Genomic DNA, 56,057 nt, shown 5'->3' with positions numbered 1-56,057 from the left:
GACACGGACGGCCCGGCGGGCGGGCCTCAGGCCTCGCGGGCGCCCTCGTACAGGGCCTCGACGAGCTCGGCGTACTCGCGCTCCACGACGGGCCGCTTGACCTTGAGGCTCGGGGTGAGCTCGCCGTGTTCGACGTCGAGGTCGCGCGGCAGGACCGCGAACTTCTTGATCGTCTGCCAGCGCTGGAGGTCGCCGTTGACGCGCCGCACGAAGCCGTCGATCAGGGCGTGCACCTCCGGCGAGGAGACGACCTCGGCGTAGCCGCGGCCCCCGAGGCCGTGCGACGCCGCCCAGGGCATGATCGCGCTCTCGTCGAGGGCGATCAGGGCGGTGCAGTAGTTGCGGCCGTTGCCGATGACCAGGATGTTGCTGACGAACGGGCAGACCGCCTTGAACCGGCCCTCGATCTCCGTGGGCGCCACGTACTTGCCGCCCGAGGTCTTGAACAGATCCTTCTTGCGGTCGGTGATCCGGACGAAGCCCTCCGCGTCGATCTCGCCGATGTCCCCCGTGCGGAACCAGCCGTCGCTCTCCAGGACTTCGGCGGTCTTCTCCGGAAGGTTGTGGTAGCCGCGCATGACTCCGGGGCCCCGCAGCAGGATCTCCCCGTCCTCGGCGATGCGGACCTCGGTGCCCGGCAGGGGCCTGCCGACCGTGCCCACCCGGTAGTCGTCGGCCGGGTTGACCGTGCAGGCCGCGCTGGTCTCGGTCAGGCCGTAGCCCTCCAGGACGGGCACGCCCGCGCCGGCGAAGAAGTACGCGATGTCGGGGGCGAGCGCGGCGCTGCCCGAGGCGCTGCCGCGCAGCGCGCCCCCGAACGCCGCCCGGATCTTTCCGTAGACCAGCCTGTCGGCGAGCGCGTGCCGGACGCCGAGCCACAGGGGCACCTTGCGGCTCCCCGTCGCCACCAGGCTCTCCTGCCCGGTCCTGGCGTGGTCGCGGGCGACCTTCGCCGCCCACAGGAAGATCTTGTACTTGGCGCCGCCCTCGGCCCTCGCCTTCGCCGCGATGCCGTTGTAGACCTTCTCGAAGACCCTCGGCGCCGAGGCCATCACGGTGGGCCGGACGACGGGCAGGTTGGTGATGATGCGGTCGACGCGCCCGTCCACCGCGATCACGTGTCCGGTCCGCACCTGACCGGAGATGAGGGCGTTGCCGAAGACGTGGGACAGCGGCAGCCACAGGAACTGCACGTCGTCGGGTTCGAGCAGCCCGCTGACCTCCTGTGCGACGCCCTGGTAGGACCAGCAGTCGTGCACCAGGCGCACGCCCTTCGGGCGGCCGGTCGTGCCGGAGGTGTAGATCAGGGTGGCGAGCTGCTCGGGTTCGATGGCCTCGACCGTCGCGCGGATCGCCTCCGGGTGCTCCTGGAGGTACGCCGTGCCGCGCTTCTCCAGCTCGGCGAGGCTCAGCACCTCGAGCCCCTCGACCGGGGGAAGGTCCGCCTCCGGGTCGAAGAGGATCGCGTGGCCGAGCCCGGGCAGCCGGTCGGCGTGTTCGACGACCTTGGCCAGTTGCTCGGCGTTCTCGACGAAGACCGCCCGGCTGTCGGAGTCGGCGAGGATGTACGCCGTCTCGTCGGCGTTGGTGCTCGGGTAGACGGCGGTCGCGGCGGCGCCCGCGCACATCACGCCCAGATCGGCGAGGATCCACTCCACCCGGGTCGCGGAGGAGATGGCCACCCGCTCCTCGGTCCGCAGCCCGAGGGCGAGCAGCCCGGCCGCGATCGCCGTCACGCGCTCGGCGGTCTGGGCCCAGGTCAGCGAGCGCCACTCCTCCGTTCCGGAGGCGCCGTGGCCCACCGCCACCGGGTGGCGGTAGGCCTCCCGGTCAGGTGTGGCCGCGACCCGCGAGAGGAAGAGGTGCGCCACCGAGGGCGGCCGGTCGTCGAGCAGGGACTGCGCGGAACTCATGGCGGCCTCCGGACCCGGTGCGCCCGCCAACTCTCTTGACCGGCGGGTAACTTGAACGCTGGGGTGAGGCTAAGGGGAAACCCTCCGCCGCGTAAGGGGTCGGCGCCCGTCCGTCTTCCGCTCCTACGGTCGAAGCCCCCAGGAGCCCGGGCCCCGGTCGTCGAGCAGCGCGCAGACGAACTGCTCCTCGACCGCGCGCAGCCGGGTCAGCAGGGCCGGGTCCGTCGTGACCTGGCTGGAGACCGAGACCGTCACCGTGCGCCGGCCGTCCCTCGTCGACGCGGCGAACTGCGTGTAGCCGGGGGTGTTGCCGGTGTGACCGAGGACCGTGCCGCAGCGGGTGGTGTAGCGGAAGAGCCCCAGACCGGCCGCGTTGGCGCCGGGGCCGGCCGGTTCGGAGGCTCCGCCGGGGAGGAAGTCCTGCTGGGCGCGGCGGGTGGCGGGGGTCAGCAGCTCCGGTCCCGCGTAGCCGCCGATGAACCTGCTCAGGTCGGCGGGGGTGGAGACGATGCCGCCCGACGCCCAGGCGCCGGAGGCGCTGACCGCCTCGCTCACGTCCTCCGGCTGCTCGCCGGGGGCGGTGAAGTAGCCGTGCAGGAAGGGGCGCGGAAGCAGGTAGCCCTGGGGGAGGCTGGTCTCCGTCAGGCCGAGCGGGCGGTACACGAGCTGTCGCAGCAGCGATTCGTACGGGCGGCCGGTGACCCGTTCCGCCATCAGGGCGACCGCGATGTTGTCCGAGTTGGAGTAGGCGTAGCGGCTGCCCGGCGGGAAGGCGAGCGGCTGGTCGGCCACGAAGTCGAGGAGGCGGCGGGAGTCGAAGTGGTGGCGGGGGTCTGCGCGGACGATGTCCTGGAAGGCCTGGCTCTTGCTGAAGTCCGGAAGTCCACTGGTGTGCTGGAGCAGTTGACGTAGCGTCACCGCATGCCAGGCGGACGGAAGTTGGGGCAGGACACGGCCGATCGTGTCGTCCAGGTCCAGGGCGCGCCGGTCGACCAGACTCAGCGCGACCGCACCGCTGAAGGCCTTGGCGACGCTGGCGATGCGCATGTGGTCCTCGACCCCGGGCGGGCGTCCCGTGCCGACCTCGGCCGTACCGGCCCGGTAGACCCGCCGTACGCCGTCCCGCGTGAGGACCACGATCGCGCCGGGCGGCCCGCCGGGTGCCGCCACCAGGTCGGCGAGGGCCCGCTGGAGCGCCGGGTCGCCGTGCCCGGAGCCGTACGGGGCGGGGCCCGCCGGAACCGCCGCGGGAGCCGAAGCTCGGCCCGACAGGGCCGGTGGCGCGGCGCCGGCCGGTGTCGTCGCGGTGCCGCCCAGGACGGCGGCCGCCACGAGCGTCCCGGCGGCGGCCGTACGGAATCGGCGCCTCGGGCGGGGTCCGGTGCGGCCACGGGCGGAGCTCGTGGAGTTCCGTCCGGCGGACGCGGTGGGGACACGGCGGGGCATGCGCTACCTCCTCGGTTGCGGGACCGGGGACGGCGGACCGTGTCCGTGGCGCGGATCCGGCCGGGCGAACGGCCGTCCGGGCCCTCGTCGGCCACCGGACCGCCGTCTGTCCCAGGGTCCGGCCACCGTCTCGCGGTACGGGCTCTGCCGCGCGCCGCCTGCGCCATCCGGCCCACACCGGCCTGAGGGGGCGGGTCCCTCAGCGGGTGGAACCGGCTTCGCCGGCCCCGGTGCGGTAGCCGACGGCGACCAGGACCGTGGCGACCAGGACGACCGCGCCCGCCGTGCGCAGCGCCGGGCTCATCGCGTCGGCGAAGGACCCCGCGCGGGCGTCGGCGGCGTGGACGGCGAGCACGGTGCCGGTGACGGCCACGCCGAGGGCCGCGCCCATCTCCCTCGCCGAGGTGCCGAGGCCCGAACCGAGGCCGGCCCGGTGCGCGGGGAGGGAGGAGACGACGCCGACCGTCAGGGCCGGCATGCACAGGCCGGTTCCCGCCGAGATCACGAGGAGCCAGCAGGCGTACAGCGCGTACGGCGTGGCCGCGCCGGCGGTGGAGGCGCCCAGGAGTCCGGCGCCGATCAGGAAAAGGCCGGTGGCGACGGTGGGGCGCGGTCCCGAGGCGGCCTGCCAGCGGGTGGCGACCTTGGGGAAGACGGCCATGCCGAGGGTGAGCGGGACGATGGCGAGGCCGGTGACGGCGGGGCCGTACCCCTTGACGTACTGCAGGTACTGCGAGTTGGCGTAGAAGAGCGAGAAGAGGCCGAAGAAGCCGGTGGCCGTGCCGAGGACGGCGGCGCGCAGCCTCCGGGAGCGGAAGACCCGCGGGTCGAACAGGGCGGCCGGCGAGCGGAGCGCGTACCAGGTGAACAGGCCGGTCAGGGCCGCGCCCACCGTGAAGAGGACGAGGATGCGGGGTGAGGTCCAGCCGTACGCCGGGCCTTCGATGATGCCCGCGAGGAGGGCGACCAGGGCCGCGACGAGGAGCAGGGTGCCGCGGGGGTCGGGGTGTCCGTGCGGGGAGCGTTCGGTGCGCGGCACGGCGACCGCGACGGTCAGGGCGAGCAGCGCGCCCAGGGGGACCATCACCCAGAACAGGGCCCGCCAGGAGAGGAATTGGCCGACCGCTCCCCCGCCGGCGTTGCCCACGAGGCCGCCCAGGCCGATGGCGAGGGTCCAGGAGGCGAGCGCCCGGGCCCGGTGTTCCGGTCCGGCGAGCTGCACGAGGATCGACATGGTCGCGGGCGTGATGCAGGCGGCCCCGGCGCCGGACACCCCGCGGCCGGCGATCAGCAGCGCGGGCGACGCGGCCAGGGCGCTGAGCGTGGCCCCGGCGGTGAACAGGACGAGTCCGGCGAGCAGTACGCCCTTGCGGCCCCGGCGGTCGCCCAACGCCCCGGCGGGGATGAGCAGTCCGGCGAAGACGATGACGTACGCGTCCACCGTCCACAGCAGCTCGGTGGCGGACGGGTGGAGGGAGGAGGCGGCGAGTTGGGGGATGAGGAGGTTGATGGCGGCGACCATGCTCTGCGCGACGAGGACGCAGGCGCACAGGGCGAGCAGGGTCGACCTCTTGAGCGGGCTCGGCGGGGTGCCGGCCGGGGCGGTGGAGGGCGGTGCGAGGGCAGGCGAGGACATGGCTCCTCCGGGGAGCGTCGTGGTGAGGGGGTGTGCGCCCACCGTAGGCTCGGCCCGTGGATTACTTCCAGTGCATCTTTCGCAAGGGGTGAGTGCGCATGACGCAATCGACGGACCCGACCGGCCTCGACCTCAATCTCCTCCTCGCCCTCGACGTCCTCCTGGAGGAACAGAGCGTGCGCGGCGCGGCCCGGCGGCTGCATCTGTCCGAGCCGGCCACCAGCCGCACCCTGGGCCGGATCCGCAAGGCGCTCGGCGATCCGATCCTGGTGCGCGCCGGGCGCGCGATGGTGCCGACGCCGTACGCGCTGTCCGTACGGGCCGAGGTCGGCGCGGTCGTGGAGCGGGCCAGGGCGCTGTTCGCGGCGTCGGGCCCCACCGATCTCCGTACCGTCGCGCGCACGTTCACGGTGCTCGGCCAGGACTCCCATCCCGCGCTGCTCGGCCCCGCGCTGCTCGACCGTGCCGGACGCGAGGCCCCGCAGGTGCGGCTGCGGTTCCTGAACGAGAGCCACATCGACGCGCCGACGCTGCGGGAGGGCGTCGCCGACCTGGAGATCGGCGTCATCGACACCGTCCATCCCGAGGTGCACACCGAGCACGTCCTGGACGACCGCATGCTCGCGGTCGTCCGGGCGGGACACCCGCTGCTCCGGGGGCGCCTGACACGGCGGAGGTTCGCGGTGGACGCGGACCATCTGGTCGTCTCGCGCCGGGGACGGCTGCACGGCCCCATCGACACCGCGCTGGCCGAGCACGGGCTGCGGCGGCGGGTCGTCGCGAGCGTCGGCACGTACCCGGCGTCGCTGTTCCTCCTCCGCGACACCGACCTCGTCGGCCTGATCGGCGCGCGGAGCCGCTCGCTGGCCGATGCCCTCGGCCTGGTCGCCTTCGACGTCCCCCTCGACCTGCCGCCCCTGCCGGTCGGCCTCGCCTGGCATCCGCGTCACGACGCCGACCCTGCGCACACCTGGCTGCGCGGCTGCGTGCGGGACCTGCTGCTGGACCGTTCCGGCTGATGTCCGCTCTGGCCGCCGGGCCGGCCGCCCCGCGAGAATGCCCCTCATGACCGATGATGCAGCAGCGGCACCGGCGGAGCAGGACGCCGTCCGCGTCGAGCGCGACGGACCCGTGACCACGGTGGTCCTCTCGCGGCCCGCCGCCCGCAACGCCGTGGACGGGCCGACGGCCTCCCGACTGGCCGACGCCTTCCGCGCGTTCGAGGCCGACGAGGAGGCCGCGGTCGCGGTGCTGTGGGGCGAGGGCGGCACGTTCTGCGCGGGCGCCGACCTCAAGGCCGTCGGCACCGAGCGCGGGAACCGGGTGGCCCCCGACGGCGACGGCCCGATGGGGCCGACCCGGCTGCGGCTGACCAAGCCGGTCATCGCGGCCGTCGCCGGTCACGCCGTGGCCGGCGGCCTCGAACTGGCCCTCTGGTGCGACCTGCGCGTGGTCGAGGAGGACGCGGTCTTCGGGGTGTTCTGCCGCCGATGGGGAGTGCCCCTGATCGACGGCGGTACGGTCCGGCTGCCCCGGCTGATCGGCGAGAGCCGCGCCATGGACCTGATCCTGACCGGCCGACCGGTCCCGGCGACCGAGGCCTATGAGATCGGGCTCGCCAACCGTCTCGTGCCGAAGGGCCGTGCCCGGGCCGCCGCGGAGGAACTCGCCCGGGAGATCGCCGCCTTCCCCCGACTGTGCCTGCGCCACGACCGCCTGTCCGTCCGGGAACAGCACGGCCTTCCCGAACCCGAGGCCCTCGCGGCCGAACTGCGGCACGGCATGGTGCCCCTGTCGGCCGGCGAGACCCTGTCGGGCGCCGCGCGCTTCGCGGCCGGGGCGGGACGGCACGGGTCGTTCACCGGCTGAGCCCTCCCGTCCCCGCGGTTCCGCGTCCCGCCGGCTGACAGGCGGGAGCGGCCGCGCCCGGGGCGGCCGGGCCCCTGGTCGATCATCCAGTCCTCCGGCCTGCGGGTTTGCGGTTTTCCGGCGTCCGCACCAGTCGTTTCCCCTCCCTCTCCCGGGCTTCACTGGCTGAAAAGCGGTGACCGGGAGGCGTGGGGAGACATGGACCTGAACACGGTGACGGACGTACGGGACGCGCGGCTGCGTGAGCCGTGGCGTCCCGGTGACGCGTGGCTCGGCGGGGGCACGTACCTGTTCTCGGAGCCGCAGCCGCATCTGCGGCGGCTGATCGATCTGAGCCGGATGGGGTGGGAGCCGCTCACGCGGCACGCGGACGGCTCTCTGGAGATCGCCGCGACCTGCACGGTCGCCCGACTGTCCCGGTACGGGCGGACGACGGACGCTCCGGCGGCGCCGCTGTTCGAGCAGTGCTGCCGGGCCTTCCTCGCCTCGTTCAAGATCTGGAACATGGCGACCGTCGGCGGGAACCTGTGCAACGGGCTTCCGGCCGGGCCGATGATCTCGCTGACCGCCGCGCTCGACGGCGTGTGCCTGCTCCGGGCTCAGGACGGCTCGTCGCGCCGGGTGAAGGTGGTGGACTTCGTCACGGGAGCCGGGCGCAAGGACCTCGCGGAGGGCGAGCTGCTGCGTTCGGTCACGCTGCCGGGGCGGGCCCTCGGCTGTCGCACGGCCTTCCGGCAGGCCTCCTTGTACGGGCTCGGCCGTTCGGGTGCCCTGGTCGTCGGGGCGCTCGATCCGGTCGACGGTTCGCTGGCGGTGACGATCAGCGCGGCGACGGTGCGGCCCTTCCGGCTCTGGTTCCCGCTGCCTCCGACGCGCGAGGCGCTGCGGGCGGCGATCGCGGCCGCCGTCCGGGAGGAGGACTGGTTCGACGACATCCACGGACTGCCCGAGTGGCGGCGGCACATGGGGTTCCGCCTCGCGGAGGAAGTGCGCCGCGAACTGGTCCGTGGCGTCGGGGAGGACGCCCGATGAGCTTCCACGTCCGTGTCAACGACCGGCCCTTCGACGACGAGCCGCGGCCCGGGCAGTGTCTGCGCACGTATCTGCGCGAGCGCGGCTGGTTCGGGGTGAAGAAGGGCTGTGACGCCGGGGACTGCGGCGCCTGCACCGTGCATGTCGACGGGGAACCGGTGCACAGCTGCCTGTATCCGGCGGTGCGGGCCGAGGGGCGGGCCGTGACGACCGTCGAGGGGCTCGCCTCGCCGGACGGCGAACTGCACCCGGTGCAGCGGAGGTTCCTCGACGCGCAGGGCTACCAGTGCGGTTTCTGCACGGCCGGTTTCCTCATGACGACCGCCGCCCTGGAGGCCGAGCGGGGTTCCGCCCACGACGACGGCAAGCTGGACGACCTGCCGCGGGCGTTCAAGGGCAACATCTGCCGCTGCACCGGCTATCGGGCGATCGAGGACGCCGTGCGCGGGGTGAAGCACGTCGAACGGCCCTGCGCGGGAAAGGCGGTCGGGAAGAACGTGGGCGCGCCCGCCGGACCCGAGGTCGTCACGGGGCGGGCCCGCTACACCTTCGACGTCGAGGTCCCGGGCCTGCTGCACATGAAGCTGCTGCGCTCCCCGCACCCGCACGCCCGGATCGTCGCGATCGACACCGCGGCCGCGCTCCGCGTGCCGGGGGTGCGCGCCGTGCTCACCCACGAGGACGCGCCCGCGACCCGGTACTCCAGCGCCCGCCACGAGCACCCCACGGAGGACCCGGACGACACCCGCGTCCTGGACGACGTCGTCCGGTACGTCGGGCAGCGGGTCGCCGCCGTCGTCGCCGACAGCGAGCGGGCCGCCGAGGAGGGATGCCGCCGGATCGAGGTGACGTACGAGGAACTCCCCCACGTCACCGACCCGGAGGAGGCGATGCGGCCGGGCGCGCCCCGGCTCCACGGGGACAAGGGCCCGGAGGCGCGGATCGCCCGCGCGGAGAACAACGTGGCGGGCGAGGCGCACGGGGAGATCGGCGACGTCGAGCGGGGGTTCGCCGAGTCGGACGTCGTGTACGAGGAGACCTTCCGCACCCAGCGCGTGCAGCACGCCAGCCTGGAGACCCACGGCTGCGTCGCGTACTTCGAGCCGAAGGAGAACGGCACGGGCGAGCGGCTGACCGTCCGCTCCTCCACCCAGACCCCGTTCCTGACGCGGCGCGCCCTGTGCGCGCTGTACGGCCTGCCGGAGGACGGGGTGCGGGTGGTCGCGGGCCGCGTGGGCGGCGGCTTCGGCGGCAAGCAGGAGATGCTCACCGAGGACGTCGTGGCCCTGGCCGCGCTGAAGCTGCGGCGACCGGTGAAGCTGGAGTACACCCGCGCCGAGCAGTTCCACGGAGCCACCACCCGGCACCCCTTCACCATCGGCGTCAAGGCGGGTGCCCGCGCGGACGGCACCCTGACGGCCCTGCGGATGCGGGTCGTGTCGAACACGGGTGCGTACGGCAACCACGGGCCGGCCGTCATGTTCCACAGCGTCGGCGAGTCCTTCGCCGTCTACCGCGCCCCGCACAAGAAGGTCGAGGCGTACTCCGTCTACACCAACGTCGTCCCGGCGGGCGCCTTCCGCGGCTACGGGCTCGGCCAGGTCACCTTCGCCGTCGAGTCCGTGATGGACGAGCTGGCCCGCCGCCTCGGCATGGACCCCCTCGTCTTCCGCGAGAAGAACGTCATCGGTCCCGGCGAGGCCATGCGCAGTCCGATCGGCGAGGAGGAGGACCTCCACATCGCCTCCTACGGGCTCGACCAGTGCCTGTCGGTCGTGCGGAAGGCCATCGCCGAGGACCGCAGCGCCGAGGAGGCCCCCGAGGGGTGGCTCGTCGGCCAGGGCACCGGGATGGCGATGATCGCGACCGGGCCGCCCGGCGGCCACTACGCCGACGCCCGTGTGTCCCTCCTGGAGGACGGGACGTACGACATCGCCGTCGGCACCGCCGAGTTCGGCAACGGCACCACCACCGTCCACGAACAGATCACCGCCGGCGCCCTGAACACCACCGAGGACCGCCTCGTCGTCCGGCAGTCCGACACCGACGTCGTGCGCCACGACACCGGCGCCTTCGGCTCGGCCGGCACGGTCGTCGCGGGCAAGGCCGTCCTCCTCGCCGCCCAGGCGCTCGCGGAGCGGCTGCGCACCCTCGCCGCCCGCCACACCGGCGTCGCCCGGCACCTGTGCGTGCTGGGCCCCGAGGCCGTCGACTGCGCGGGCCGGGCCGTGCCCCTCAAGGAGCTGTACGAGGCGGGGCACGCGCTCGGCGCGACGGAGGAGCTGGCGGCGGACGGGCACTGGGGCGGCTCGCCGCGGTCGGTGGCCTTCAACGCCCAGTGGTTCCGGGTCGCCGTCGATCCGGGCAGTGGGGAGATCCGGATCCTGCGGAGCGTGCACGCCGCCGACGCCGGCAAGGTCATGAACCCGATGCAGTGCCGCGGACAGGTCGAGGGCGGTGTCGCCCAGGCGCTCGGCGCCACCCTCTTCGAGAACGTGCGGACCGACGAGCGGGGCGAGGTCACCACGGCCGCGTTCCGCCGCTACCGGCTCCCCCAGTACGCCGACGTGCCCCGTACCGAGGTCCACTTCACCGAGACGTCCGACGCCATCGGCCCGCTCGGCGCCAAGTCCATGAGCGAGAGCCCGTTCAACCCCGTCGCCCCCGCGTTCGCCAACGCCCTGCGCGACGCGACCGGCATCCGCTTCACCGAACTGCCCGTCACCCGTGACCGGTTGTGGCTCGCGCTCGACCGCCGGGCGCGTGGCGTTGGTGGTTGAACCTGGAGGATGCGCCCACCCGTCTCGTATCAAGCTCACACATGCACGGCCAGCAGGCCGATTTGACGGGCAGTCATGGTTCTCGTTCCGCGCGGTCGGGTATCACTGGGCGCAGTTCCCGCACCGACCGCCCGAAGGAGATCGACGATGAGCCGCCGCACCGGAGCCTTCGCCATCTGGGGAGACGTGGCCCTCCCGGCCACGCTCACCGTCGCGGACCTGCGCAGGGACTGGGCCCAGCACCGGGCCGAGGTCGTCTTCGACTGCGCGACGGCCGGCCCGCAGCACCACAGCTTCGAGGGTCCGCTGCTGCGGGACGTGGTGGCGGCGGCGCGTCCGGGATTCGATCCGGCCCGGCGCAAGGAGCGGTCCCGCTTCCTGCTCACCGTGAGCGGCGGCGACGGGCACCACGCGCTGCTGTCCTGGGCGGAGATCGACGCCGACTTCGGCGGCGCCCCCGTCCTGCTCGCGACCCGTCTGGACGGGGAGCGGCTCGACGCGCCGGGCACGCAGCTGGTCGTCCCCTCCGACCGCTGCGGTGCCCGGTACGTGAGTGCCGTCACCGGCATCTGGGTCGGCGGCTTCCGGGCGCCGCGCGCGCCGGAGGCCGAGGTCACTCCCGTATCCGGTAGAGCCTGATGTCCCGGTTCACGAACAGGTGGACGTAGCCGCACGACCAGCAGATGAGGCCGGTCGCCGACTCGTTCGCCCACGCCATGTTGAAGAACTCCGCCCCCGTGCTGTTCAGCTTCACCTCCCGCTCGCGGAAGGTGTCGCCGTCGCACACCTGGCAGCGGATCGGCTTCTCACCGATCGCCGCGTGCACCGGCTTGGCCATGGGTCACTCGCTCTCTCCGCCGGTTCCGGCGGTGTTCAAGTTCGGGTGCGGGTTCGGTCGGAGCGATTCCGTCGCCCGGGTGATCGCCGTCTCGACGGCCGTGATGCGGTCGGCGAGCAGGGCGAGGGCGGCGACCGCCCGGGCCAGGGGCTCGTCCCCGGAGCCGCCGGGCGTACGGGTGCGGGAGCGGGCGGCGCTCAGCTCCGCCCGGCGCCCGGCCTGCGCGGGGGTGAGGGTGCCGCGCAGGGAGGCGAGCTTGAGGAGGTTGGCCTCGGCCTCGGTGGTGAGCGTCTGGGCCTCGGCGGTGTAGTGGTCGTCGAGCAGGGCTCCGATCTCGGCGTCGTCCATGACGGGCTGGATGCGGGACACGATCTTGTTCATCGTCCGGTAGGACCCCTGGAGGCGGAACGGCGGTTCCGTGCGGTCCTCGTCGGCTGTCGCGGCGGAGGCGATGTACTCCTCGTTGACGGCGAGGACCGTCTTCCGGGCGGTGAGGAGATGGCGCAGGACGGCGAGGATCCGGTCGAGTTCGGCCGGGGCGTAGGGGTGGGTGAGCCGATCGCGGCGCGCGGCCGGGTCCCCGGCCGCCAGGCGGGTCAGCAGCTCCAGGTCCGCGCGGTCGCGGCCGGCGAGCGGGGCGAGGACCGGATGGGAGGTGAGGGCGTTCTCGACGAAGCTGAACGCGAAGGCCTCCTCCTTGCCGGTCAGGACGTCGCCGAGGTTCCACACGTCGGCCCGGTCGGCGAGCATGTCGGGCACGCGGAAGGCCCGCCCGGACTCGGTGTACGGGTTCCCGGCCATGCAGACCGCGAAGCGTTTGCCCCGCAGGTCGTGCCCGTTCAGGGTCCGGGTGGCGTCGCAGAGGGGGATGAACTTCTGCAGGAACTCCGGCGAGGTGTGCTGGATGTCGTCCACGTACAGCAGGACGTTGCCGGCGGCGGCCAGGGCGAAGGCGATCTTCTCCAGTTCCCGGCGGGCGGTGGCGTCGGGCGCCGCGGCGGGGTCGAGGGAGGTCGTCCGCCCGCCGAGGGCGGGGCCGTCGACCTTGACGAGGAGCAGGCCGAGGCGTTCGGCGACGTACTCGATCAGGGTGGTCTTGCCGTAGCCGGGCGGGGAGAGGAGCAGCAGCAGCCCGTGGGTGTCGCTGCGCTTGGCGTCCCCGGCCGCGCCGAGCTGCTTGGCGAGGTTGTCGCCGACGAGGGGGAGGTAGACCTCGTCGACGAGGCGGTTGCGGACGAAGGAGGACATCACCCGGGGCCGGTACTCGTCCAGGCGGAGCCGGGCGCGTTCGCCGGCGAGGAGGTCCGCCCGCTGCCGCTGGTAGGCGCGGAAGGCGGGCACGTCCTGGGCTGCGAACTCCCTTGTCCTGGAAAGGAATTCGTCGAGTCGCAGCTCCATCGACCGGGCCCGCACGCGGGGGTGGGCGCCCAGGAGTCCGGTGACCGTCGTCGTGGTCGGGGCGGCGACCTCGTAGCGGTCGAGCCCGGGGCACAGTTCGACGGCGACGGCCTCGGCGAGCACGCCCGCGTCGTGCCGCTCGCCGGACGCCGTCGCGTACGCGGTGAGCCAGGCCTCGACGAGCTGTCGCCGCGCGCCCGGTTCGGTCAGGGCGGCGAGGGCGTCGTCGTAGGCGGAGGAGCCGACGGCGTGACGGAACCCTTCGAGCAGGGTGCGCGCCGCGCCGGAGACGGCGAACCCCGGTGGCCCGGAGGCGAGTTCGGCGATCAGGTACGAGGCCGCCGCCAGGTCGCCGGTCGCCTCGGCCAGCTCCTTCCGCAGCCCGTCGAGGGCCGATTCGGCACCGAAGAGGTCCCGGGCCCGCGTCAGCGCGACCGCGCGGTGGGTCCACTGCTCGCGCGCCTCGGCGGTGGTGGAGCGGTCCCAGAAGATCTGGGCGGCCGCGCGCGCCGCCCCGGGGTGGCTCAGCGGTCCGGCGCCCTCGCTCAGGGACAGGACCGCTTCCAGGATCAGCGCCGCGTCGTGGTCGTGGACACCGCGCTCGTGGCCCTCGTCGTGGGCGGCCTCGGCGGCCCGGCGCGCGAGGGCGCCGAGGTCCGCGCCGGCCAGGCCGCCCGTGCCGTGCTCGGCCAGGAGGCGTGCGGCCAGGTGCTCGGCGCGGTAGACCTCCGGCGACTCGGAGGGCAGGGTCCGGCCCCAGTACGGGCGGGTCGCGGCGAAGGCCGGGTCGGTGACGGGCGCGCGGTAGTCGGTTCCGGTCAGCGCGAGGGCGAGGGCGTCCCCGTGCGGTACGAGGGTCAGCTCGGGGGCCTGCCGGGTGACGGCGAAGCGGTGCCGGCCGAGCCGGATCGTGTCGCCGCCGTCGGAGAACAGCTCGGTGCGGTCCCGCAGGGCCCGCCCGGCCTCCTGCCGGGCGGCGGCGAGCCGGCTCTCCAGCTCCTCCGCCCGTACCTGGTCGCCGAGTTCCCGCAGCTCGGCACCGGTGCGCCGGATCCTGGCGACCATGGGGTCGGAGGCGAAGTAGGTGTGCACCTCGTCCAGACCGGTCAGGCTCGCGGCCCGCCGGGCGATGGCCTCCAGGACCCGGCCGGCCGAGTCGGCGAGCCGCTCGGCGCGGCGGGCGCGGGCGTCCTGGAGGGCTTGCCTGCGCGCGGTGAAGGCGTCGTGGATCTCGGTGCGCCGCTCGGCGATGTCCGCGAGGAAGCCGTCGTGCTCGGCGAAGCGGGACTCCAGGTTCTCCAGCTGGAGCAGGATCCGGCCGGACTGCTCGTCGCAGCGGTCAGGGGTGTCGGCGGCGGCCAGCGCGCCCGTGACGGCCTGGCCGAGCAGGGCGAGCTCGGCGGCGAACTCCGCCCGGCCCTCCTGGTCGAGGAGTTCCGCGCGGCGGGCGGCGAGGAGGGCCCGGGCGCGGTTGAGCGCGCCCAGGACGTCGGCGATCCGCGCCAGGATCGAGGCGCGGACGGTCGCGTCGCCGATGTCGAGGCCGCTGATGACCTCGCTGAGGGTGTGCAGCTCGTGGGTGCGCGCGTCGAGCCGTTCGCCGGCCGGGCCCGTCTCGGCGACGGTGGCCAGTGCCCCGGCCCCGGCGGCGAGCCGTTCCGCCTCGGCGTGGTGCGGGGCGAAGGCGTCCTCGCCCCGCAGGAAGGCGACGGCCCGTCGGGCGGCCGAGGCGATGTCGGCCTCGACGTCGGCGGCGAGGGTGTCGATGCCGTCCGTGTCGGCGTACCGCATGTCCCTCAGGGTCACCAGGTGCCCCTGGGCCCGGCGGAGTTCGGTGATCCGGGAGATCCACTCCGCGGCCGTGGCGGGCGCCTCGCCCCGGATGCGGCGGACGAGCCTGCTGATCTCCTGGGCGGACTCGGCGAGGGCCTCGGCGGCCTGCCGGGTGAGAGCCGTCACGGTCCCGAACTCGTCGAGGACCTGGGCGGCGGTGGCCCGCAGCGCGGTCAGCGGGGTGGCCAGGTCGCCGGCTTCCGGGTCTCCCAGCCAGTGGTGGACGTCGGCCGCGCGCGTACACGCGGCGACGAGCGCCTCGTACACCTCGCCGGCGGGGGTGAGTTCGGTGGCCTGCCGGGCGATCGACAGGCAGTCGGCGACGCCCCGGACGAGGTCCGCGTTGCCGATGCGGGCCAGCGGGCCGTCCGCCACGGGGCGCGGGTGGGTGTCGGAGACGTACGGGGTGCGCCAGATCTGCACCGGGTGGACCCGGCCCGGCTCGCCGGACCCGTCGCGCAGGACGGCCATCGTCCCGTCGTCGAGCAGCGCGTATCCGCGGCAGACGACCGGGGCGGCGATCTCCTTGCCGATCACGTCGTACGGGAGGAGCAGGGTCCGGCTCTCCTCCGGCGCGGGGCCCTCCGTCGGGGTGCGGCCCTCGGTCCGGGTGCGGAAGACGTGGAGGAGGTGCTCCCCGTCGGGCGAGCGGACCGCCCGGTCGAAGGCGAGGCCCGCCGTGTCGGTGTCGAAGGTCTTCACGGTGCCGGACGCGAGGCAGTAGCCGCCAGGGAAGACGACCCCCTCGTCCTCGGGCAGCCGCAGGCACGCCTGTCCGATGCCGTCGAGCCTGACGACGTCGCCGGTCAGGGTGTTGAAGACGAGGTGGCGGCGGATCTCCTCCCGGTACGGGCGGACCCGCACCAGGATCAGGGCGCCCACGACCGCGTACGCCACCTCGGCGTCGGCGAGGGACTGCAGCGGCTCGTCGACGGGCTCCGTGTGGACGGCTCCGGCGGTCTCGGTGTCGTCGTCCGTCCTGACCGTCAGCGTCCCTCCGACGGTGGAGACGAAGAGGCGGCCGCCGAGCGAGATGCGCGGGTGCCGTCCCGGCACGTGGTCGTCGCGGGTGGTCTCCACCCAGTCGACGTCGTCGGAGGGAGGCAGGACGTGGTCGCGCTCGCCCTGGGCGTCGAGGAACCGCGTCTCGCCGGAAGGCCCGACGGACCAGCGCAGGACCCGGAGGTCGTCGCCCTTCTCCCCCGTGCGGAACACGGCGAGGATCCGGTCCTCCACCCGCCGCAGCCGGAGCAGGCGCGCGCCCCGGTAGTAGCGGTGCAGCGCGGAGAACTCCCGTACGAAGGCGGGGTCGTCGAGCAGTCCGGGCACCGTCCGCGCGGGCAGCGGGTTCAGGTCGCGGTCGTGGAGGGTGAGGACATCGGCGACCGTGACCTCGGAGGGCCCCGAGCCGGACGGCCGGGTGCCGAGGAGCAGCAGGCCGTCGCCGACGGGGACGAGGTCCTGGGGCACGCAGGCGCGCTCGGTGCCGATGCGGCCGGTGCCGGTGAGGGCGAGCTCGCCGGAGCCGAAGGCCGCGATCCGGGCCTTGTCGAGGTCCCCGGCGCGCCCGGCCAGTTCGGCGGCCTGCGCGCTGAGCCGGTCGCGCAGCACCGTGTACGTGTCCTGGTCGATTCCGGCACCCATCTCGTCCCGCTCCTTGTACCGTGGTGAATACGGGTCCGGTGCCGCCAACTCCCCCGTTTGCCGGCACCGGACCCTCCATGACCGCTCCCCCGGGGCGGTCAGCTCTCGGCAGCGCCGTTCCTGGCCTTCGCGAGGAGCGCGGAGGCGGCGCTGAGGTTCTGCACGTCGGTCGTGGACAGCGAGCTGAGCACCTTGGTCAGGTCCTCCGTGAAGGAACCGGAGCCGTCCAGCCAGGGGCCGGCGAGCGTCTGTGCGGTCCGGGAGTGGTCGACGAACCCGTCGACCGACCTGCCGAGCGCGATCGACTCCACCAGACGGTCGAGGAAGACCGACTCCCCGCCGACGATGTTGATGTCGGCCTGTTCGAGCCCCGTCGCGAGGACGGTGGCCTGCGCCTCGGCGACCTGCCGCTGGACGTCGAGCCCGGCGAGCCTGATCTCCTTCTCGGCCGCCAGCCGCAGCCGGTACTCCTCGTGGGCGCGCGAGGCCCCGTCCAGCGCGGCCATCGCGGCCGCCTTCTCGGTCAGACCGGCCGCTTCGGCCTTGAGCTTCTCGCCGATCGCCGTGGCCTCGGAGAGCGCCTTCTCCCGCGTGCCGACCGCTTCGGCGCGCAGCCGTGCCTCGGTGGCCTCCGCCTCGGCGCGGCCGGTCTTCTCGATGACCTCGGCCTCCATGTCCCGCACCCGCATCGCGGCGAGGCCCTCGGCGGCGGCCTCGGCCTGGACGCCCTCGGCGAGGCGCATCTTGGCGCGGGCGTCCAGGTCCGCCGCCTTGTTGCGGGCCTCCGCCAGGGTGAGCTCCTCCGCGGCCCGGTGGACGGCGGCCTGCTCGGCCGCCTCCGCCGCCTTGATGTCCTTGACCAGCTTCTCCTGCGCCTCCGCCTCGGCGGCGATGACGACGGCCTGCCGGGTGCGCTCGGCCTCCTCGACCATGCGCAGCCGCTTGATGGACTCCTCCTGCTCGGCGACCGTGCGGTCCACCGCGACCCGCTCCCGGATCACCTCGGCGATCTCGCGGCGCTCGGCCTCGACCTCCTTGTCGGCCGCGATACGGGTGAGCTGGGTCTCCCGCTCGCGGGCGATGACCTCCAGGAGGCGGTCCTTCTCGATCCGCTCGTTCTCGACGGCGATGACCCGCTCGCGGTTCTTCTGCGCCACCGCCACCTCGCGGGCCTGGTTCTCGCGCTGGACGCCGAGCTGCTCCTCGGTCCGGAGGAAGGCGGTCTGCGCCCGCAGCCGCTCCTCCTCCACCACGCGCGCGGTCTCCGCCTCCTCGCGCGCCCGCGAGGTGTCGATCTCCCGCTTCTGCTTGATCTCCGCGTCGGCCTGACGCCGCTCCAGCTCCAGGATGGCCTCACGGGCGTCGACGTTCTGCCGGGTGATCTCCTTCTGCTCGTTCTGCCGGTACTCGTTGGTCCGGATGTTCTCCACGGCCGTCAGCTCGGTGATCTTGCGGATGCCCTGGGCGTCGAGGATGTTGCCGGGGTCGAGCTGGCTCAGCGGCGTCTGCTCCACGTAGTCGATGGCGGCGTCCTCCAGGTGGTAGCCGTTGAGGTCGATGCCGATCAGCTCGATGATCCGGAACCGCAGTTCCTCGCGCTTGGTGTAGAGGTCGGTGAAGTCGAGCTGCTTGCCGACGGTCTTGACGGCCTCGGAGAACTTGGCGTGGAACAGCTCCTCCAGGGTCTCCTGGTGACTGGCCCGGGAGGTGCCGATGGCCTGCGCGACCTTGATGACGTCGTCGACGGTCTTGTTGACCCGTACGAAGAACGAGATCCGGATGTCGGCGCGGATGTTGTCCCGGCAGATCAGCCCGTCCCGGCCCATCCGGGAGATCTCGAAGGTCTTCACCGAGATGTCCATGACCTCGGCCTTGTGCAGGACGGGCAGGACGATCTGCCCCGTGAAGGTGACGTCGACCTTCCGCGTCCTGGAGACGATCAGCGCCTTGCCCTGCTCCACCTTGCGGAACAGCCGGCCGGCCGCGAGGAGCAGAGCGACGACGACGAGCAGGACGGCGGCGGCCAGCACGCCGATGCCCCCGGTGATGGCGTCCATGAGAAACCCCCGTGTCCCTGTGTGGTGTCGACGGAAGGAGGCGGGAGCCGCTCACTGTTTCCGTCTCCCGGCATCGGGCCGTGCCCGGCGCCCTCCCGCGGGGCCATCCTGAGGCATGATCACCGGCTTGGCACTGCCGTGATCCGGCAGTGTTCGAGGCCTTCTCGATGCCGGTGACACACCCCTGCGGACGGCGTGTCACCCTTGATCACCGCGTCAAGAACTCGTCAGAGACGCGTCAGGACCGGGGGAGGAACCATGGCGGAGAGAGAGTCGGCCGAGGAGTATCTGGACGGGTACGCCGAGATCCTGGCGGGGGTGTGCGCGACCCGCCGAAGACTCACCCGGGAGGAACGCGAAGCCCTGGGCGCGCTCGGCGAACGGGCCGCGGAGGCCGGCATCGGGCTGCGGGCGCTCGTCCGGGCCCATCTCTCCGCCGCCCAGCAGGTGCGCCCCGGCCTGCCGGGGGCCGCCGCCGAACATCTGCTGGGCGCCGTCGAGCAGGCCGTGGACGCCTTCGCCGAGGGACACGAGCGGGCCCAGCACCTGGCGATGCGTCAGGAGGAGGCGGCGCGGCGCGAGTTCATCGAGGACCTGCTCTACGGCCGGAGCGATCTCGGCCGCCTCGCGGAACGGGCCGAGCGCTTCGGGCTGCTGCTCTCCCACGCCCACGCCGTGGCCGTCGCCCAGGGCCCGGAACCGTACGGCGACGGATACGCGGTCACCCGTACCGTCGAGTCCTCGCTCGTCGCCCGCTTCGGCAACCGCCGCATCCTGCTCACCACCAAGGACGGGCGGCTGGTCTGCGTCGCACCGGGCGACGAGCCCGAGGTCCTCACCCACTTCGCCAAGCAGGCGTACGCGGCCGCCGACGGCTGCCAGGTGGCCATCGGCCGCCCGCACCCGGGCGCGGGCGGCGTCGTCCACTCGTACGAGGAGGCCCTCAACGCCCTCGCGCTCGCGGCCCGCATGAACCTGGACGAGCCGGTCCTGCGCGCCGCCGACCTCCTCGTGTACCCCGTCCTCACCCGTGACCGGCAGGCCATGGCCGACCTCGTGCGGACCATGCTCGGCCCGCTGCAGCAGGCCCGCGGCGGCGCGAAGCCCCTGCTCGACACGCTCACGGCGTACTTCGAGACCGGCTGCGTCACCGCCCAGGCGGCCCGGAGCCTCAGCCTCAGCGTGCGGGCCATGACCTACCGGCTCGACCGCATCCACCGTCTGACCGGCGCGGACCCCGGCGATCCCGTCCAGCGCTACACCCTCCAGACGGCCGTCATCGGCGCCCGCCTCCTGGACTGGCCCGATCAGCCACTGTGACACGCGCCTCCGTGACACCAGAAGGACCGTTACGCTTCAGATGTGCACCCCAACTGGTCACATGCCGTGGTCAGTTGTCGGTTTCCGGTCGTCCGTGGCGGGCAGGTTTGGAGAGCCGCAGGCCGGGCAGCGCCCGTCCTCGCGGCGGACCGGTGCGGGCGAGGACAGAAGGAGGTCGGTCCCCATGACCGTGCGTGCCGTCGAGGTTCCCCTGCTGTGGATGCCGTACGCGCTACGGGTGAATCCGCACCTTCCGGCGCTGCACGAGGAGAGCGAGTCCTGGGCGCGCGCCATGGGCATGCTGGAGGGCTGCCCCCGGCCCCCGGCCCGCCCGGCGATCTGGAGCCGGTCGAAGTTCCACGCCATGACCGTCGACCAGCTGACCGCCTGGACCCTTCCCGACGCCTCGCTCGCCGCCCTCCGGCTCAACCACCGGTTCAACATCTGGGCCCTGGCCTGGGACGACTACTTCGCCTCCGCGTTCAAGCAGACCGGCGACCTTCCCGGGGCGCGGGCCTTCACCACCCGCCTGCACGCCTTCCTGCGCTCCGAGCCCGGCGCGCGCACGCCCGAGCCGACGAACGCCGTCGAGCGGGGAATAGCCGACCTCCAGCAGCAGCTCTTCCCGCCGCGGCTGACGCACTGGCGCACCGAGTTCAACCGGGCCCTGGCGCGCTACGTCGACGCGGGGGTCGAGGAGCTGGCCAACAGCCTCAGCGGCCGCATCCCCCACCTGATCGACTACGCCCCGTTCCGCCGGGAGAGCTTCGCCGCCTACACCGCCCCCTACTCCGTGGAACTGGCCACCGGCGCGCGCATACCCGAGCCGATACGGCACAGCCGCACCGTCCGCGCCCTGCTCGACGCCTTCATGGACTACATGGGGCTGGCGAACGACATCGCCTCCTACGAGAGGGAGGTGCACGAGGAGAAGGACGTCAACAACCTGGTCCTGGTCGTGGGAACCTCCCTGGGCATCTCCCTCCGCGACGCCGTGCCCGCCGCCCTGCACCTGGTGAACGCCCGGCTGCGGGACTTCGAGCACCTCCGGCAGAGCGAACTGCCGCTGCTCGTCCGCCGGGCCGGCCTCGACCGCGACGAGCGGGCCGAGCTGGAGACCTGGCTCCGGGGAGCCTGCGGATTCCTCTCCGGCCTGCACGCCTGGTACACCGGAGCGCCCCGCTACGCCTCCGCGGACCTGTCGTTCCGGGAGTGAGGGCAGCGGGGACGCCCCTGCGCGGGCCTATCCCAGGCCCAGGAAGCGCCTGACGCGCGTCAGCCACGTGACCCGGGGCTCGGGCCGCCGCGCCGTCCCGGGACCCGACACCGGCGGCACGGCCGCCGCGGGCCGCCCGTCGCTCCGGGCCGGCGGGGCCGGGAGCGGATCCGGGAGGTCGTCGCCCTGCGGAGGCCGGGCGACGAAGCTCACGGGCAGGGCCGTGAGATGCCGGGCCCAGGTGGAGGAGCGCCAGCTGAGGCTCTCCTCGGGGACGGACAGGGCGATGTCGGGGAGCCGGGTGAGCAGGATGTCGATGCCCGCGTCGGCGATGATGCGGCCGATGTCCTGACCGGGGCATTCGTGCGTACCGGCGCTGAAGGACAGGTGCGCGCGGTTGTGGTGCACGGGGGTCGCGGAGTTCGGGCGGATCGTCTGGTCCATGTTGCCCGCCGCGAGACCGAGGAGGAGCATGTCCCCCGCCTTGATCTGCTGTCCCCCGAGGGTGGTGTCGTCGTTGGCCCAGCGGCCCGGACACACCATCAGCGGCGGCTCGTCCCAGAGGACCTGCTCCACCGCCTCGGGCAGGGTCATCTGGCCGCCCGCCAGCGAACCGCGGAACCGGGGGTCGGTGACGACCATGCGCAGGACGTTGGACATGAGGTTGGCGGTCGTCTCGTAGCCGGCGAGCAGGATGAGACGCAGGTGGTGCTGGACCTCCTCGTCCGTGAGGCCCGCGGGATGGGACATCAGCGCGGAGGCGATGTCGTGCCCCGGGCGGGCGCGCTTCTCGACGACGAGCTGTTCGAGGCACTTCAGCACGAAGTCGTTGCTGGCGAGCGAGGTCTCGGTGGCCTTGAACAGGTCGCGGGCCGCACGCACCAGCGCGGGCGCGGACTCGTCCGACATCCCGAGCAGATGGGTGAGGGTGAGCATGGGCAGGTGCTCGGCGAACCGCTCCACCAGCTCCACCTCGCCGTCCTCGCAGAACGTGTCGATCAGCTCGTGGGCGAAGCGGTTGATGGTGCGCCGGACGCCCCGGTGGTCGAACTGGTTGAGGCCGGCCGTGACCGCGCCGCGCAGCCGCTGGTGCTCCTCGCCGTCGGCGCAGACGCAGTCGGGGCGCCAGCCGATCATCGGCACCAGCGGGGAGGTGGCGGGGTCGATCTCCCCGCTCCGCCAGCCGTGCCAGACGCGCGGGTCGCGGGAGAACTGGGTCGGGCGGCTGGCCACGTCGCGGTTCTCCAGGTACCCGAGGACGAGCCAGGCGCGGACGTCGCCGTCGAGCAGGACGGGCGCCACCGGCCCGTGGGCGGCGCGCAGGTCCTCGTACAGGCCCATCGGATCGGTCGCCGCGGCGGGGCCGTAGAGCCGGGTGGCTCCGCCGGGGCCGTCGCCGATGTGGGCCGGGCAGCCCGGGGGCGGGACCGCCCCGGTCTGTGCGGTGGCGTGTTCGGTGGGTGGGACGGTCATGCTGTCTCCTGGGCGGCGGCGAGGGTGCACAGGTAGCCCATCAGCGAGAGCAGGGCGTCGCGGCAGGACGCCCGGTCCCGTGCGTCACAGGTGACGATGGGCACGGATTCGCTGAGGGCCAGAGCGGCGCGCAGATCTTCGAGGGGGTACTGCGGGGCCTCCGGGAAGGCGTTGACGGCCACGACGAACGGGACACGGCGGTCTTCGAGCCGGGTGATGACCTCGAAGGAGACCTCGATCCTGCGGGTGTCGACGAGGACGACGGCACCGAGCGCGCCTTCGAAGATGCCGTTCCACAGGAACCAGAAGCGCTCCTGTCCGGGGGTGCCGAACAGATAGAGGATCAGCTCCCGGTTGATGCTGATCCGGCCGAAGTCCAGCGCGACGGTCGTGGTCTTCTTGCCCTTGGCGCCGGGGTTGTGGTCGATCCCGACGCCTGCCTGCGTCATGGTCTCCTCGGTGGTCAGGGGCGGGATCTCGCTCACCGCCCCGACCATGGTCGTCTTGCCGACTCCGAAGCCGCCGACGATCACGACCTTGACCCCTCTGGCGCCGTGAGGCAGCAGCAGGTCGGTGTCGCGCCGGCCGGCAGCGAGTACGTCAGAGCTTGCGTAGTCCATGGATCACCGCCTCCAGTAGGCCGCGTTCGGGATAGGCCGCCACGGGTACGGGCGCGATGGCCTCGACCCGCTCCTCTTCGACGAGCTGGGCGAGCAGCACGGTGACGACGCTGAAGGGAAGGCTGAGGTGGGCCGAGACCTCCGCCACCGAGAGCGGGTAGGTGCACAGGGTGAGGATGGCCGACTGCTCGGGCTGCATGGCGGGGTCGGGCTCGGACCTCGTCGCGATGAGGGTGACCAGGTTGAAGTTCCCGGCCGAGGGGTCCGGGCCACCGGTAATGACGTAGAGCGGGACGGGTGTGCCTTCATTCCAGGGGCCCTGGTTCTCCGATGTCACATCGCCTGCCCGATGTCCTCACGGGGAGGGCTGGTCATGTGCTGGCCGATCCGGATCACCAGCGTCCGCATGCGGTCGCCGAGGAGTCCGGCGTCCACCTCCGGGTCGGCGAGGACCGCGAGGTAGGCCCCCGGGCCGGCCGCCATCAGGGAGAAGTAGCCGCCGTCGGCCTCGATCCCGACCATCCGCGTCGATCCGTCCCCCTCCGGGAACATCTGCGAGATCGCCCGCGCCAGGCTCTGGATGCCGGAGCAGGCGGCGGCGATCGCGTCGGCGGCGTCGGGGGCCGTGTTCGCCTTCCCGATGCACAGGCCGTCCGACGACAGGACGACCACGTGTCGCACGTACGGGACGCTGTTCGCGAGCTCCGTGAGCATCCAGTCCATGTTCGGCAGTGGCTGCATGTTACTCGTCCTCATCTGACGGATCGCTGGGGGAAGGTGAAGGTTCGGCGACCGGTTTCCTGTCGCCTCTCTTGTCGCCGTTGAACGCCTCCCACATCAGGCCCGGCGGGCGGGAGCTGCTCCGGCTGGGGCGGGAGGCCGCCGGATCGGCGTCGGGCGCGGGGCCCGTCTGGACGACCGGTGTCGGGACGGGCGAATCGCGCCGGCGCTGCGGGAGCGGGAGCGCGGGCGCGGGCGACTCCCGTCGCCGCTGCGGCAGCCCGTTGGCGGTCCTCCTGACCTCGACGGTGTCCGTGCCGGCCTCGGGCGCCGGGGTCGGCCGGGGCAGGACGGGGCCGCGTGCGCGCCTCCGCAGGATCTCGGGGGTCAGCAGGGCGGACTGGGGCACCGTGGTGATCAGGGTGCGGGGGACGAGCACCACGGCCCGTACGCCTCCGTAGGCGGAGGTGCGCAGGTCGACCTCGCAGCCGTGCTCGCGGGCCAGCCGGCTGACGACCGGGAGGCCGATCTGGGTGAGCTCGCCCAGGCCGGACAGGTTGACGCCGGTCCGCGACTGCGCCATGACGCGCTCGACGCGCTGCCGGACCTCCTCGGTGAGGCCGACTCCGCGGTCCTCGATCTCGATCGCGATGCCGGAGGGGACCTCGCTCGCGGTCACCTCGACGGGGGTGTGCGGCGGCGAGAACGTCGTGGCGTTGTCGAGGAGTTCGGCGAGGAGGTGCATGAGCGGCTCGGCGCCGGGGCCGACCACCGCCACCTCCGCCACCGACTGCAGCTTCACGCGGGGGTAGTCCACGATGCGGGACATGGCCCCGCGCAGGACGTCGTAGAGCGGGATCGCCTTCGACCACTGGCGCCCGGGGCGGGCGTCGCCGAGGACCGCGACGCTGGCCGCGAGGCGGCCGATCAGGGCGTTCCGGTGGTCGACGCCCTGCAGACCGCGGGAGACCACGAGGTCGTTGCCGTGCAGGATCTGCATGGCGTGCAGGTCCTTGGCGAGCTGGTGCACGATCGCCTGGACCCTGCGCGCGACCGCCACGAGGGCGCGCTGGGAGGCGTCCCGGGTGTGCTCCTCGGCCTCGACGGCGTCCAGGGAGGTCCGCAGGGCGGCCCTGAGGGCCTCGGTGTAGTCGGGGTCGAGGTGCTTCCCGAAGGTGACGGCCCGCAGGACCTCCGAGGCGGGGGCGCCCTTGTGCAGCCGGGTGATGGCCACCGGGAGGAGTTCCTCGGCGAGCCAGGCGACGGCGGCCCGCTGGTCGTCCAGGCGGCCGAGCAGCTCGGCCTCCCGCTCGGCGTGCCTCTCGGCCGCCTCGGCCCTCGCCCGCGTGTGCCGGTCCGCCTCCTCCGCGCGGGTTCGGCGCGCGGCCGTGACCGAGGTGGCCGCCGCCAGGAGGACCGCGGCGAGTCCGCACCAGGCGACCGGTGGCCGTATCTGCGCGGAGGACACGAGCAGCGCTATCGCGGTGGCCACGGCCAGGACGCAGGGCGGGAGGAGCCATACCCGGCCGACCTCGGCCGGCCGGGATCTGGAGATTGAACCTGCACGAACCATCAGGGGTCCCTAAACAGTCTGAAATGAAACGGACTGAGGTGGATGCGGCGCGCCGATGGTGACTCGCTGTGAGCGCGGCGCAACACATCGGGGAGCATAGTCAGTTCGGGTTCGCCATGTGACCTTGCTGGAAGGACAGCCTCCAGCGGTCATTTGGACCCCATAAAACGACCGATTGCCGAATGAAAATGCAAGGAACCGATCACGTTCGGGCGTACGCGGGTACGACTCTACCCCCGGCCCCGTCGCGGGTGGCGACGGGGCCGGGGGCAGGGGCGTCTCGGGGCCGGTCCGGGCGAGGCGGCCGGTCGTCCGTCAGGACGAGGCGCGGGCTCCCCTCGCGCGGCGGCGCAGATGGATCGCGCCGCCCGCGACGACCCCGGCGAGCAGGAGGCCGCCCGCGGCGAGCGGGGCGGCCGGGGAGTCCGTACCGGAGTCCGCCGCGGTCCCGGCGGGGCCCGCGGCACCGGCCGCCCAGCCGAAGCCCGCCTCGACGCCGCCGTGCGGCCGGGCGGAGATGTGGTACGTCACGGTCTGCTTGATGCGCGGCGGGCACTTCAGGGTGATCGTGTCCGTACCGGAGGCTCCTTCCGGCACCGTGAACTCGCCCACCAGGACACCCTGCCGGCCGCGCGGCAGGAGGTGGAACTTGCCGCCCACCTCCGACTCGCCCTTGCCGTAGGTCTCCTTGCCGCAGGCGGTGGTGGTGACGGTGACGGTGGTGCCGGGGGACGCGTTCATCGGGTAGACGTGGACATCGGGATCCCCGGGGACGGCGAGGGCCGCGGGGGCGGACAGGACGACGGCGCCGACGATCAGGCTGACCTGCAGACCGGTACGTGCGCGACGCATGCTTCTCTCCTTCGGTGGAGCTTTCCGGCCGGCTTCTTCGCGCGGCGCCTGTGCTGTGCTCCGTGCACGAGGCAAAGGCCGGTCCGGGGCCCCCGCAACACGGGGAGCACGTTCGGCCGTACTCCGGCCGGGCGCACGCGCGCCACCGCCCCGGACCGTCACAGCAGGTCACCGTGGTGACGGTGCGTCCCCACGGGTGATCCTGCCCGGCACGCGAACGGCCCAGTGCCCGTACGGCCCTCCCGCAGCGGCCCTCGGTCGGCCCCGGCCCACCCGGGGGATCAGCGGTGGCGGGCCGGAACGGGCGCTCATAACTTCGCGATATGACGAAACGACAGATCGCCCTCCTGGCGTGCACCGCGGCCCTCGCGGCCTCGGGACTCGGCGCCGCCGCGCCGTCGGCCGCGAACTGGTCGGTGCACCGGGTCAAGCCGGGCGAATCGATCCAGCGGGCCGTGGACTCCGCGCGCCCCGGCGACACGATCCTCCTCGCCCCGGGCACGTACCGCGAGAGCGTCCACATCACCACCTCGAACCTCACGCTGCGCGGTTCGAGCCTCTTCCCCACCGTCATCGTGCCCGCCGCCGCCCCCGGCGCCGACGCCTGCGCCCAGGCCGGCAACGGCGTCTGCGTGACCGGCACGAAGGACCGTCCCGTCGAGAACGTGACCGTGCGCTCGCTGACCCTCAGGGGCTTCGCCAAGAACGGCCTGTGGGCCACCTGGACCGACCGCCTGGAGGTCCAGCGGGTCACCGCCGAGTCCAACGGCACCTGGGGCATCGCCCAGGACCGCTCCGTGCGCAGCGTGCTGCGCCACAACACCGCCCGGGGCAACGGCGACGCCGGACTGTTCCTGGCCAACACCGTCACCGAGGAAGGAGGGGCCACCGACACCGGCGGCACGGTCGTCAGCGGCAACCACGTGTCCGACAACCGCATCGGCATCACCGTGCGCCGCCTGCGGAACCTGACCGTCGACCACAACGAGGCCAAGGGCAACTGCGCCGCCGTGTTCGTCGTGGGCGACGAGTCCACCCCGCGCGCCGGGGCGATGACCCTGCGCCAGAACAACATCCACGAGAACAACAAGCTGTGCCCGAAGACCCCCCGCCTGCCCTTCCTCCAGGGCTCGGGCATCGTCGTCACCGGCGCCGAGGACACGGTCGTCGCGCACAACCGGGTCGAGGACAACGTGGGCGACTCCCCGCTGTCCGGCGGCATCGTGCTCTTCAAGAGCTTCGTCGGCGTCCCCAACGAGCGGATCGAGATCCACGACAACGTGGTGCTGCGCAACGGCACCGCCGACCTGGCGAACCGGGACATCGGCACGACCAACACCTTCCACCACAACACCTGCGGCGTCTCCGAGCCCGCGGGCATGTGCTGACCGCCGATCCCCCTCCCCCACCCGTACGGCACGACAGCAAAGGCAAGGCGAAACAGATGACGACCGTCGACTCCGCTCCCCCGCCGCCCATGCGGCTGCGCGAACTCGTCTTCGGCGCGGCGTGCGCCGCCGCCGTGCGCGCGGCCGCCCGCCTCGGCGTGGCCGACGCCCTGGGAGACACCCCCATGACCGCGGAGGACCTCGCGGCCGCGGTGAAGACCGAACCCCGCACGCTGCGGCGCCTGTTGCGCGCCCTGTCCTGCCAGGGCGTCTTCACCGAGCAGCCCGACGGCACCTTCGCCCACACGGAGATGTCCCGGCTGCTGCGCGAGGACGACCCGCACAGCCTGCGCTACATCGCGCTGTGGTGCACCGAGCCCTGGACCTGGGACGTCTGGCCCAAGCTCGACGAGGCCGTGCGCTCCGGCCGCAACGTCTTCGAGGACGTGTACGAGCGGGAGTTCTTCTCGTACCTCAACGAGGAGGCGCCCGAGTCCGCGTACGTGTTCAACCGGGCCATGACCACGTCGAGCCGGCAGTCGGCCGAGGACGTCGCCGACCTGCTCGACCTGCGCGGGGCGTCCTCGGTCGCGGACATCGGCGGCGGTCAGGGCCACGTCCTGGCGAGCCTCCTGGAGAGGCACCCCGAGCTCCACGGCACCCTGCTCGACCTGCCGGCGGTGGTCGGCAACGCCGATCCCCGGCTGCGGGAGGGCGGCTCGCTCGCCCACCGGGTCACGGTCGAGCCCGGCGACTGCCGCGAGTCCATCCCGGTCCGGGCCGACGTCTACGTCATCAAGAACATCCTGGAGTGGGACGACGACAGCACCCGCAGGTGCCTGGCGAACGTCCGGAAGGCCGCGAAGCCCGGCGCCCGCGTCGTCGTCATCGAGAACCTCGTGGACGACACCCCGTCGATGAGGTTCACGACGGCCATGGACCTGCTGCTGCTGCTCAACGTCGGCGGCGCGAAGCACACCCGGCAGAGCATGGTGGACCGGCTCACGGACGCCGGTCTCGTCATCGGCGAGATCCGTCCGGTCAACGCGTACCTCCACGCCTTCGAGTGCACCGTGCCCGGCTGATCCGGGATCCGCCGGAAAACCCAGGCCGCCCGCTCCGCGACTCTCGCGGGGCGGGCGGCCTGGGTTTCACCGGGTTCCCGGCTCAGGAGCCGGCGTCACGCTCCCAGCGGTAGAAGCAGTGCGCCATGGCGTCCTTGGGGCTGCGCCAGGTCGTCGGGTCGTACGCGCTGACGTACGCCTCCAGACGCTTGCTGACATCGCGGAACTCGGGGTGCCCGGTCAGCCTGGCGACGTTCGGCGCCGGGTCCTGCTCGGACTCGATCAGGTGCAGGTAGACGTCGCCGAACTGGAACAGGCTGCGCCGGGAGACCCCCACCAGGTGCGGCAGCTCGCCGCGGTCGGAGTCGGCGAACACGTCCGCGATCGCGGGCGCCGAGCCGGGCGCCATGCGGGCGACGATCAGTGCGTGGTGCATCGTTTTCCTTTCCGGGACGGACGTCCCGAGGGGCCGTCAGGCGGGGTGGACCGGCGCGCCCCCGCGCTCGCGCGCGGCCAGGACGAGGCGGTCCCGGATGAGGGCCATCTGGGTGCGGGAGTTGCGGTTGATGTTGTCCGTCATCCACGCGTCGTCGACGGGGGCGTCGGGCTTCATCGCGAAGTCCTGGATCCACCGCATCTGGACGCCGCCGGGCAGCTCCGTGTACTCCCAGGCGATGTTCATGTGCGCGAACGGCCCGGTCTCGACGCGGTGGGCGCGCACCTTCCGGTTGACCCGGTCCGTGGTGCGCTCCGACACCCAGCTCCAGACCTTCCCGTTCTCGTCCGGGTGCATGGTCAGGCGGAACTTGGTGGTGTCGCCCTTCCGTTCCAGGACCTCGACGGAGGCGTACTCGCTGAAGAGCTGCGGCCAGTTCTCGATGTCGTTGGTCATCTCCCAGACGAGGTCGAGGGGGGCGTCGATGGTGATGCTGTTGTCGGTGTGTCCGGACACGTCAGACTCCTGCGAGGGCGTTGTTGACGAGGGAGATGAACTCGGCCGGCGCCTTGCAGCGTTCGGCGTCGGTGGGCAGCGACACCCCGTGGCGGTTCTCCAGCTCGCCGACGATGCCGAGCAGGCCGAGCGAGTCGACGCCGAGCTCGCTGAAGGGGGTCTCGGGGGACTCTTCCAGCCGGGTGGGGTCGACGGTGACGCCGGCCGACTGCTTCATCAGCGTGGCCAGTTCGCCGAAGGTGAGTTCGGTGGTGATCATGTGCGTTTCTCCTTCCTCGCCCGTCACCGGGCGAGTCCGCCGCCGCGGCGCACGACGAGCGCCGCGTTGGATCCCATGAGTCCCCTGCTGAGGACGAGGGCCGTGCGCAGCTCGGCGGGCCGAGCGGCGGACATGACCACGTCGAGGTCGCAGTCGATGTCGAACACGTTGGGGGTGGGGGGCACCAGGCCGTGTTCCATGGCGAGCACGGCGGCCGCGGTGTCCAGTACGGGTGCCCCGCAGTAGGCCCGGCCGTAGCCGGTCTTGGGGGCCGTCACCGGGACGCGCGTGGCGTGCGCGCCCAGGACGTCGGCGATCGCCAGGGCCTCGGCGCGGTCCGCCTCCGGTACGCCGAGGGCGTCGGGGAAGACGACGTCGATCTCCTCCGGGGCGCAGCCGGCCTCGTCGAGGGCGACCCGGATGGCGTGGGCGAGTCCCTCCCGGGACTCCCGCCAGCGGGAGGCGCCGGTGAAGGTGGCGCCGTGGCCGGCGATGGTGGCCCGGGCGGTCACGCCCCGGTCGAGGGCGCTCGCCTCGTCCTCGACGACGAGCATGGCGCCGCCCTCGGCGGGGACGAAGCCGCAGGCCTTCGCCGTGAAGGGGCGGTAGGCCCGGTCCGGGTCGTCGACGGTGCTGAGCTCGGGGTAGCCGAGCTGGCACACCATCGAGTACGGGGCGAGGGGTGCCTCCGCCGCTCCGGCGACGACCGCGCCGGTGCCCCGCCGGACGGCGCGGGCGGCGTGGGCCAGGGAGTCCAGGCCGCCGGCCTCGTCGCTGGCGACCACCCCGCACGGGCCCTTGAAGCCGTGCCGGATGGAGATCTGGCCGGTGCTCGCGGCGTAGAACCAGGCGATGGACTGGTAGGGGCCGACGAACTTGGAGCCCTGTCCCCAGAGCTTCTGCAGCTCGCGCTGGCCGAACTCGCCGCCGCCGGACCCGGCGGCGGTGACGACGCCGATGGAGAAGGGCTCCTCGGGTCCCTCGTCGTGGCCGAGGCCGGCCTCGTCGAGGGCGAGGGAGGCCGCCGCCATGGCGTAGTGGGTGAACCGGTCGGTCTGGACGAGGAAGCGCTCGTCGATGAGGGCGGAGGCGTCGAAGCCCTCGACCTGGCCCGCGACCTTGAGGGGCAGGTGTGCGCAGCCCTCGCGGGTGATCCGGTCGAGAACGCCGAGGCCTTCCCGTACGGACTTCCAGTACGCGTCGGAGCGCAGTCCGTTGGGGGCGATGACACCGATCCCGGTGACGACCGCCCGCCGTGGCCGCTGTGTGCTCATCGTGTCCTCCCGCCCGGCCCGGTCAGGAGCACGGCGGACTGGAAACCGCCGAATCCGCTGCCGACGGAGAGCACGTTCCTCAGCTTCCGGGGGCGGGCGGTGCGCGGCACGTAGTCCAGGTCGCACTCGGGGTCGGGGATCTCGTAGTTGGCGGTCGGGGGCACCACCTGGTGCTGCAGGGCGAGCACGCAGGCGGCGACCTCTATCGCGCCGATCGCGCCGAGCGAGTGGCCCACCATGGATTTGATGGAGCTCATGGGCGTGTCGTACGCGTGGGAGCCCAGGGACCGCTTGACGGCGGCGGTCTCGTGCCGGTCGTTCTGGCGGGTGCCCGAGCCGTGCGCGTTGACGTAGTCGATCGACGTGGGGTCGAGCCGGGCCTGGTCGAGCGCGGTGTCGATCGCCCGGGCCATTTCGAGTCCCTCGCCGGTCAGACCGGTCATGTGGTAGGCGTTGCCGTAGGTGGCGTAGCCGCTGATCTCGCAGTAGACGTGCGCGCCGCGGGCCCTGGCGTGTTCGTACTCCTCCAGGACGAGGACCGCCGCGCCCTCTCCCATGACGAAGCCGTTGCGGCGGTTGTCGAAGGGCTTGGAGGCGTGCTCGGGGTCGTCGTTGTCGGGCGACGTCGCTTTGATGGCGTCGAAGCAGGCCATGGTGATCGGGGAGATCGGCGAGTCCGACGCCCCGGCTATGACCACGTCCGCCCGGCCCTCCTCGATCGTGTGGAAGGCGTAGCCGACGGCGTCGAGGCCGGAGGTGCAGCCGGTGGAGACGGTCTGCACCGGGCCTCGGGCCCCGAACTGCTCGGCGACCATCGCGGCGAGCGTGCTGGGCGAGAACGCCAGGTGCAGCTTGGGGTCGGCGGCGCGGTGGTCCACGTCCCACCGCTGTCCGCGCTCGCTGACCAGGACGTAGTCGTGTTCCAGCCGGGTGGTGCCGCCGACGGCGCTGCCGAGGCTGACGCCGACGCGCCAGGGGTCCTCGGCGGCGGTGTCGAGACCCGAGTCGCGTACGGCCTCGTCGGCGGCGACCGCCGCGAACTGGACGTAGCGGTCGGCGTGTTGGACCAGGTCCGGAGGCAGTCCGTGGGCGTACGGATCGAAGTCGCACTCGGCGGCGATGCGGGAGCGCAGGCCGGCCGGGTCGAACAGGGTGATGCCGCGGGTCGCCGTGCGCCCCTGGGTGAGGAGGTCCCAGAACGCCGCCGTTCCGGTGCCGCCGGGGGCGACCACGCCGATGCCGGTGACGGCCACGCGCCGCCGGGTCACTCGAGGGCCCCCTCGACGGCCTCCTCGGTGTCGACGTGACCGAGGCTCGGATGCGGGGCGAGGGGGCCCAGGTGGAAGACCATGCGGGCCTCCACGTCGCCGACGTTGCGGAAGCGGTGCCGGACGCCGATGGGGATCAGGAGACCCTGGTCGGGCACGAGCTGGTGCGTCTCGCCGTCCAGGTCCACTTCGAACCGGCCCGAGACGACGTACACGAACTCCTCGGAGTACGGGTGGTAGTGCTCGGCGATGCGCTCGCCCGGCTGGGCGATGGCCATCCCCATGAAGCCGCTGGTCGACTTCACCGTGGCGGGCGTGAGCATGGCCCGTACGTCGCCTCCGCGTCTGCGGTTGGGCTCCGTGTCGCTCAGGTTCACGATGAGCCGAGTCTGCTCGAGCATGGTTGATACCTCCGAGTGTTGCGGTGAGATGTGACGGACGGCCGGGGCCGGTGGCCAGGGCCGGCGGCCCCGGGACCGTCCTCTCAGGAGTCGGCCGCGCGGCGATCGGTGACGGGCAGCATGTCGGCGTGCGACAGGAGCCGGTTGAGGTTGCGCTCGGTGTCCAGCGACCCCTCGACGCCGATCGCGGCGCCGTCGAGGAGACGTTCGAGGACCTTGGCCTTCCGCTCGCCCTTGACGCCGAGGGCGGCGGCGGGATCGAGGTCGAGGTCGCCCTCGACGTCGACGAGCCGCACCACGACGTCGTCGCGCTGGAAGACGGTGCTGCCGTAGATCGGGCTGTCGGGGTCGACCGCCGCCTCCGCGTCCTGCTGGGCGAGCAGCCGGGCCAGGTCGGTGCCGCGGCCCTCCTTGGCCGGGTAGTACAGGGCGTGGCGCCGCAGGTCCGCCGGCTCGGGGCGGGCGGAGACCACGTGGTGCACGGCCGGGAGGGCCGCGCGGGTGAAGAAGACGCGGGCCGACTCGGGGTCGGTGAGGTCCCGGTCCTGCTCCAGGTAGGGGTTGATGGCCTCCTCGACGGCCCGGACTCCGGGCTGGCGGGCGACGTGCCGCAGCGCGGACAGGAGGTCGCCCTCCACCTCGACGGCCCGCACGACCCGGTTGCCGTGCATGAACAGCGAGGTCCGGCGCAGGCGGGTGTTCTCGTCGACCTGGGCCTCGGGGGACTCGTAGCCGGCGAGGAGCTCCGCGACCTTCGACTCGGAGCCCGGCTTGACGGTGAAGGTGAGCGCGTGGCGCGTCACCCCGTCACCGACGCGGGCCGCCACCTGCTCGCCCTGGGCCGTCTCCGGGGTGAGCGGCCGCCGTCCGCCGGTCTCCCGGAGGATGCTGTAGCGCATGGACCGGGTGTCCCGGACGCAGCTGTGCATCGGCTTGACCATCTCGACGTGTTCCTCGCTGTTCACCCAGGCGAGGAAGGGCGGGGCGCTCTCCCATTCGCTGGTGATGAGCCACTGCGAGGGGTTCTCGATGGACTGGCAGAGCTGGTCGCTGATGTGACCGGGGACGCCGGCCACCTGCTTGCGCATGACCTCGTACGCTTCGAGGAACTGCTGCTGGGCTCCGTCGTACAGGTCGAGCAGCAGGATCACCCGCAGCCTGGACCCGTCGAACACCGACTGCGATATGCGTGCCGTGCTGGTCATACGGCGCACCTCTTCTCGTCTGCGAGAGCGGGGAAGGACCGCCTGGCTGGGATGGCCGGGGTCGTCATGTACCGAACCTTCACGCGGGCCACACCTCCACGCGAGCCCCACGGGGCGGATGAGTGAACCGCGCGTCATTCGGGTGGCTCGCGCGCACGGTCCGGGGCTCGGCAGGGCAGGCATCTGCATCCCCATCCCCGACCCGCGTCACCGATGACGCTGGAGGCCATCGATGAACCGAAGCGAAGCGACCGGTGAGATCGGACACCGCACCCCCGTCCTCATCGTGGGCGGCTCGCTGGTGGGCCTGTCCACCTCGCTGTTCCTGGGTCGTCTCGGTGTGCCGCACACGCTCGTCGAGCGCCATGCGGGCACCTCGATCCACCCGCGCGGACGCGGGAACAACGTGCGCACCATGGAGGTGTTCCGCGGCGCCGGCATCCGCCCGCGCATCCACGAGGCCGCGAGGACCCTGTCGGCGAACAACGGGATCCTCCAGGCGCCGACCCTGGTGGGCGATGCCGGCGAGTGGCTGTTCCGGGAGATCGACCCCGGTGGCGGTCTCGCGCGGTTCAGCCCCGCCGAATGGTGCCTGTGCAGCCAGAACGACCTCGAACCGGTGCTGCTGCGGAGCGCGCGGGAGCTGGGCGGGGACCTGCGGTACTCGACCGAGCTGATGTCGTTCGAGCAGGACGCCGAAGGGGTGACCGCGCGGGTGAAGAGCCGGGAGACCGGCGAGCACACCGTGATCCGGGCGGACTACCTCGTCGCGGCGGACGGCCCGCGCAGCCCGATCCGCGAGCAGCTGGGCATCGGGCAGACAGGCCCGGGCGACCTGTTCCACAACGTGAGCGTCACGTTCGAGTCCCGCGACCTCGCGGCCGTCGTCGGCGACCGTCGCTTCATCGTCTGCTACCTCACGTCCCCGGAGGGGGACGGGGCGCTCCTCCCGGTGGACAACGCCGAGCGGTGGGTCTTCCACGCCCCCTGGCATCCCGAACACGGCGAAACCCTGGAGGAGTTCACCGACGAGCGGTGCAGGGAACACATCCGGCGCGCCGTGGGCGTACCGGATCTGCACGTGGAGGTCACGGGCCGGGCACCCTGGCACGCGGCCGAGCGGATCGCCGAACGGTACGCGGACGGGCGGGTGTTCCTCGCCGGCGACTCGGCCCACGAGATGCCGCCCACGGGGGCCTTCGGCTCCAACACCGGCATCCAGGACGCCCACAACCTCGCCTGGAAGCTCTCGGCGGTCCTGGGCGGCTGGGCCGGCCCCGGTCTGCTCGCGTCCTACGACGCGGAGCGCCGGCCGGTCGCGGAGGCGACGAGCGCCCGCGCCTCCTCGCGTTCGGTCGAGCACAGCCACCCCGGGTACGCGCCCGGGCCGGGAGCGGGCGGGAAGCGCGGCGGGATCCTCAACGTCGCGCTGGGCTACCGCTATCCGCGGGGCGCGGTCCTGGGCGCGGACCCGGCGGTGCCGGTCGTCCCGGACGGTCTCCGGCTGGCGGGCGAGCCGGGCAGCCGCGCGCCGCACCTGTGGCTGGACCGCGCGGGCGAGCGGATCTCCACCCTGGACCTGTACGAGCGGACTCCGGTCCTGCTGAGCTCGGCGGGGGTCCTCGGCGGCTGGCACACCGCGGCCGCGCGCGTCGCGGAGCGCCTCGGGGTGCCCCTCGCCTCGTACCGGATCGGCGACGGGCCGGACGCGGAGCTGTCCCCCGCCGACGGCGACGACTGGGCGGAGGCCCACGGCGTCACCGCGGGCGGTGCGGTCCTGGTCCGCCCGGACGGATTCGTCGCCTGGCGGTCCGAGGGCACGTCGGAGGACCCGGAAGCGGCGCTGCGGGCCGCCCTCACGGCCGTGTTCGCCCTGGACTCCCGTCCGCCGGGCTCAGCCGTGTGAGAGGAGCGCCGCGGTGAGTTCGGCCGCGCGCCGGTGCCAGAGGTCCGCGCTCCGGAGCATGGCGTGGCCGCCGGCCGGCATGGGGATGCCGGCCGCGTCGGCGCCCGCCTCCCTGGCCCGGCGGACGAACTCCCAGGACTGCCGGGCCGAGGTGACCCGGTCGGTCTCGTCGTGGAGCAGGTAGAGGCGCCGGCCGCCGAGGTGGTCCACGGGCTCGTCGGCGGGGCACCACGGCGCGAGCGCGACGACCCCGCGCACGGCGGGGTCGCCCGCGGCGCGGAGGGCGGCCCGGCCGCCCATGGAGTGGCCGAGGAGCACGACGGGCACGGGTCCGACCTGCTCCCGGAGCCGGGCGAGGGCGGCCTCGGCGTCCCGGGCGGCGTCGGCCCGCTCGCCGTTCCAGCCGCGATGGCGGTAGCGCACCTCGGCCACCAGCACCCCGCGGCCCCGGACGGCACGGGTGACGGCGCCGACGAAGGGGCGCATCCGCAGCGCGGGCAGATTGAGGGCGGGCGGCGGCTCGGGGCCCTCCTCGCGGCCGCCGTGCAGCAGCAGCACGGCGGCGGTGGGGGCGGCGGGCGCGCTGCGGACGAGGAGCGCGGCCGGATCGGCGCGCCGGGTGCGGCACGGGCTCATCGCGCGGCCTTCCCGCTCGTGCGGGCCGGGTGACCTGGCCACTGCGCCATGGGGCCTCCAGGAGTCGTGAGGACGGTACGACCGTGAGGGTCGCAGTCTGCCAGGCCGCCCCGGCTGTCAGGTACACCGCGCTCCCGCCTCTCAGAAGTGGAGGTACGGGGAGAGGCGCGGGGGCGTCCCCCACGGAGCCGGGCCCGGTTCGCACCCCCGGCTCGAACGCGCGCACCCGCAAGGATGAGCGCCGTCGCCCCTCCGGCTCCGCTTGCGCGGCCGAGGGCGCGAGGCGTCGGAGAGTGGTCGCCCGAACCGTCGTCCCGTTCGAGCAGGGAGCCTGATGGGCAGCCGCCTGATCCGTCGTTGCCGCAACACCTTCGTCGTCTCGGTGCTCGCCGCCGTGACCGCCGCCGCGCCCGGCGTGCCGGCTCCGCCGGGCACCACCGCCTCCGCCGCCGCGCCCGCCTTCGACCCGGGGCCCGCGCGGGCGGGCCTGGAGCGCCTGCTGGCCGCCAGGGCCGCGCAGTTCACCCTGGTCCCCGTCGAGGAACCCGACTCCGGGGACTACTTCTCGGTCTCCGGCGAGGCGGGCGCGATCCAGGTGCGGGGCACCTCGCCGGCCACGCTCCTCACCGGAGTGGGCTGGTACCTGGAGCGGGTCGCCGGGGTCGACATCGGCTGGCCGGGCGACAGCGTCGGCCGGCTGCCGGCCACGCTCCCGGCCGTCCCGGGCACGATCACCCGGTCGGCGGCCGTGCCCCACCGCTACGCCCTGAACGACACCGACGAGGGCTACTCCGGCGCGTACCGCGACTTCGCCTCGTACCAGCGCGACATCGACCTGATGGCGCTGCACGGCGTGAACGAGGTCTTCGTGCCGACCGGGGCCGAGTATCCGTACTACCGGGCGCTCCAGGGCTTCGGGTACGACGCGGCGGAGCTGCGCGCCTGGATCCCCGGCCCGGCGCATCAGGCCTGGTGGCTGCTGCAGAACATGTCGGGCTTCGGGGGGCCGGTGTCCGAGCGGCTGATCGAGGCCCGGGCGGCGCTGGGGAGCCGGATCGCCGGACACCTGCGCGCCCTGGGGATGACTCCGGTGCTGCCGGGCTTCTTCGGCACGGTGCCGCCGGACTTCGCCGCCCGTAACCCGGGCGCGGCCACCGTCCCGCAGGGCAAGTGGGTCGGGTTCGCCCGGCCCGACTGGCTGGATCCGACCGGACCGGTCTTCGGCGAGCTGGCCGCCGCCTACTACCGGGCGCAGCGGGAGCGGTTCGGCGACAGCGACATGTTCAAGATGGACCTGCTGCACGAGGGCGGCACCCCCGGCCCGGTCGACGTCACGCGGGCGGCGGAGGCCGTCCAGCGGGCCCTGGACGCGGCGCACCCCGGTGCCACCTGGGTCATGCTCGGCTGGCAGAAGAACCCGCCCGCGGCGCTCCTGAACGGTGTGGACCGCGGCCGGGTGCTGATCGTCGACGGCCTCTCCGACCGCTACGAGGGGCTCGACCGCGAGACGGAGTGGGGCGGGGCGCCGTACGCCTTCGGCGCGATCGCCAACTTCGGCGGCCACACCAGCCTGGGCGCCAACACGGGCGTGTGGACGGAGCGCTTCCACAGCTGGCTGGCCAAGTCCGGCAGCGCGCTGCGCGGCATCGCCTGGCTCCCGGAGGGCACCGGCGGGAACCCCGCCTCGTTCGACCTGTTCACCGAGCTCGCCTGGGAGCCGGGGCCGGTCGACCAGCGCGCCTGGTTCGCCGCGTACGCGGCGCGGCGCTACGGCGGCGCCGACCCGCACGCGGCCGCCGCGTGGGAGCAGCTGCGCCTCGGCCCGTACAGCGGGGCCTCCGGCACGTGGAGCGAGCCGCAGGACAGCCTCTTCACGGCGCGGCCGAGCCTGACGGCGTCGAAGGCGGCGCGCTGGAGCCCGTCCGCCATGCGGTACGACGCCGGCACGGTGGAGCGCGCCCTGGCGGAGCTGCTCCGGGTGGCCCCGGAGCTGCGGACCTCGGACGCGTACCGCTACGACGTGGTGGACGTGGCACGCCAGGCGCTCACCAACCGTGCGCGGGTCCTGCTGCCGCGCGTCAAGACCGCGTACGAGGCCAAGGATCTGGCGGGCTTCCGGGAGCTGGTCCGCGAGTGGAACGCCGACGAGGAGCTGCTCGGGCGGCTCGTCGCCTCCGACCGCAGGCTCCTGCTCGGCCCGTGGCTCGCCGACGCCCGCTCCTGGGGCGCCGACGCGGACGAGCGGGACCGGCTGGAGTACGACGCCCGCGCGATCCTCACCACCTGGGCCGACCGGGGGCCGAGCGAGACCGGCGGCCTGCACGACTACGCCAACCGTGAGTGGGCCGGTCTCCTCCAGGACGTGTACGCGCCGCGCTGGGCCGCGTACTTCGCGAGTCTGGACACCGCGCTCGTCCGGGGCACGGCGCCGGTCGCCGTCGACTGGTTCGCCCGGGAGGACGCCTGGGCGCACGGCCACCAGACCTACCCGACGGCGCCGACCGGTGACCCGGTCGCCCTGGCGGGCGAGGTCGGCGCCGCCCTGGGGGTGTCACCCCCGGCCGCGTGAGAACCAGTTCCGGCGCGGGGCGGGCTCGTTCTGCTTGTCCGGCCAGGCCGGGGCGCCGGGCGCGGCGAACGGGACGGGTGCCGCCGCGCCCGGCGGGGCCGTGGGCAGGGGGCGGGTCGGCGGCTGGAGCCTCTTCAGCCGCGCCCGCCACGGGCCGTCCGCCATCTCGAACTGGACGATGAGCGGTCCCTCGGGCAGCGGAACGGTCTCGCGTCGCTTGCCGATCTCGTTGACCGCGTTGTCGTACTGCGGCAGGGTCGTGTGGTCGTCGTGTCCCGCGAGTTCGTAGACGTGGACGATGAGGTTGTCGTCGCCGCGGTAGTGGACGGCCATGTCGGCCACGCCGCCCGTGTGCAGCAGCACCTCGGGGCCGCGGTACTCCGCCTCCTCCTCCGTCAGGCGCGGTGCCGCCGCCAGCGGTGACACCCGGACCTGCCAGGGCCCCTCGGCCTGCAGTTTCAGGCGCAGGGTCCCGCTCTCCGGGACCGTGGCGAGGAGACTGCCGTGGAAGTCCTCCTCCGTGCTGTTGACGAGGTTGTCCTCCTCCTTGTTCCGCCGGTTGAGCACCCAGAGGCCCGTGTACCCGTCGCCCCTGACGTCGAGCCGGACGACGACCGGCCCCGGCGGGAGCCCGCCCACGGTGATCACGTCGTTGTCCCGGCCGGTCTCCGTGTACGGCTCGAAGACGGGCCCGTACGTCCACCAGTCGGCGGCGACGGCGGGGACCGGCGCCACGGGCGGAACCACGGTCGGGGCCGTGGCAGGGGGGACGGCGACGGGTGGGACCGCGGTGGGAGGGACCTGGGCGGGCGGAGGCGCGAAGGGCGGGGCGGCCGCCGCGGGCGCGGGAGGCATCGCGGCCGGCGGCTGCGGAGCGGCCGGTGCCGGCACGCCGTCGCTCGCGGAGTCGGCCACGTCCACGCCGTGGTCCGTGGCCAGACCGGCGAGACCCGTCACCCATCCCTGGCCCACGGCGCGGAACTTCCATCCGCCCGCCCGCCGGTAGAGCTCGGCCAGCACCATCGCCGTCTCCCCGGCGGCGTCCGTGACGTCGTACCGCGCCACCGAGGTGCCGTCGGGCGCGAAGGCCTCCACCGACAGTCCGGCGGCGTCCCGCATCGCGCCGCGCTCGGTCGAACCGACGACGAGGACGCGGGTGATCTGCTCGTCCACGGCGGTGAGGCCGACCTCCAGCCACGCCGTACCGGCCTCCGCCGGCCCCGTCGCCGCCTCCGTCAGCCGGACGGCTCCGGAGGGGTGCACGGGGGCGCCGTGGAAGACGACGTCTCCGTCGCCCCTGACCTTCCCGGTCCCGCCGAGCAGCAGCGCCATCGCGTCCACGCCACCGCGCACGGCGATCCTCAACGGCACCGACGGAACGAACCCGTTGCTCCCCTTCGTCATCGTCTCCCCCACGACACACCGGCCTTTCCCTCTGCGTTCCCACCCGAGACCCTCACGAACAGGATCTTGCAGCCACCCGCGCTCCTGGACAAGGTTCCGGTCCCCCGGCGCCTCCCCGGCTCCGGAGGCGCGCGGGCCCGCACGGCGTAGGCTTCCCCCGACACGGATGAGGCGGGGGGGCGCATGACGGTCGGTGCGGTGCCGAGGTGGGGATCGGGTCTCGACTCGGTCGTGGTGTACGCGCAGGGCGCGCTCTGCCGGCGGCTGGCCCGGGGCGTCGTGCCCTCGGACGGTCGGGTGCGGGTGACGGGGCTGCCCCGCACGCTGGACGCCGGTTCGCTGCGGGCCCGGGTCCTGGGCGCCTCCGGGGCGCGGGTCACCGAGGCGCGCGTGGAGATCGAGGCGGAGCCGTACGACGACGGAGCGACCGACGGGCTGCGGCGCGAGGTCGACCGGCTCCGGGAGGCCCGCACGGCGGCGGAGGCGCGCCGCGACCGGCACCGGACGCTGATCGCGGAGGTCGGCGGCCTGCGCCCGGTCCCGCCCGGCCGCAAGCGAGAGGACCCGCACCGCCGTACCCCGGTGGACGCGTGGCTGGAGCTCGCCGACTTCGTCGACGAGCGGCTGGCGGGGCTGCACGCCCGGCTCACCGAGCTGGACGAGGCGGTCCGGCTCGCCGCACACGCGCTCGACGTGGCCTGCGACCGGCTGCACCGCGCTTCCACCGACGCGCCGTCGGCCCATGTCGCGACCTCGGTGTGCGCCGTCCTGGCCCTCGACGGCGCCGGGGACGCGGAGGAGGTGGAACTGGAGCTGGAGTACGGCGTGCCGGGTGCCGTCTGGGTGCCGACGTACCGCCTCACCCACCGTCAGGGCGACGGCGGCGGCCGGCTGGTGCTGCGCGCCTCGGTCGCCCAGCGCACCGGCGAGGACTGGACCGGGGTGCGCCTCGCCCTGGCCACCGCCGACCTGCGGCGCCGCACCGATCTGCCGGCGCTCCGTTCGATCCGGATCGGGCGCCGTCAGTCCGCGCCCGCGCCGTCCGGCTGGCGCGAACCCCCGTCGGGGCTCGCCGATCTGTTCTCCGGGTACGAGGCGGCGGGCCCGGCCCCGTTCCGCGCCGGTTCCGCCGTGGCGGGCGCCGCGGGCGGCTCGGCTCCCGTGCCGGTGGCCGCTCCCGCGTCCGTGGCGGCGCCCGCGCCCATGGCGCCCCCGCCGCCGGCGTTCGCCGGGCCGCCGCAGCCCGGTGGCGCGTACGGCTCCGCTCCGGAGGCCTTCGGGGGCGGGTCGCCGGACGTCGCACGGTCGGCGGCCCCGCGACCGGGCGGGCGGCCGCGCGCCGGTGGCGGGTCGCGCGCCGGCGGCGGGGGCGGTTTCGCGGGCCGCCCGGCCCAGGCACCCGCACCGCAGGGCCCCGTGGCTCCGGGCGCGGCGGCTCCACCGCCGCCACCGCCGGTGGGTCCGCCGCAGCCGAGCGGGGCCGAACTCGACTACGCCGGCCTCGTGCTGTGCGGCCCCGAGGAGCCGGGCGCGCGCCGCGGCCGGCTGTTCCCCGGCGCCTCCTCCGACGCGGTGGCCGACGAGTACCGCCGCCGCGCCGAGGCGGTGGCAGGGCTTCCGCTGCCGCGGCACGCGGTGCGCCCGCGCGTGTCGGCGGGTTCCTTCGACCACCGCTTCGACGCCGCCGCCCGTGCCGACGTGCCCTCGGACGGCACCTGGCACACGGTCACCGTCGGCGAGATCCCGGTCGTCCTGCACACCGAGCACATCTGTGTGCCGTCCGTGGAGCAGACGGTGTACGCGACCCTCGCCGTCTCCAACACGACCCGTCAGGCGCTGCTCGCCGGGCCGGTGGAGGTCACCGTCGACGACGACTTCCTGCTGACCGCCGCCCTGCCCACCCTCGCGCCCGGCGGCGTCCGCCGGCTCGGGCTCGGGCCGGCCGAGGGCGTCCGCGTCACCCGCCGTACGCATCTGAAGGAGTCGACCGCGGGCCTGCGGAACAACGTCACCGTCCTCGACCACCGCGTCCACGTGGAGCTGGCCAACCGCCTCGCGGGGCCCGTCACCGTCGAGGTCCACGAGCGGGTTCCGGTCTCCTCCGAGCCGGACGTCCGCATCGAGGAGCGCGCCGACTGGACGGCGCCCGAGGACGGGACCGCGCCGGAGCACCACGCCCCGGGCACCCGCGTCTGGCGGGTGGAGCTGCCCGCCGGCGGCACCGCCGCGCTCGACGGCGGCTACGAGATCCGCATCCCGGCCGGCAAGGCCCTGGTCGACGGCAACCGCAGGAGCTGACCCCATCCATGTCCACGGATCCGAAGCCGATCGCCCTTCCCGTCACCGCCGTCACCTGTCTGGAGGACCGCGCCCACGTCGAGCGCACCGCCGTGCTCGACCTGGAGGCCGGCGTGCAGCGCCTGCGTCTCGGGCCCATCAGCGCGCTCGCGGTCGACCGCACCCTCCACGCCGAGCCGGTCTCCGGTGACCGGGCCACCGTGCTCGACGTACGGATCGTCCGCGACTGGACGCCCCGCGACCCGGTCCCGCCCACCGAGGACGACTCCGCCCTCGGTCACCGCGCGCACGCCCTCGAGGAGGAACGCCTCGCGGTGGAGCAGCGCCGCGACCGGCTGCGGGCCCGCCTCGACCTGCTCGGCCGGCTCGCCGCCGATCTGCTGCGGGAGATCGGCGAGGGCGCCGGGTCCGGGGAGTCCGAGGGGCCCCGCTGGAGCCGCGAACTCGACCGCGTGGACGCCGAACGCGACACGTACGGCGAGGAACTCCGGCTCGCCGAGGCCCGGTTGATGTCCCTCGACGCCGAACTGGGCGCCGTCCGGAGGGCCATGGACCTCGCCGAGGAGGAGCCCGCCGAGCTGACCGCCCATGTCGAGCTGACCGTGGAGGCCCCGGCCGCCGGGCCCGTACGGATGCGGCTGAGCCACCTCACCCCGTGCGCGCTGTGGAGGCCCGCCTACCGGGCCGCGCTCGACGGGGACTCCCTGACCCTGGAGACCGACGCCGTGGTCTGGCAGCGCACCGGCGAGGACTGGTCGGGCGTACGGCTGACGCTGTCGACCGCCCGGTCGGCGCTCGCCGCCGGTCCGCCGCGGCTCGCCGAGGACCGGCTGACGCTCAAGGACCGCACCGCGGCGGAGCGCCGGACGATCGACGTCGAACTGCGCGAGGAGGAGATCGCGACGCTCGGGCCGGCCCCGGTCCTGGGCCTGCCGGGCGTGGACGACGGCGGCGAGGCGCGGGTCCTGCACTCCCCCGCGCCCGTGTCCGTGCCCTCGGACGGCCGGGCCCACCGGGTGCCGATCTCCGCGTTCACGACGGCCGCGAGCAGCGAGTACGCCTGCTCGCCCGAACTGTCCCCGCTGGTCACCCAGGTGGTGCGGGGTGACAACCGGTCCGGTCACGCGCTGCTCGCCGGGCCCGTGGACCTGGTCCGGGGCAGCGGGTTCACCGGCCGCGGGGCGCTGGACTTCACGGCCCCCGGCGCGGCCGTCGAGCTCGCCTTCGGCAGCCGCGACGACCACCGGGTGGTCCGGTACGCCGAGGAGTCCCGCGACACCACCGGCCTCACCCAGCGGACGGTGGTCACCCGCACGGTCCGGCTGCACCTGTCCCGGTTCTCGCCGCCCGGGGAGGAGGGCGAGCGGGTGATCGCCCTGCGGGAGCGGATCCCCGTCTCGGAGGTGTCGGCGGTGGAGGTGCGCCTGCGGAAGGAGGCCTGTTCCCCGGCCCCCGACGCGGTCGACGACGAGGGCGTCGTCCGCTGGGACGTCCCGCTGCCGCCCGGCGGCCGGCGTACGGTCACCCTGGTCTACGAACTGACGGCGACGGCCAAGGTCGCGGGGATCTGATCCCCTGAACGCGGAAGGCGCCGCGCACCTTACCAGTGCGGCGCCTTCCGCATCCCGAACTCCCCCTACTCTCCACAACCGCGCGCCTACGTGCGGTAGTCATGGGGGCGGGAGGAATCACCTTGGTCTTCAGTCTGAGCCGCCGTCGCAAGGCCGCCGCCGTCAGCACCTGTCCGTTCACGCCCGCGCCCCCGTCCGGCGGGTGGCCGCGTCAACCCTCGCCCCCGGTCCCACAGGTGACGGACCGTCGGGAGGCGGAGAGTTTCGTCCGCCAGTTCCATCACGAGCAGCCCGGCGCCGGGGACGTGGGGCGCCGGGTCCGGGAGGTGCTCGCCGCGATCGACCGGACCGGTACGTACGAGCACACCCCGGACGAGCTCTCCTTCGGCGCCCGTGTCGCCTGGCGCAACGCGGCCCGCTGCATCGGCAGGCTGTACTGGCGCAGCCTCGTGGTGCGCGACCTGCGGCAGGTCGCCTCGGCCGACGACATGGCCGCCCACTGCTTCGAGCATCTGAGGCTCGCCGGGAACGGCGGCCGGATCCGCCCGGTGATCTCGGTGTTCGCCCCCGACCGGCCGGGCCGCCCCGCGCCGCGCATCGTCAACGACCAGCTGGTCCGCTACGCGGGGCACCGCACCCCCGAGGGCCGCTGGCTCGGCGACCCGCGCGGCGAGGCCTCGACCGCCCGCGCCCGTGACCTGGGGTGGAAGCGGGGCGAGGAGGCCTTCCAGGTGCTCCCGCTGATGATCGAGGAGCGCCCGGGCGCGCGGCCGGAGTGGTACGAGGTGCCGGACGGTTCCGTCCTGGAGGTGCCGCTCCGGCATCCGGACCACGGCTGGTTCGCGGAGCTCGGGCTGCGCTGGTACGCGGTGCCGGCGATCAGCGACATGACGCTGGAGATCGGCGGGGTCCGCTATCCGGCGGCGCCGTTCAACGGCTGGTACATGGGGACGGAGATAGGCGCCCGCAACCTCGCGGACACCGAGCGGTACGACCTCCTCCCGGTGGTCGCCGACCGCCTGGGCCTCGACCGCTCCTCGGAGCGCACGCTGTGGCGGGACCGGGCGCTCGTCGAGCTGAACGTGGCGGTGCTGCACTCCTTCCAGCGGGCCGGGGTGACGATGGCGGACCATCACACCGAGTCCGAGCGGTTCCTGCGGCACATCGCCCAGGAGCGCCGGCACGGCAGGGCCACGCCGGCCGACTGGAGCTGGATCGTTCCGCCCGTGTCCGGTTCCACGACTCCGGTCTTCCACCGCTACTACGACCCGGTGGACGCCTCGCTGCGGCCCGCGTTCCTGGCCCGGGAGGCGCGGTAGCGCCGCCGGTGGTCCCGCCGAGTGGTCCCGCCGGAGGGGAAGGAGGACGCTGGAACTGAGCGCGTCCGGGATCCCGGGCGCCCGAACGGAGCGCCCGCCCGGCCGGGAAAGGCCGCGCCATGCGCATGCTGCTGAAGATCCAGATGGACACCCCGACCTCCAACGAGGCCATCAGGCAGGGCAAGCTGCTGAAGATCATGGAGGGCGCACTCCAGGAACTCAAGCCCGAGGCCGCGTACTTCACCGTCGAGGACGGCTGCCGGACCGGGTACCTCTTCTTCGACCTGGACGACCCCTCCCGGATGCCGGTCATCTCGGAGCCGTTCTTCATGGGGATCAACGCCAAGATCCACTACTCCCCCGTCATGAACCCGGAGGACCTGCGCAAGGGCCTTTCGGCGATCACACCCTCGTGAACCCCCGGGCGTGAACCCTCAGGCGGGCTTCCGGCGGCCGACGTAGCGGATGACCTCGCAGTCGTCGAGGATCACCAGGCCCTCGCCGACCAGCTCGTCGAGCTGGGGCAGGAAGGCGCGGATCTTCTCCTCGGTGTCGACGATGACCACGGCCACGGGGAGGTCCTCGCTCAGCGAGAGGAGGCGCTGGGTGTGGATCAGCGAGGAGGCGCCGAAGCCCTCGATGCCGCGGAACACGCTCGCGCCCGCGAGACCGGCCTCGCGCGCCCGGCCGACGATCTGGGTGTAGAGGGGCTTGTGGTGCCACAGATCGGTCTCGCCCACGAAGACCGTCACCCGCAGGGCCCTGCCCGTCAGCCTGGCCATCGCCGCCTCCTGCCGTACGCGGCGCCCCTCGCGGCCGCGAGGCGGGCCCGCACTTCGAGTCTACGGTCGTACCTCCGCGGGTCTTAGCTCCGCGGGTCTTACCTCCGCGGCGAGGGGACCGGCCGGGACGCCGGCCCCCTCCGTGGGCGGCCGGGTCAGCAGCCGCTCGTGAGCCAGCGGCAGGCGGTGATCAGCGCGGCGGCGTGCTCCTCACCGCGGGCGTCCTCGGTGCGGGCCTCCTCCGGCAGGACCTGCAGGGCGTCGATGTCGAACTCCATCATGACGGTCTCCTTCTCATCGGATTCTTCGGTGGATCGCCGGCGGCCTGCGGCCGCCGGACACTCAGGGGTGGGCCGGGCCGTCCTCCGGCAGCCAGGCCCGCGGGCCTCCGCTCCGCAGGCGCAGCAGCAGGGAGAGGCTCCCGGCGAGGCCGGTGGCGTACTCGGCGAGGACGGTCCTGCGGTTCTCGTCGGGCACCAGGAGGCGTCCGTCGCGCAGCACGGCCTGCGCCGCCAGGTGCTCGACGAGGAGCTCGGCCGCGGCGAAGTGGCGCTCGTCGCCCGTCCGTACGGCCGCGTCGAGGAGGAACTCGGCGTTCCCCGCGAGGCCGTGGCAGGTGGCCGGCGAGTCGGTGACCCTGCCGGCCCGCACCGCGAGGGCCGCGCCGTCCACCAGGTCGCGGACGGCCTTGTCGGCCTCGCCGGTCGCCGCCCAGAGCCGGACCAGGAAGGTGCCGATCCCGGAGGAGCCGCTGCACCAGTGCCGGGCGAGTTCCGGGGAGTCGGAGAGGTGGCGGGCCCGGTCGACGGGCCACAGCGTGCCCGCCGGTCCGCTGCGGGCGGCGGCCGTGAGCGTGGCCCCCGCCTCGACGGCCGCGTCGAGGAACCGTCCGTCGCCGGTGGCCCCGGCCGCGAGCAGCAGGAAGGTGCCGACCCCGGCCACGCCGTGCGCGAAGCCGTAGTGCCAGGCTCCGGCGAGCGCGGAGTCGTAGTCCTCCGGCACGGGCCAGAAGACTCCTTCGGGGGTGCGCCGTGCCGCGTCGAGCAGTCCCTCCGCGACGTCGGCGGCGCGGTCCAGGAACCGGGGGTCTCCGGTGGTGCGCCAGAAGTGCAGCTGCGTGAGGCCGGAGCCGGCCACGCCGTGGCAGACGTCCGGGTTGGACCCCTGGACGGGCAGCCCGAGGGCCAGCGCGACGGCCCGGTCCGCGAGGGCGGTGTCGTCCAGGGCGCGGGCGGCGTCGAGCAGGGCCCAGGCGGTGCCCGAGCGGCCGAAGTGCAGCCCGGGGAGCGTGCTCGGCAGCGTCTCCTGCCGCTCCGCCGTCCAATGGGCGGCGGAGCGGAGGCCGTCGGCGAGCGCCTCGCGGGTCACGGGACCGGCCGCCTGGAGGGGGGACCCGGCGTCCCGGTGAGCGAGGGCCCGGGCGAGCAGGGCGACGCCGCCGGCCGAGCCGTGCTGCACGGCCACCGGGTCGCAGGTCTCGCCGAACGAGTCCGAGACCCACAGCCGTTCGGGGTCCTGCGGGCGCATCGTGGCCAGCAGGTGGGCGATGCCGTCGTGCAGGAGACGCTCGCGCGTGGCCGCCGCGTCCGGTCGTGCCGCCGCGTCTTCTCGGCTTTCCGCGAAGCTTTCCACGCGGCTTCCCGCTCGGCTTCCCGTAGAGCTTTCCTCTCGGCTTTCCGTGAGGAACTCCCGTGCCCGGTCCAGGTTCCAGCGGTCCGCGGGTTCGTCCCGCATCAGCCCCCGGATCAGCGGCGCGAAGCGTCGTACGTGGGCGTGGTCGCGGGAGAGCAGGTCCACGAGGTCCGCGAGGCGCTGTGCGTCCGGCCGGGCGGTGGCGCGCGGGAGGTCCTCGGCGAAGAGCGGATCGGCTCCACTGAGGGCGTGCAGCACGGTGGCGCCGAGGGCGTACAGGTCGGCGTCCGGCGGCAGGGCGGGGGCCACCTGGTCGGCGGCGCGCAGCTCGGGGGCGGTGTAGCCGGGGGTGGCGCCGAGCACCCAGCGCTCCCCCTCCGGGGCCGCCATCTCCAGGTCGATGAGGACGAGCCGCCCGTCCGGGGTGACCATGATGTTGTTGGGATTGAAGTCGTGCAGGGTGACGCCGAGTTCATGGGCGGTGGCGACGAGTCCGACGAGCTGCCGCACCAGGGACGCGGCCGTGCGCTCGTCGGGGCAGCCGCTGCCGTCCCGCGCCAGGTTTTCGGCGACGGTGCGCCGGAGCGTGGCTCCCGGGACCGACGCGGTGGCCAGGAACACGCTTCCCTGCTGCTCGAACACCTCGACGAGGGCGGGGACTTGGTCGGGGTGTGCGCGCCCGAACCGTTCGAGCAGCGCGGCCTCGCGGCGCAGCAGGTCACGGACGTCCAGGCCTTCGGGTCCGGCGCCCACATGGGGCCGGGCCTGCTTGACGACGACCTGCGCGCCGGTGCGGGTGTCCTCGGCCCGGAACACCCCTCCCTTGTTGGAGTGCTGGATCGCGCCCCGTACGAGGAAGCGGTCGCCGAGCAGGACGGGCTTGGCCGTGGCCGTGCTGCGGGCGGGGGCGGCGGGACGGTCGGGGAAGGGGGCGCCGGCCCAGGCGGGCGGGCTGAACCAGGCGTTGCGCTCGTCGGCGACCGGCCGGCCCTCGGGGTCGGTGAGGCGGGCGGCGAAGGAGCCGTCGGCCGTCAGTGCCCGGACGCCCTTGAACACTCCGTACCGGTAGAAGACCTGACTGCCGGGGAGGTAGCGCCGGTCGGAGAGGACGGCGGGGCCGGGCAGTCCCTCGGTGGCCCGGTGGAGTTCCTCGGCGAGGCGCCGGAACTGCTCGTCGTCGGCCGGGTACACGGTCAGGAACTTGCCGCCCCCGCCCCGGGCGAAGCGCCCGGACACCAGCGCGGCCACCTTGGCCGGGCTTCCGGCGAACTTGAAGGCCGCGCGGTGGGCCACGAGCACCTCGGCGGACCGGGCCAGGACCAGGGGGGCCGAGAGCGGGGTGGCCGGGACGTGGAGCTTCCAGCCCTGGGCGCGCGTGACGGCCTCCGCGGGCACGACGTGGCACCAGAACTCGCCCGGCTCGACGCTCCAGTCCGCCCGCTCGGCACCGGACGCGCTCCGGGCGATCACGGCGCGGACGACGTCCGGCAGCAGGGCCAGGTCCGCGGGGCTTTCGGGGCGCGACCGCCGGGGGCCGGGGCCGGGCGGGGAAGGGTTCCCGGTGGGTGACGACACGCTCTTCGTCCTCGTGTTTCGCAGGGCTGACGAGTGGGCGGGCAGGACCGGTCCCTACTGGAGGGGCCGGTCGTAGTCGTCGCCCCAGCTGGTGTCCATGAGGTCCGCGGCCGTCGTCCGCGTCGTCGCCGGTGCGTCGGCCGCCGTGGCGACGGCCGATCCGCCGGCGAGCAGGACGGTGAGGACGAGGAGGCAGCGGACGGCGACGGACATGGTGCGGCTCCTGGTTCGGGAGATGAGAGGACGGGCGGGAAGCTCCATGTCTGGATGGTTCACGCCGTATGTCGGCCTGATGGGGTTTCCCTCGGCCGGACACCACCAGTCCATCCCGGCGAGCCCGCTTGGTCCAGCGCCATGACCTGGCAATACCCTGCATGGCACGGAAGTAGCAGGGCCGCATAACGGGGGAATTGGGTGACTACTGAGGTGGATGTGGACGGAATGCCTCGGCTGGACGCCGGGGCCGTCGCCGTCTTCGCGTACGTACTGGAGCACGGCAGCCTCGCGAACCGGCCGCCGGAGGGACTGCCCGGCCTCGGACTGAGCGCGGAGGACGTGGAGTCGGCCTGCCGCACCCTGCGGCGGCTCCGTCTGCTGCGGCCGGCGCCCGGCCGGCCGGAGGAGCTGATCCCGGTGAGCCCGGACGCCGCCGCGGCGGAGGTGGTCGGCCCGCTGGAGGCGGAGCTCTCGCGGGCCGCCGCGCACGCCCAGGCCCTCCGCGACGATCTGCACTCCCTGATGCCGCGGTACCGCGCCGCCCGGCGCGAACAGGGCCGCCGGGAGGGCTTCGACGTGCTGCCCGACATGGCGTCCGCCTCCGCGATGCTCACCGAGGAGTCGGCCCGCTGCCGCGAGGAGGTGTTCAGCATCCAGCCGGGCGGCGGGCGGGCCGCGCACCGCCTCGGGGACGCCGTCGAGCGGGACGTGGCGATGCTCCGCCGGGGCGTCCGGATGCGCACGCTGTACCAGCACTCGGCGCGGTCCAGCCTGTCCACCCAGGGGTACGTGGAGCGGCTCACCGAGGCCGGCGCCGAGTACCGCACCGCCGCCGAACTGCCGGACCGGGCCGTGGTCTTCGACCGGTCCGTCGCCTTCCTGCCCCGCCGCTCCGACGGCGGTACGGGCGAGGGGGCGGTCCTCGTCCGGGACCCCGACGTGGTGGCGTACCTCTGCCGGGTGTTCGAGCAGCACTGGTCCGGGGCGGTCCCCTTCACCGGCGCCAGCGAGGCCGCGTACAAGGAGGTCGGACCGAGTCTGCGGCGGGCGCTCGTGGGGCTGCTCGCGGAGGGCGCCAAGGACGAGGTGATCGCCCGTCGCATGGGGATGTCGCTGCGCACCTGCCGCCGTCACATCGCCGATCTCCTGGAGGAGCTGGGGGCGGAGAGCCGCTTCCAGGGCGGTGCGCTGGCGGAGCGCGCGGGTCTGACGTGCCCGGAGGTCACGACGGACGCGGATCGGCAGTGTATTCCGTGATCTGCATACCGATCCGATCAAGGCAGGTTCCGAAACGATAAGGCAGGTTCCGAAACGATCAAGTCCGGATCTATAGTGCCGTCATTGCGACTCCCCACCCCGCGTGCCCGTTCCTGAGAGTCTGGTTGATGTCGGCGCCGTCCACCCCCTTCCGTCCTGCCCTGCTCGCCTCGTTGCTGACAGCCGCCGCGGGTGGCGCGCTCGCCGTCGCGGCGGTCGCCGCGGTGCCGGCCGACATCCGTGCCGCACTCGGCTGGTTCACCGGCGGCGGCGTCCTGCTCCTCGCGGCCGCGGCCTTCGCCGTCACCTGGTACGGGCGGACCGCGCGCTCCCTGAGCCGGAGGGTCGAGGCCCTCACCGCCGAACTCTCCTCCCGGGAGGCCCTGGCCGCCCGGCACGCGGCCGAAGCCGCGCGCGGGGCGGCGGCGCTGAAGGAGCGTTACGAGACGGAGGCCGCCGCCGCGGAGGCGGGCCACACCGCGCGGGCCGAGGAGCTCACCCGCGCCCACGCCTCCCGGACCGCGGAGCTCGACCACGCCCACGCCGCCCGGATCGCCGAGCTGACCGCGGACCGGACCGCCGAGGTCCGGCGGCTCGAGGAGCGGCTGCGCCGCGCCGAGTCCGGCCGGTCCGCCGCCATGGCCGCCGCGGCCAACGCGGCCGGCCGCATGCAGGCCCTCGCCACCAGCATGCTCGCCGACCTGCGGGAGATGGAGCACCGGCACGCGGACGAGGACGTCCTGACCGACCTGCTCCACATCGACCACCGCACCGCCCAGGCCGGCCGGCTCGCCGACTCCGTCGCCGTGCTGACCGGAGCCCGGTCCGGCAGGCGTTGGGCCCGTCCCATCGTCATGGAGTCGATCCTGCGCGGCGCCATGGGCCGCATCGGCGGCTACCAGCGCGTGCGGCTGCACTCCAGCAGCGACGCGGCCGTCGCCGGGCACGCGGCCGAGGGCGTCATGCACGCCCTGGCCGAACTGATGGACAACGCGGCGAACTTCTCGCCGCCCACCGCCGAGGTCCACGTCTACGTGGAGGAGGTCCCGGCCGGCGTCATCATCGCGGTCGAGGACAGCGGCCTGGTCATGAGCGAGGTGCAGCTGCGCCGCGCGGAGGCCGCGGTCGGCGCGACGACGCAGGACCTGGCCGGTCTCTCCGGCACCCGGCTCGGCCTGGCCGTCGTCGGCCGGCTGGCCCACAAGCACGGCCTCACCGTGTCGTTCCGCCCCTCGGCGCGCGGCGGCACCAGCGCCCTGCTGATGCTGCCCCAGGAGCTGATCAGCCACACGGCCGCCGAGCCGCCGGCCGCGCCCGAGGCCGTCCTGCCGCCCGTGGCGGGCCGCGGGCTGGCGTCGCCGCCCGCGCCCGCCCCGGCCGTCGAGCCCGCGACCACGCACGAGAGCGCGGCCGAGAGCACCGGTGAGCACCCCCGGTTCGGCGAGAGCGGTCTGCCGCGCCGCCGCCGCGGCCGGGCGATGGCCACCGCCCACCCCGAGGGCCCCGAGGCCACCGGGAAGCCGCGCCCCACGGGCCCGCGCACCGGCGCGGCGGCCGGAGCCGCCACGCGCTTCGGCTCCTTCCGCCAGGCGGTCCGCGGTGCCGGCACCCCCGCGCCGGAGGAGCGGGCGACGCCCGACGAGCCCCCCGCCGACACGACCGTCACGAACCCCCCGTACCCGGAAGGCACCCCTTCATGACCGGCACCACCACCGACGAGAAGCTCAGCTGGCTCCTGGAGGGCCTGCTCGAACGCACCCCGGGCACCCGTCACGCCCTGGTGCTCTCCCGGGACGGCCTCAAGCTCTGCCGTACTCCTGAGCTCTCCGTCGACCAGGCCGACCAGCTCGCCGCGATCGCCGCCGGCATCCAGAGCCTGTCGCACGGCGCCTCCGTGGAGTTCGGCGACGGCACGGGCGGGGTCCGCTCCGCGATGGCCGAGTTCTACGGCGGCATCCTGTTCATCGTGGAGGCGGGCGAGGGCGCCCACCTCGCCCTGGTCGCCGACGAGGACGCCGACGCCGGGCTCGTCGGCCACAACATGTCCGAGCTGGTGGAGCAGTTGGGCGAGTACCTGGTCGCGAGGCCCCGGGGATGAGCCGCGGCAGGCCGGGACGGGACGACTCACCCGACCGGCTCTACACCCTGACCGGCGGCCGCAGCCGCGCCGGGTCCGACGCCTTCGACCTGGTGACGCTCGTCGTCTCCGAGAGCGATCCGGTCGCCGGCATGCAGTCCGAGCACGCCGCGATCCTGCGCATGTGCCGTCTTCCCACGGCCGTGGTGGAGGTGGCGGCGGGACTCGGCCTGCCCGTGTCGATCACGCGGATCCTCCTCGCGGACCTGCACGACACGGGCCGGATCAGCGCACGGCACCCCCGCGCCGCGTACCGCCTTCCCGATCACGACATCCTGGAGCAGGTGCTCGTTGGACTCCGTAATCTCTGAACAGCGCCAGACCCTGCGCAGCACCGCCGACAACGGACTGAAGATCGTCGTCGTCGGCGGTTTCGGAGTCGGCAAGACCACCCTGGTCCGCTCGGTCAGCGAGATCCGTCCGCTGAACACCGAGGAGACCATGACCCAGGCCGGCGAGGGCGTCGACGACACCGTCGGCGTCGCCGCGAAGAGCGCCACCACGGTGGCCTTCGACTTCGGCCGGATCTCGCTGGACGCGCACAACGTCCTGTACCTGTTCGGGGCGCCCGGCCAGGAACGGTTCTGGTTCCTGTGGGACCGGCTGTTCTCCGGGACCCTCGGCGCGGTCGTCCTCGTCGACACCCGGCGGCTCGCCGACTCCTGGTACGCGATCGACCGCCTGGAGCACCACGGCACGCCGTTCGTCGTCGCCTGCAACGACTTCGGCGGCCCGGCCCACACCCCCGCACAGATCCGCGAGGCCCTCGACCTCGCCGACGAGGTCCCGCTGGTCTTCTGCGACGCGCGCTCGCGCGAGTCCAGCAAGCAGGTGCTGATCTCGCTCGTGGAACACCTGCGGACCGTCGTCGCGGCCTCGCGGCCGACCTCCCACCCGATCCCGGAGCCCACCCCGTGACCCTCCCCGAGCCCCAGCCGGTCCCGCTGAGCGGGCCCCGGTTCCAGACCGACCCCACCGAGCTGTACCGGCAGATACGCCGCGAGCACGGGGCCGTCGCCCCGGTCGTGCTCGACGGGGACGTGCCCGCCTGGCTGGTCCTCGGCTACCGCGAGCTGCACCAGGTCACCAGCGACCCGGTGCTCTTCTCGCGCGACTCCGACCTGTGGAACCAGTGGGACGCGATTCCGGCGGACTGGCCCCTGCTGCCGATGATCGGCCGCAAGCAGCCGTCCATCCTCTACACCGTCGGCGAGCGGCACCGCGAGCGGGCCGGGGTCGTCTCCGCCGCCCTGGAGGCGATCGACCCGTTCGTCCTCAAGGCGCGTGCCGAGCGCTTCGCCGACGAGCTGATCGACGCGCTGTGCGGCAAGGGCTCCTGCGACATCATCGCCGAGTACGCGATGCTGCTTCCGGTCCGTGTCCTGGCCAGCTGCTACGGCTTCTCCGACGAGCAGGGTCCCGGCCTCGTCACCGCCATGAACGACATGATCAACGGTCAGGAGGGCGCGCTCGAGGGCCAGCGCCACCTGGCCGAGTCGATGTTCGCGCTGCTCGCCGCCAAGCTGGCGACGCCCGGCGACGACGTCGCCTCCCGGATGCTCGCCAACACCGTCGGGTTCACCGTCGAGGAGGTCGCCCAGGACCTCATGGTGATGATGGCCGCGGGCCACCAGCCGACCGCCGACTGGATCGGCAACTCGCTGCGCCTGATGCTGACCGACGACCGGTTCGCGGCCTCGCTCGCCGGCGGCCGGCACAGCGTCGGCGAGGCGATGAACGAGGTCCTGTGGGAGGACACTCCGACCCAGAACGTCGCCGGCCGGTGGGCCTCGCGCGACACCCGCCTCGGCGGGCGCCTGATCGGCCAGGGCGACCTGCTGCTGCTCGGCCTGGCCGCCGCCAACTCCGACCCGCACGTGCGCACCGACTCCGGCGCGTTCACCGGCGGCAACAACGCGCACCTCTCCTTCGGACACGGCGAGCACCGCTGCCCGTTCCCCGCCCAGGAGGTCGCCGAGACCATCGCCCGGACGGGGATCGAGGTGCTGCTCGACCGGCTGCCGGACGTGGACCTCGCGGTCGCCGAGGACGCCCTCGCCCGCCGCCCCTCCCCCTGGCTGCGCGGTCTGACCTCGCTGCCCGTGACGTACACCCCGACCCCCGCCCTTGGAGCCCTCGGATGAGCTGCCCGATCGACCACACCGCCGCGTCCGGTACCGACGCCCTCGTCCTCGACCCCTTCGTGACCGACCTCGACGGGGAGAGCGCCCGGCTGCGCGCGGCCGGCCCGCTGGCCCGTGTCGTGCTGCCCGGCGGGGTGCCCTGCTGGGCCGTCACCCGGCACGCCGAGGCGCGCAAGCTGCTCACCGACGCCCGCCTCGTCAAGGACATCGAGGTGTGGGGTGCGTGGCAGCGCGGCGAGATACCCCTGGACTGGCCGCTGATCGGTCTGGCGAACCCCGGCCGGTCGATGCTGACCGTCGACGGCGAGGAGCACCGGCGGCTGCGGACGCTGGTCGCGCAGGCGCTCACGGCGCGCCGGGTGGAGCGGCTGCGCGCGGGCATCGAGTCGCTGACCGAGGGGATGCTGGACCGGTTGGCCGAGCGGCCGTCCGGTGAGGTCGTGGACCTGAAGGCGGAGTTCGCGTACCCGCTGCCGATGAACGTGGTGGGCGAGCTGATGGGCGTCGACCCGGCCGACCACCCGCGGATGAAGGCGCTGTTCGACAAGTTCTTCTCGACGCAGACGCCGCCCGAGGAGGT

47 protein-coding genes (1 of these 47 cut by a window edge) are annotated in these 56,057 nt (G+C 73.8%); 22 read left to right on the top strand and 25 right to left on the bottom strand.

Annotation, left to right across the window (positions count from 1 at the left end):
* Positions 1-26: 26 nt before the first annotated feature.
* From ACFYUS_RS08695 to ACFYUS_RS08685, 3 genes are all read right to left on the bottom strand, one after another.
* Positions 27-1,913, bottom strand: a complete 1,887-nt coding sequence (locus tag ACFYUS_RS08695) for an AMP-dependent synthetase/ligase (protein ID WP_388847346.1) — start codon at positions 1,911-1,913, stop codon at positions 27-29.
* 123 nt (positions 1,914-2,036) lie between these two features.
* The gene (locus ACFYUS_RS08690; RefSeq protein WP_388847344.1) at positions 2,037-3,359 is read right to left on the bottom strand and encodes a serine hydrolase domain-containing protein; all 1,323 of its coding nucleotides are present in this window, start codon (positions 3,357-3,359) and stop codon (positions 2,037-2,039) included.
* Between the two features lie 199 nt (positions 3,360-3,558).
* On the bottom strand, positions 3,559-4,995 hold the full coding sequence (locus ACFYUS_RS08685; RefSeq protein WP_388847341.1) for an MFS transporter: 1,437 nt from the start codon (positions 4,993-4,995) through the stop codon (positions 3,559-3,561).
* A gap of 98 nt (positions 4,996-5,093) precedes the next feature.
* Between ACFYUS_RS08685 and ACFYUS_RS08680 the strand changes: the two genes are divergently transcribed.
* The 5 genes from ACFYUS_RS08680 to ACFYUS_RS08660 all read left to right on the top strand — a co-directional run bounded on the left by ACFYUS_RS08680 (position 5,094) and on the right by ACFYUS_RS08660 (position 11,315).
* Positions 5,094-6,014, top strand: coding sequence for a LysR family transcriptional regulator (locus tag ACFYUS_RS08680; protein WP_388847339.1), 921 nt, complete (start codon positions 5,094-5,096; stop codon positions 6,012-6,014).
* Positions 6,015-6,060: 46 nt separating this feature from the next.
* On the top strand, positions 6,061-6,864 hold the full coding sequence (locus ACFYUS_RS08675; protein ID WP_388847337.1) for a crotonase/enoyl-CoA hydratase family protein: 804 nt from the start codon (positions 6,061-6,063) through the stop codon (positions 6,862-6,864).
* A 198-nt stretch (positions 6,865-7,062) separates the two neighbouring features.
* Positions 7,063-7,896 carry an FAD binding domain-containing protein gene (locus tag ACFYUS_RS08670; RefSeq protein WP_388847335.1) on the top strand — a complete coding sequence of 278 codons (834 nt, stop codon included), beginning with the start codon at positions 7,063-7,065 and terminating at the stop codon, positions 7,894-7,896.
* Positions 7,893-10,676: a molybdopterin-dependent oxidoreductase gene (locus tag ACFYUS_RS08665; RefSeq protein WP_388847333.1), complete on the top strand. Its 2,784-nt coding sequence runs from the start codon at positions 7,893-7,895 to the stop codon at positions 10,674-10,676. Before ACFYUS_RS08670 ends, ACFYUS_RS08665 begins: the two co-directional genes overlap by 4 nt.
* Positions 10,677-10,823: 147 nt before the next feature.
* Positions 10,824-11,315 carry a molybdopterin-dependent oxidoreductase gene (locus ACFYUS_RS08660; protein WP_388847331.1) on the top strand — a complete coding sequence of 164 codons (492 nt, stop codon included), beginning with the start codon at positions 10,824-10,826 and terminating at the stop codon, positions 11,313-11,315.
* On the opposite strand, the gene ACFYUS_RS08655 is transcribed toward ACFYUS_RS08660, so the two are convergent.
* From ACFYUS_RS08655 to ACFYUS_RS08645, 3 genes are all read right to left on the bottom strand, one after another.
* Entirely contained in the window at positions 11,290-11,514 is a 225-nt protein-coding gene (locus ACFYUS_RS08655; protein WP_388847329.1) for a hypothetical protein, read from the bottom strand. The genes ACFYUS_RS08660 and ACFYUS_RS08655 overlap by 26 nt on opposite strands.
* Positions 11,515-11,517: 3 nt before the next feature.
* Positions 11,518-16,389, bottom strand: coding sequence for a DNA repair ATPase (locus tag ACFYUS_RS08650; RefSeq protein ID WP_388847327.1), 4,872 nt, complete (start codon positions 16,387-16,389; stop codon positions 11,518-11,520).
* Positions 16,390-16,487: 98 nt separating this feature from the next.
* A complete protein-coding gene (locus ACFYUS_RS08645; protein WP_388847325.1) occupies positions 16,488-18,446 on the bottom strand; it encodes a flotillin family protein in 1,959 nt (652 codons plus the stop codon).
* 258 nt (positions 18,447-18,704) lie between these two features.
* Here ACFYUS_RS08645 and ACFYUS_RS08640 point away from each other — a divergent pair, with 258 nt between their 5' ends.
* Together ACFYUS_RS08640 and ACFYUS_RS08635 are read left to right on the top strand one after the other, a co-directional pair.
* Complete coding sequence (locus ACFYUS_RS08640; RefSeq protein ID WP_388847323.1) at positions 18,705-19,766, top strand: PucR family transcriptional regulator; 1,062 nt, start codon at positions 18,705-18,707, stop codon at positions 19,764-19,766.
* 184 nt (positions 19,767-19,950) lie between these two features.
* Entirely contained in the window at positions 19,951-20,982 is a 1,032-nt protein-coding gene (locus ACFYUS_RS08635; protein WP_388847321.1) for a hypothetical protein, read from the top strand.
* Between the two features lie 27 nt (positions 20,983-21,009).
* On the opposite strand, the gene ACFYUS_RS08630 is transcribed toward ACFYUS_RS08635, so the two are convergent.
* The 6 genes from ACFYUS_RS08630 to ACFYUS_RS08605 form a co-directional block, all read right to left on the bottom strand.
* On the bottom strand, positions 21,010-22,455 hold the full coding sequence (locus tag ACFYUS_RS08630; protein ID WP_388847318.1) for a cytochrome P450: 1,446 nt from the start codon (positions 22,453-22,455) through the stop codon (positions 21,010-21,012).
* Complete coding sequence (locus ACFYUS_RS08625) at positions 22,452-23,075, bottom strand: ATP/GTP-binding protein (protein WP_388847316.1); 624 nt, start codon at positions 23,073-23,075, stop codon at positions 22,452-22,454. The genes ACFYUS_RS08630 and ACFYUS_RS08625 overlap by 4 nt, the downstream gene beginning before the upstream one ends.
* Complete coding sequence (locus ACFYUS_RS08620) at positions 23,056-23,412, bottom strand: DUF742 domain-containing protein (RefSeq protein ID WP_388847314.1); 357 nt, start codon at positions 23,410-23,412, stop codon at positions 23,056-23,058. The genes ACFYUS_RS08625 and ACFYUS_RS08620 overlap by 20 nt, the downstream gene beginning before the upstream one ends.
* Positions 23,409-23,816 (bottom strand): roadblock/LC7 domain-containing protein, encoded by a 408-nt coding sequence (locus tag ACFYUS_RS08615; protein ID WP_388847312.1) that lies wholly within the window; start codon positions 23,814-23,816, stop codon positions 23,409-23,411. The genes ACFYUS_RS08620 and ACFYUS_RS08615 overlap by 4 nt, the downstream gene beginning before the upstream one ends.
* A 1-nt stretch (position 23,817) precedes the next feature.
* On the bottom strand, positions 23,818-25,287 hold the full coding sequence (locus ACFYUS_RS08610; RefSeq protein WP_388847310.1) for a sensor histidine kinase: 1,470 nt from the start codon (positions 25,285-25,287) through the stop codon (positions 23,818-23,820).
* Between the two features lie 396 nt (positions 25,288-25,683).
* On the bottom strand, positions 25,684-26,220 hold the full coding sequence (locus ACFYUS_RS08605) for a sortase (protein WP_388847308.1): 537 nt from the start codon (positions 26,218-26,220) through the stop codon (positions 25,684-25,686).
* Between the two features lie 323 nt (positions 26,221-26,543).
* Between ACFYUS_RS08605 and ACFYUS_RS08600 the strand changes: the two genes are divergently transcribed.
* Complete coding sequence (locus ACFYUS_RS08600; protein ID WP_388847306.1) at positions 26,544-27,608, top strand: nitrous oxide reductase family maturation protein NosD; 1,065 nt, start codon at positions 26,544-26,546, stop codon at positions 27,606-27,608.
* Between the two features lie 56 nt (positions 27,609-27,664).
* Positions 27,665-28,693 carry a methyltransferase gene (locus tag ACFYUS_RS08595; protein WP_388847304.1) on the top strand — a complete coding sequence of 343 codons (1,029 nt, stop codon included), beginning with the start codon at positions 27,665-27,667 and terminating at the stop codon, positions 28,691-28,693.
* An 82-nt stretch (positions 28,694-28,775) separates the two neighbouring features.
* Here ACFYUS_RS08595 and ACFYUS_RS08590 read toward each other — a convergent pair whose 3' ends face one another.
* The 7 genes from ACFYUS_RS08590 to ACFYUS_RS08560 form a co-directional block, all read right to left on the bottom strand.
* Positions 28,776-29,108, bottom strand: a complete 333-nt coding sequence (locus ACFYUS_RS08590) for a TcmI family type II polyketide cyclase (protein WP_388847302.1) — start codon at positions 29,106-29,108, stop codon at positions 28,776-28,778.
* Positions 29,109-29,144: 36 nt separating this feature from the next.
* Entirely contained in the window at positions 29,145-29,624 is a 480-nt protein-coding gene (locus ACFYUS_RS08585; protein WP_388847300.1) for an SRPBCC family protein, read from the bottom strand.
* A 1-nt stretch (position 29,625) separates the two neighbouring features.
* Positions 29,626-29,883, bottom strand: a complete 258-nt coding sequence (locus ACFYUS_RS08580; RefSeq protein ID WP_388847298.1) for an acyl carrier protein — start codon at positions 29,881-29,883, stop codon at positions 29,626-29,628.
* Positions 29,884-29,906: 23 nt separating this feature from the next.
* Positions 29,907-31,157 (bottom strand): ketosynthase chain-length factor, encoded by a 1,251-nt coding sequence (locus tag ACFYUS_RS08575; RefSeq protein ID WP_388847297.1) that lies wholly within the window; start codon positions 31,155-31,157, stop codon positions 29,907-29,909.
* Positions 31,154-32,425, bottom strand: coding sequence for a beta-ketoacyl-[acyl-carrier-protein] synthase family protein (locus tag ACFYUS_RS08570; RefSeq protein WP_388847296.1), 1,272 nt, complete (start codon positions 32,423-32,425; stop codon positions 31,154-31,156). Before ACFYUS_RS08570 ends, ACFYUS_RS08575 begins: the two co-directional genes overlap by 4 nt.
* Positions 32,422-32,826 carry a cupin domain-containing protein gene (locus ACFYUS_RS08565; RefSeq protein ID WP_388847294.1) on the bottom strand — a complete coding sequence of 135 codons (405 nt, stop codon included), beginning with the start codon at positions 32,824-32,826 and terminating at the stop codon, positions 32,422-32,424. The genes ACFYUS_RS08570 and ACFYUS_RS08565 overlap by 4 nt, the downstream gene beginning before the upstream one ends.
* A gap of 83 nt (positions 32,827-32,909) precedes the next feature.
* Positions 32,910-34,031, bottom strand: a complete 1,122-nt coding sequence (locus tag ACFYUS_RS08560; protein ID WP_388847292.1) for a SchA/CurD-like domain-containing protein — start codon at positions 34,029-34,031, stop codon at positions 32,910-32,912.
* A 232-nt stretch (positions 34,032-34,263) separates the two neighbouring features.
* Here ACFYUS_RS08560 and ACFYUS_RS08555 point away from each other — a divergent pair, with 232 nt between their 5' ends.
* Positions 34,264-35,937 carry an FAD-dependent oxidoreductase gene (locus tag ACFYUS_RS08555; protein ID WP_388847290.1) on the top strand — a complete coding sequence of 558 codons (1,674 nt, stop codon included), beginning with the start codon at positions 34,264-34,266 and terminating at the stop codon, positions 35,935-35,937.
* Here ACFYUS_RS08555 and ACFYUS_RS08550 read toward each other — a convergent pair.
* Positions 35,926-36,573 (bottom strand): alpha/beta fold hydrolase, encoded by a 648-nt coding sequence (locus ACFYUS_RS08550; RefSeq protein WP_388847288.1) that lies wholly within the window; start codon positions 36,571-36,573, stop codon positions 35,926-35,928. The two genes, ACFYUS_RS08555 and ACFYUS_RS08550, sit on opposite strands and share 12 nt — an antisense overlap.
* A 334-nt stretch (positions 36,574-36,907) precedes the next feature.
* On the opposite strand from ACFYUS_RS08550, the gene ACFYUS_RS08545 reads away from it, so the two are divergent.
* Positions 36,908-39,142 (top strand): alpha-N-acetylglucosaminidase, encoded by a 2,235-nt coding sequence (locus ACFYUS_RS08545; RefSeq protein ID WP_388847286.1) that lies wholly within the window; start codon positions 36,908-36,910, stop codon positions 39,140-39,142.
* Here the strand turns inward: ACFYUS_RS08545 and ACFYUS_RS08540 are convergent.
* A complete protein-coding gene (locus tag ACFYUS_RS08540; protein WP_388847284.1) occupies positions 39,125-40,546 on the bottom strand; it encodes a TerD family protein in 1,422 nt (473 codons plus the stop codon). The genes ACFYUS_RS08545 and ACFYUS_RS08540 overlap by 18 nt on opposite strands.
* Before the next feature lie 183 nt (positions 40,547-40,729).
* Between ACFYUS_RS08540 and ACFYUS_RS08535 the strand changes: the two genes are divergently transcribed.
* From ACFYUS_RS08535 to ACFYUS_RS08520, 4 genes are all read left to right on the top strand, one after another.
* Positions 40,730-42,844, top strand: a complete 2,115-nt coding sequence (locus tag ACFYUS_RS08535) for a DUF4139 domain-containing protein (protein WP_388847282.1) — start codon at positions 40,730-40,732, stop codon at positions 42,842-42,844.
* Positions 42,845-42,852: 8 nt separating this feature from the next.
* On the top strand, positions 42,853-44,415 hold the full coding sequence (locus ACFYUS_RS08530) for a DUF4139 domain-containing protein (RefSeq protein ID WP_388847280.1): 1,563 nt from the start codon (positions 42,853-42,855) through the stop codon (positions 44,413-44,415).
* Positions 44,416-44,516: 101 nt separating this feature from the next.
* On the top strand, positions 44,517-45,734 hold the full coding sequence (locus ACFYUS_RS08525) for a nitric oxide synthase oxygenase (RefSeq protein WP_388847278.1): 1,218 nt from the start codon (positions 44,517-44,519) through the stop codon (positions 45,732-45,734).
* 119 nt (positions 45,735-45,853) lie between these two features.
* The gene (locus ACFYUS_RS08520) at positions 45,854-46,150 is read left to right on the top strand and encodes a hypothetical protein (RefSeq protein ID WP_388847276.1); all 297 of its coding nucleotides are present in this window, start codon (positions 45,854-45,856) and stop codon (positions 46,148-46,150) included.
* Positions 46,151-46,168: 18 nt separating this feature from the next.
* Here the strand turns inward: ACFYUS_RS08520 and ACFYUS_RS08515 are convergent, their stop codons facing one another.
* The 4 genes from ACFYUS_RS08515 to ACFYUS_RS08500 all read right to left on the bottom strand — a co-directional run bounded on the left by ACFYUS_RS08515 (position 46,169) and on the right by ACFYUS_RS08500 (position 49,936).
* On the bottom strand, positions 46,169-46,516 hold the full coding sequence (locus tag ACFYUS_RS08515; RefSeq protein WP_388847274.1) for a DUF190 domain-containing protein: 348 nt from the start codon (positions 46,514-46,516) through the stop codon (positions 46,169-46,171).
* Between the two features lie 155 nt (positions 46,517-46,671).
* Positions 46,672-46,797: an ALQxL family class IV lanthipeptide gene (locus tag ACFYUS_RS08510; RefSeq protein WP_388847272.1), complete on the bottom strand. Its 126-nt coding sequence runs from the start codon at positions 46,795-46,797 to the stop codon at positions 46,672-46,674.
* A gap of 61 nt (positions 46,798-46,858) precedes the next feature.
* The gene (gene lanL / locus ACFYUS_RS08505) at positions 46,859-49,723 is read right to left on the bottom strand and encodes a class IV lanthionine synthetase LanL (RefSeq protein ID WP_388847270.1); all 2,865 of its coding nucleotides are present in this window, start codon (positions 49,721-49,723) and stop codon (positions 46,859-46,861) included.
* Between the two features lie 54 nt (positions 49,724-49,777).
* Complete coding sequence (locus ACFYUS_RS08500) at positions 49,778-49,936, bottom strand: hypothetical protein (protein WP_388847268.1); 159 nt, start codon at positions 49,934-49,936, stop codon at positions 49,778-49,780.
* A 228-nt stretch (positions 49,937-50,164) separates the two neighbouring features.
* On the opposite strand from ACFYUS_RS08500, the gene ACFYUS_RS08495 reads away from it, so the two are divergent.
* The 7 genes from ACFYUS_RS08495 to ACFYUS_RS08465 form a co-directional block, all read left to right on the top strand.
* A complete protein-coding gene (locus ACFYUS_RS08495) occupies positions 50,165-51,196 on the top strand; it encodes a hypothetical protein (RefSeq protein WP_388847266.1) in 1,032 nt (343 codons plus the stop codon).
* Between the two features lie 128 nt (positions 51,197-51,324).
* The gene (locus ACFYUS_RS08490; protein ID WP_388847264.1) at positions 51,325-52,896 is read left to right on the top strand and encodes a sensor histidine kinase; all 1,572 of its coding nucleotides are present in this window, start codon (positions 51,325-51,327) and stop codon (positions 52,894-52,896) included.
* The gene (locus ACFYUS_RS08485) at positions 52,893-53,294 is read left to right on the top strand and encodes a roadblock/LC7 domain-containing protein (RefSeq protein WP_030690508.1); all 402 of its coding nucleotides are present in this window, start codon (positions 52,893-52,895) and stop codon (positions 53,292-53,294) included. Before ACFYUS_RS08490 ends, ACFYUS_RS08485 begins: the two co-directional genes overlap by 4 nt.
* Positions 53,291-53,644, top strand: coding sequence for a DUF742 domain-containing protein (locus ACFYUS_RS08480; protein WP_388847261.1), 354 nt, complete (start codon positions 53,291-53,293; stop codon positions 53,642-53,644). Before ACFYUS_RS08485 ends, ACFYUS_RS08480 begins: the two co-directional genes overlap by 4 nt.
* Positions 53,625-54,251 carry an ATP/GTP-binding protein gene (locus ACFYUS_RS08475; protein WP_388847259.1) on the top strand — a complete coding sequence of 209 codons (627 nt, stop codon included), beginning with the start codon at positions 53,625-53,627 and terminating at the stop codon, positions 54,249-54,251. Before ACFYUS_RS08480 ends, ACFYUS_RS08475 begins: the two co-directional genes overlap by 20 nt.
* Positions 54,248-55,477 carry a cytochrome P450 gene (locus ACFYUS_RS08470; protein WP_388847257.1) on the top strand — a complete coding sequence of 410 codons (1,230 nt, stop codon included), beginning with the start codon at positions 54,248-54,250 and terminating at the stop codon, positions 55,475-55,477. Before ACFYUS_RS08475 ends, ACFYUS_RS08470 begins: the two co-directional genes overlap by 4 nt.
* Positions 55,474-56,057, top strand: partial view of a cytochrome P450 gene (locus tag ACFYUS_RS08465; protein ID WP_388847255.1) — the beginning only. Its footprint extends 661 nt past the window's final position; the window shows 584 of its 1,245 coding nt (coding positions 1-584); its start codon is at positions 55,474-55,476; the stop codon falls past the right edge of the window. Before ACFYUS_RS08470 ends, ACFYUS_RS08465 begins: the two co-directional genes overlap by 4 nt.

It is taken from the genome of Streptomyces sp. NPDC004284, from assembly GCF_042874035.1.
Lineage (GTDB): Bacteria > Actinomycetota > Actinomycetes > Streptomycetales > Streptomycetaceae > Streptomyces.
The sequence above is the reverse complement of the archived record's forward strand: the minus strand, read 5'-3'. Positions and strand labels throughout refer to the sequence as shown.

Coding starts and splice junctions, on each gene's coding strand:
- ACFYUS_RS08695 (WP_388847346.1), bottom strand. CDS start 1,913: ATGAGTTCCGCGCAGTCCCTGCTCGACGACCGGCCGCCCTCGGTGGCG.
- ACFYUS_RS08690 (WP_388847344.1), bottom strand. CDS start 3,359: ATGCCCCGCCGTGTCCCCACCGCGTCCGCCGGACGGAACTCCACGAGC.
- ACFYUS_RS08685 (WP_388847341.1), bottom strand. CDS start 4,995: ATGTCCTCGCCTGCCCTCGCACCGCCCTCCACCGCCCCGGCCGGCACC.
- ACFYUS_RS08680 (WP_388847339.1), top strand. CDS start 5,094: ATGACGCAATCGACGGACCCGACCGGCCTCGACCTCAATCTCCTCCTC.
- ACFYUS_RS08675 (WP_388847337.1), top strand. CDS start 6,061: ATGACCGATGATGCAGCAGCGGCACCGGCGGAGCAGGACGCCGTCCGC.
- ACFYUS_RS08670 (WP_388847335.1), top strand. CDS start 7,063: ATGGACCTGAACACGGTGACGGACGTACGGGACGCGCGGCTGCGTGAG.
- ACFYUS_RS08665 (WP_388847333.1), top strand. CDS start 7,893: ATGAGCTTCCACGTCCGTGTCAACGACCGGCCCTTCGACGACGAGCCG.
- ACFYUS_RS08660 (WP_388847331.1), top strand. CDS start 10,824: ATGAGCCGCCGCACCGGAGCCTTCGCCATCTGGGGAGACGTGGCCCTC.
- ACFYUS_RS08655 (WP_388847329.1), bottom strand. CDS start 11,514: ATGGCCAAGCCGGTGCACGCGGCGATCGGTGAGAAGCCGATCCGCTGC.
- ACFYUS_RS08650 (WP_388847327.1), bottom strand. CDS start 16,389: ATGGGTGCCGGAATCGACCAGGACACGTACACGGTGCTGCGCGACCGG.
- ACFYUS_RS08645 (WP_388847325.1), bottom strand. CDS start 18,446: ATGGACGCCATCACCGGGGGCATCGGCGTGCTGGCCGCCGCCGTCCTG.
- ACFYUS_RS08640 (WP_388847323.1), top strand. CDS start 18,705: ATGGCGGAGAGAGAGTCGGCCGAGGAGTATCTGGACGGGTACGCCGAG.
- ACFYUS_RS08635 (WP_388847321.1), top strand. CDS start 19,951: ATGACCGTGCGTGCCGTCGAGGTTCCCCTGCTGTGGATGCCGTACGCG.
- ACFYUS_RS08630 (WP_388847318.1), bottom strand. CDS start 22,455: ATGACCGTCCCACCCACCGAACACGCCACCGCACAGACCGGGGCGGTC.
- ACFYUS_RS08625 (WP_388847316.1), bottom strand. CDS start 23,075: ATGGACTACGCAAGCTCTGACGTACTCGCTGCCGGCCGGCGCGACACC.
- ACFYUS_RS08615 (WP_388847312.1), bottom strand. CDS start 23,816: ATGCAGCCACTGCCGAACATGGACTGGATGCTCACGGAGCTCGCGAAC.
- ACFYUS_RS08605 (WP_388847308.1), bottom strand. CDS start 26,220: ATGCGTCGCGCACGTACCGGTCTGCAGGTCAGCCTGATCGTCGGCGCC.
- ACFYUS_RS08600 (WP_388847306.1), top strand. CDS start 26,544: ATGACGAAACGACAGATCGCCCTCCTGGCGTGCACCGCGGCCCTCGCG.
- ACFYUS_RS08595 (WP_388847304.1), top strand. CDS start 27,665: ATGACGACCGTCGACTCCGCTCCCCCGCCGCCCATGCGGCTGCGCGAA.
- ACFYUS_RS08590 (WP_388847302.1), bottom strand. CDS start 29,108: ATGCACCACGCACTGATCGTCGCCCGCATGGCGCCCGGCTCGGCGCCC.
- ACFYUS_RS08580 (WP_388847298.1), bottom strand. CDS start 29,883: ATGATCACCACCGAACTCACCTTCGGCGAACTGGCCACGCTGATGAAG.
- ACFYUS_RS08575 (WP_388847297.1), bottom strand. CDS start 31,157: ATGAGCACACAGCGGCCACGGCGGGCGGTCGTCACCGGGATCGGTGTC.
- ACFYUS_RS08565 (WP_388847294.1), bottom strand. CDS start 32,826: ATGCTCGAGCAGACTCGGCTCATCGTGAACCTGAGCGACACGGAGCCC.
- ACFYUS_RS08560 (WP_388847292.1), bottom strand. CDS start 34,031: ATGACCAGCACGGCACGCATATCGCAGTCGGTGTTCGACGGGTCCAGG.
- ACFYUS_RS08555 (WP_388847290.1), top strand. CDS start 34,264: ATGAACCGAAGCGAAGCGACCGGTGAGATCGGACACCGCACCCCCGTC.
- ACFYUS_RS08550 (WP_388847288.1), bottom strand. CDS start 36,573: ATGAGCCCGTGCCGCACCCGGCGCGCCGATCCGGCCGCGCTCCTCGTC.
- ACFYUS_RS08545 (WP_388847286.1), top strand. CDS start 36,908: ATGGGCAGCCGCCTGATCCGTCGTTGCCGCAACACCTTCGTCGTCTCG.
- ACFYUS_RS08540 (WP_388847284.1), bottom strand. CDS start 40,546: ATGACGAAGGGGAGCAACGGGTTCGTTCCGTCGGTGCCGTTGAGGATC.
- ACFYUS_RS08535 (WP_388847282.1), top strand. CDS start 40,730: ATGACGGTCGGTGCGGTGCCGAGGTGGGGATCGGGTCTCGACTCGGTC.
- ACFYUS_RS08530 (WP_388847280.1), top strand. CDS start 42,853: ATGTCCACGGATCCGAAGCCGATCGCCCTTCCCGTCACCGCCGTCACC.
- ACFYUS_RS08525 (WP_388847278.1), top strand. CDS start 44,517: ATGGGGGCGGGAGGAATCACCTTGGTCTTCAGTCTGAGCCGCCGTCGC.
- ACFYUS_RS08520 (WP_388847276.1), top strand. CDS start 45,854: ATGCGCATGCTGCTGAAGATCCAGATGGACACCCCGACCTCCAACGAG.
- ACFYUS_RS08515 (WP_388847274.1), bottom strand. CDS start 46,516: ATGGCCAGGCTGACGGGCAGGGCCCTGCGGGTGACGGTCTTCGTGGGC.
- ACFYUS_RS08510 (WP_388847272.1), bottom strand. CDS start 46,797: ATGATGGAGTTCGACATCGACGCCCTGCAGGTCCTGCCGGAGGAGGCC.
- ACFYUS_RS08500 (WP_388847268.1), bottom strand. CDS start 49,936: ATGTCCGTCGCCGTCCGCTGCCTCCTCGTCCTCACCGTCCTGCTCGCC.
- ACFYUS_RS08495 (WP_388847266.1), top strand. CDS start 50,165: ATGCCTCGGCTGGACGCCGGGGCCGTCGCCGTCTTCGCGTACGTACTG.
- ACFYUS_RS08490 (WP_388847264.1), top strand. CDS start 51,325: ATGTCGGCGCCGTCCACCCCCTTCCGTCCTGCCCTGCTCGCCTCGTTG.
- ACFYUS_RS08485 (WP_030690508.1), top strand. CDS start 52,893: ATGACCGGCACCACCACCGACGAGAAGCTCAGCTGGCTCCTGGAGGGC.
- ACFYUS_RS08480 (WP_388847261.1), top strand. CDS start 53,291: ATGAGCCGCGGCAGGCCGGGACGGGACGACTCACCCGACCGGCTCTAC.